The 57,671-nt window shown below is 37.0% G+C and carries 52 protein-coding genes (2 of these 52 only partly in view); 22 read left to right on the top strand and 30 right to left on the bottom strand.

What is annotated here, in order from left to right; translation table 11 throughout:
- The 4 genes from hisS to AC4IF5_RS08405 all read left to right on the top strand — a co-directional run.
- A protein-coding gene (gene hisS / locus AC4IF5_RS08420; RefSeq protein ID WP_490733495.1) for a histidine--tRNA ligase crosses the window boundary here: on the top strand, window positions 1-970 show its 3' portion. The gene continues 380 nt to the left of window position 1, outside the view; only the last 970 of its 1,350 coding nucleotides appear in the window; its start codon lies off the left edge, out of view; its stop codon occupies window positions 968-970.
- A 204-nt stretch (window positions 971-1,174) separates the two neighbouring features.
- Window positions 1,175-2,038, top strand: coding sequence for an SHOCT domain-containing protein (locus AC4IF5_RS08415; protein ID WP_490733493.1), 864 nt, complete (start codon window positions 1,175-1,177; stop codon window positions 2,036-2,038).
- Between the two features lie 11 nt (window positions 2,039-2,049).
- Window positions 2,050-2,895 carry a PH domain-containing protein gene (locus tag AC4IF5_RS08410; RefSeq protein WP_490733491.1) on the top strand — a complete coding sequence of 282 codons (846 nt, stop codon included), beginning with the start codon at window positions 2,050-2,052 and terminating at the stop codon, window positions 2,893-2,895.
- 27 nt (window positions 2,896-2,922) lie between these two features.
- Window positions 2,923-3,711 carry a class I SAM-dependent methyltransferase gene (locus AC4IF5_RS08405; RefSeq protein ID WP_490733489.1) on the top strand — a complete coding sequence of 263 codons (789 nt, stop codon included), beginning with the start codon at window positions 2,923-2,925 and terminating at the stop codon, window positions 3,709-3,711.
- A gap of 102 nt (window positions 3,712-3,813) precedes the next feature.
- On the opposite strand, the gene AC4IF5_RS08400 is transcribed toward AC4IF5_RS08405, so the two are convergent.
- From AC4IF5_RS08400 to AC4IF5_RS08390, 3 genes are all read right to left on the bottom strand, one after another.
- Entirely contained in the window at window positions 3,814-4,050 is a 237-nt protein-coding gene (locus AC4IF5_RS08400; protein WP_490733487.1) for a YtxH domain-containing protein, read from the bottom strand.
- A gap of 99 nt (window positions 4,051-4,149) precedes the next feature.
- Entirely contained in the window at window positions 4,150-4,992 is an 843-nt protein-coding gene (locus tag AC4IF5_RS08395; protein WP_490733485.1) for an isoaspartyl peptidase/L-asparaginase, read from the bottom strand.
- A gap of 203 nt (window positions 4,993-5,195) precedes the next feature.
- The gene (locus AC4IF5_RS08390) at window positions 5,196-6,083 is read right to left on the bottom strand and encodes a cyanophycinase (protein ID WP_490733585.1); all 888 of its coding nucleotides are present in this window, start codon (window positions 6,081-6,083) and stop codon (window positions 5,196-5,198) included.
- A 201-nt stretch (window positions 6,084-6,284) separates the two neighbouring features.
- Here AC4IF5_RS08390 and cphA point away from each other — a divergent pair, with 201 nt between their 5' ends.
- Window positions 6,285-8,915, top strand: coding sequence for a cyanophycin synthetase (gene cphA, locus AC4IF5_RS08385; RefSeq protein WP_490733483.1), 2,631 nt, complete (start codon window positions 6,285-6,287; stop codon window positions 8,913-8,915).
- Between the two features lie 403 nt (window positions 8,916-9,318).
- On the opposite strand, the gene AC4IF5_RS08380 is transcribed toward cphA, so the two are convergent.
- Both AC4IF5_RS08380 and AC4IF5_RS08375 read right to left on the bottom strand, forming a co-directional pair.
- Window positions 9,319-9,906, bottom strand: a complete 588-nt coding sequence (locus AC4IF5_RS08380; protein WP_490733481.1) for a recombinase family protein — start codon at window positions 9,904-9,906, stop codon at window positions 9,319-9,321.
- Window positions 9,907-9,965: 59 nt separating this feature from the next.
- On the bottom strand, window positions 9,966-10,508 hold the full coding sequence (locus AC4IF5_RS08375) for an antirestriction protein ArdA (RefSeq protein WP_490733479.1): 543 nt from the start codon (window positions 10,506-10,508) through the stop codon (window positions 9,966-9,968).
- 405 nt (window positions 10,509-10,913) lie between these two features.
- On the opposite strand from AC4IF5_RS08375, the gene AC4IF5_RS08370 reads away from it, so the two are divergent.
- The 8 genes from AC4IF5_RS08370 to AC4IF5_RS08335 all read left to right on the top strand — a co-directional run bounded on the left by AC4IF5_RS08370 (window position 10,914) and on the right by AC4IF5_RS08335 (window position 18,001).
- Window positions 10,914-12,173 carry an ImmA/IrrE family metallo-endopeptidase gene (locus AC4IF5_RS08370; RefSeq protein WP_490733477.1) on the top strand — a complete coding sequence of 420 codons (1,260 nt, stop codon included), beginning with the start codon at window positions 10,914-10,916 and terminating at the stop codon, window positions 12,171-12,173.
- A gap of 51 nt (window positions 12,174-12,224) precedes the next feature.
- Window positions 12,225-13,454, top strand: coding sequence for a Shedu anti-phage system protein SduA domain-containing protein (locus tag AC4IF5_RS08365; protein WP_490733476.1), 1,230 nt, complete (start codon window positions 12,225-12,227; stop codon window positions 13,452-13,454).
- Between the two features lie 293 nt (window positions 13,455-13,747).
- A complete protein-coding gene (locus AC4IF5_RS08360) occupies window positions 13,748-13,957 on the top strand; it encodes a hypothetical protein (RefSeq protein ID WP_490733474.1) in 210 nt (69 codons plus the stop codon).
- Between the two features lie 6 nt (window positions 13,958-13,963).
- Entirely contained in the window at window positions 13,964-14,422 is a 459-nt protein-coding gene (locus AC4IF5_RS08355) for a hypothetical protein (protein ID WP_490733472.1), read from the top strand.
- 11 nt (window positions 14,423-14,433) lie between these two features.
- Complete coding sequence (locus AC4IF5_RS08350; RefSeq protein ID WP_490733471.1) at window positions 14,434-14,835, top strand: hypothetical protein; 402 nt, start codon at window positions 14,434-14,436, stop codon at window positions 14,833-14,835.
- 4 nt (window positions 14,836-14,839) lie between these two features.
- Entirely contained in the window at window positions 14,840-15,187 is a 348-nt protein-coding gene (locus AC4IF5_RS08345; RefSeq protein ID WP_490733469.1) for a hypothetical protein, read from the top strand.
- Window positions 15,188-15,462: 275 nt separating this feature from the next.
- Window positions 15,463-17,637 (top strand): EndoU domain-containing protein, encoded by a 2,175-nt coding sequence (locus AC4IF5_RS08340; RefSeq protein WP_490733467.1) that lies wholly within the window; start codon window positions 15,463-15,465, stop codon window positions 17,635-17,637.
- A 19-nt stretch (window positions 17,638-17,656) separates the two neighbouring features.
- A complete protein-coding gene (locus tag AC4IF5_RS08335; protein WP_103232455.1) occupies window positions 17,657-18,001 on the top strand; it encodes a hypothetical protein in 345 nt (114 codons plus the stop codon).
- Between the two features lie 45 nt (window positions 18,002-18,046).
- Here AC4IF5_RS08335 and AC4IF5_RS08330 read toward each other — a convergent pair whose 3' ends face one another.
- The 12 genes from AC4IF5_RS08330 to AC4IF5_RS08275 form a co-directional block, all read right to left on the bottom strand.
- Window positions 18,047-19,462 carry a hypothetical protein gene (locus AC4IF5_RS08330; protein ID WP_490733465.1) on the bottom strand — a complete coding sequence of 472 codons (1,416 nt, stop codon included), beginning with the start codon at window positions 19,460-19,462 and terminating at the stop codon, window positions 18,047-18,049.
- Window positions 19,463-19,635: 173 nt separating this feature from the next.
- Window positions 19,636-20,418, bottom strand: a complete 783-nt coding sequence (locus tag AC4IF5_RS08325; protein WP_490733463.1) for a helix-turn-helix domain-containing protein — start codon at window positions 20,416-20,418, stop codon at window positions 19,636-19,638.
- A gap of 24 nt (window positions 20,419-20,442) precedes the next feature.
- The gene (locus AC4IF5_RS08320) at window positions 20,443-21,732 is read right to left on the bottom strand and encodes a phage integrase SAM-like domain-containing protein (RefSeq protein WP_490733461.1); all 1,290 of its coding nucleotides are present in this window, start codon (window positions 21,730-21,732) and stop codon (window positions 20,443-20,445) included.
- Window positions 21,733-22,102: 370 nt separating this feature from the next.
- Window positions 22,103-22,549, bottom strand: coding sequence for a hypothetical protein (locus AC4IF5_RS08315; protein ID WP_490733459.1), 447 nt, complete (start codon window positions 22,547-22,549; stop codon window positions 22,103-22,105).
- Between the two features lie 92 nt (window positions 22,550-22,641).
- Window positions 22,642-23,826, bottom strand: coding sequence for a hypothetical protein (locus AC4IF5_RS08310; RefSeq protein WP_490733457.1), 1,185 nt, complete (start codon window positions 23,824-23,826; stop codon window positions 22,642-22,644).
- A 216-nt stretch (window positions 23,827-24,042) separates the two neighbouring features.
- Window positions 24,043-24,876 (bottom strand): type 1 glutamine amidotransferase, encoded by an 834-nt coding sequence (locus AC4IF5_RS08305; RefSeq protein WP_490733455.1) that lies wholly within the window; start codon window positions 24,874-24,876, stop codon window positions 24,043-24,045.
- Window positions 24,877-24,909: 33 nt separating this feature from the next.
- Window positions 24,910-26,028 (bottom strand): carboxylate-amine ligase, encoded by a 1,119-nt coding sequence (locus tag AC4IF5_RS08300; protein ID WP_490733453.1) that lies wholly within the window; start codon window positions 26,026-26,028, stop codon window positions 24,910-24,912.
- Window positions 26,029-26,061: 33 nt separating this feature from the next.
- Window positions 26,062-27,015, bottom strand: coding sequence for an ATP-grasp domain-containing protein (locus AC4IF5_RS08295; protein ID WP_490733452.1), 954 nt, complete (start codon window positions 27,013-27,015; stop codon window positions 26,062-26,064).
- A 263-nt stretch (window positions 27,016-27,278) separates the two neighbouring features.
- Complete coding sequence (locus tag AC4IF5_RS08290) at window positions 27,279-27,992, bottom strand: alpha/beta hydrolase-fold protein (RefSeq protein WP_490733450.1); 714 nt, start codon at window positions 27,990-27,992, stop codon at window positions 27,279-27,281.
- 29 nt (window positions 27,993-28,021) lie between these two features.
- Window positions 28,022-29,236, bottom strand: a complete 1,215-nt coding sequence (locus AC4IF5_RS08285; RefSeq protein WP_490733448.1) for an ATP-grasp domain-containing protein — start codon at window positions 29,234-29,236, stop codon at window positions 28,022-28,024.
- Between the two features lie 142 nt (window positions 29,237-29,378).
- Window positions 29,379-30,794 carry a M17 family metallopeptidase gene (locus AC4IF5_RS08280; protein WP_490733447.1) on the bottom strand — a complete coding sequence of 472 codons (1,416 nt, stop codon included), beginning with the start codon at window positions 30,792-30,794 and terminating at the stop codon, window positions 29,379-29,381.
- Window positions 30,795-30,798: 4 nt separating this feature from the next.
- Window positions 30,799-31,920: an alpha/beta hydrolase-fold protein gene (locus tag AC4IF5_RS08275; protein ID WP_490733583.1), complete on the bottom strand. Its 1,122-nt coding sequence runs from the start codon at window positions 31,918-31,920 to the stop codon at window positions 30,799-30,801.
- A 201-nt stretch (window positions 31,921-32,121) separates the two neighbouring features.
- Between AC4IF5_RS08275 and glgB the strand changes: the two genes are divergently transcribed.
- The 7 genes from glgB to apaG all read left to right on the top strand — a co-directional run bounded on the left by glgB (window position 32,122) and on the right by apaG (window position 43,330).
- Window positions 32,122-34,068 carry a 1,4-alpha-glucan branching protein GlgB gene (gene glgB / locus AC4IF5_RS08270; protein ID WP_490733445.1) on the top strand — a complete coding sequence of 649 codons (1,947 nt, stop codon included), beginning with the start codon at window positions 32,122-32,124 and terminating at the stop codon, window positions 34,066-34,068.
- Window positions 34,069-34,359: 291 nt separating this feature from the next.
- Window positions 34,360-35,766, top strand: coding sequence for a glycogen synthase (locus tag AC4IF5_RS08265; protein WP_490733444.1), 1,407 nt, complete (start codon window positions 34,360-34,362; stop codon window positions 35,764-35,766).
- 306 nt (window positions 35,767-36,072) lie between these two features.
- Window positions 36,073-37,341 carry a glucose-1-phosphate adenylyltransferase gene (locus AC4IF5_RS08260; protein WP_490733442.1) on the top strand — a complete coding sequence of 423 codons (1,269 nt, stop codon included), beginning with the start codon at window positions 36,073-36,075 and terminating at the stop codon, window positions 37,339-37,341.
- Between the two features lie 245 nt (window positions 37,342-37,586).
- Window positions 37,587-38,627: an SRPBCC domain-containing protein gene (locus AC4IF5_RS08255; RefSeq protein ID WP_490733440.1), complete on the top strand. Its 1,041-nt coding sequence runs from the start codon at window positions 37,587-37,589 to the stop codon at window positions 38,625-38,627.
- A 125-nt stretch (window positions 38,628-38,752) separates the two neighbouring features.
- Window positions 38,753-41,566, top strand: coding sequence for a 2-oxoglutarate dehydrogenase E1 component (locus AC4IF5_RS08250; protein WP_490733439.1), 2,814 nt, complete (start codon window positions 38,753-38,755; stop codon window positions 41,564-41,566).
- A 40-nt stretch (window positions 41,567-41,606) separates the two neighbouring features.
- Window positions 41,607-42,860 carry a 2-oxoglutarate dehydrogenase complex dihydrolipoyllysine-residue succinyltransferase gene (gene odhB / locus AC4IF5_RS08245; protein ID WP_490733437.1) on the top strand — a complete coding sequence of 418 codons (1,254 nt, stop codon included), beginning with the start codon at window positions 41,607-41,609 and terminating at the stop codon, window positions 42,858-42,860.
- A gap of 80 nt (window positions 42,861-42,940) precedes the next feature.
- Entirely contained in the window at window positions 42,941-43,330 is a 390-nt protein-coding gene (gene apaG / locus AC4IF5_RS08240) for a Co2+/Mg2+ efflux protein ApaG (protein WP_490733435.1), read from the top strand.
- A gap of 82 nt (window positions 43,331-43,412) precedes the next feature.
- Here the strand turns inward: apaG and AC4IF5_RS08235 are convergent, their stop codons facing one another.
- The 3 genes from AC4IF5_RS08235 to AC4IF5_RS08225 are packed head-to-tail and all read right to left on the bottom strand — an operon-like array spanning window position 43,413 to window position 45,896.
- The gene (locus AC4IF5_RS08235; RefSeq protein ID WP_490733433.1) at window positions 43,413-43,967 is read right to left on the bottom strand and encodes a 3'-5' exonuclease; all 555 of its coding nucleotides are present in this window, start codon (window positions 43,965-43,967) and stop codon (window positions 43,413-43,415) included.
- A 60-nt stretch (window positions 43,968-44,027) separates the two neighbouring features.
- Window positions 44,028-45,005, bottom strand: a complete 978-nt coding sequence (locus AC4IF5_RS08230; protein ID WP_490733431.1) for a glycosyltransferase family 2 protein — start codon at window positions 45,003-45,005, stop codon at window positions 44,028-44,030.
- 6 nt (window positions 45,006-45,011) lie between these two features.
- Window positions 45,012-45,896 (bottom strand): lysophospholipid acyltransferase family protein, encoded by an 885-nt coding sequence (locus tag AC4IF5_RS08225; RefSeq protein WP_490733429.1) that lies wholly within the window; start codon window positions 45,894-45,896, stop codon window positions 45,012-45,014.
- A 79-nt stretch (window positions 45,897-45,975) separates the two neighbouring features.
- Between AC4IF5_RS08225 and AC4IF5_RS08220 the strand changes: the two genes are divergently transcribed.
- Window positions 45,976-46,545 (top strand): thioredoxin family protein, encoded by a 570-nt coding sequence (locus tag AC4IF5_RS08220; protein WP_490733427.1) that lies wholly within the window; start codon window positions 45,976-45,978, stop codon window positions 46,543-46,545.
- A gap of 64 nt (window positions 46,546-46,609) precedes the next feature.
- On the opposite strand, the gene AC4IF5_RS08215 is transcribed toward AC4IF5_RS08220, so the two are convergent.
- The 5 genes from AC4IF5_RS08215 to AC4IF5_RS08195 form a co-directional block, all read right to left on the bottom strand.
- A complete protein-coding gene (locus tag AC4IF5_RS08215; RefSeq protein ID WP_490733426.1) occupies window positions 46,610-46,795 on the bottom strand; it encodes a bacteriocin-like protein in 186 nt (61 codons plus the stop codon).
- Window positions 46,796-46,867: 72 nt separating this feature from the next.
- Window positions 46,868-48,229: an aldehyde dehydrogenase gene (locus tag AC4IF5_RS08210; RefSeq protein ID WP_490733424.1), complete on the bottom strand. Its 1,362-nt coding sequence runs from the start codon at window positions 48,227-48,229 to the stop codon at window positions 46,868-46,870.
- Window positions 48,230-48,346: 117 nt separating this feature from the next.
- On the bottom strand, window positions 48,347-49,909 hold the full coding sequence (locus AC4IF5_RS08205) for an MFS transporter (protein WP_490733422.1): 1,563 nt from the start codon (window positions 49,907-49,909) through the stop codon (window positions 48,347-48,349).
- 305 nt (window positions 49,910-50,214) lie between these two features.
- The gene (locus AC4IF5_RS08200) at window positions 50,215-51,261 is read right to left on the bottom strand and encodes an HlyD family secretion protein (RefSeq protein WP_490733420.1); all 1,047 of its coding nucleotides are present in this window, start codon (window positions 51,259-51,261) and stop codon (window positions 50,215-50,217) included.
- Between the two features lie 5 nt (window positions 51,262-51,266).
- Window positions 51,267-52,601: a TolC family protein gene (locus AC4IF5_RS08195; protein ID WP_490733418.1), complete on the bottom strand. Its 1,335-nt coding sequence runs from the start codon at window positions 52,599-52,601 to the stop codon at window positions 51,267-51,269.
- Window positions 52,602-52,737: 136 nt separating this feature from the next.
- Between AC4IF5_RS08195 and AC4IF5_RS08190 the strand changes: the two genes are divergently transcribed.
- Window positions 52,738-53,541: a helix-turn-helix domain-containing protein gene (locus tag AC4IF5_RS08190; protein WP_490733416.1), complete on the top strand. Its 804-nt coding sequence runs from the start codon at window positions 52,738-52,740 to the stop codon at window positions 53,539-53,541.
- Between the two features lie 321 nt (window positions 53,542-53,862).
- Here AC4IF5_RS08190 and rplI read toward each other — a convergent pair whose 3' ends face one another.
- The 5 genes from rplI to AC4IF5_RS08165 all read right to left on the bottom strand — a co-directional run.
- Window positions 53,863-54,369 (bottom strand): 50S ribosomal protein L9, encoded by a 507-nt coding sequence (gene rplI, locus AC4IF5_RS08185; RefSeq protein WP_490733415.1) that lies wholly within the window; start codon window positions 54,367-54,369, stop codon window positions 53,863-53,865.
- Window positions 54,370-54,539: 170 nt separating this feature from the next.
- Window positions 54,540-54,842, bottom strand: coding sequence for a 30S ribosomal protein S18 (gene rpsR / locus AC4IF5_RS08180; RefSeq protein ID WP_002979091.1), 303 nt, complete (start codon window positions 54,840-54,842; stop codon window positions 54,540-54,542).
- A 32-nt stretch (window positions 54,843-54,874) separates the two neighbouring features.
- Entirely contained in the window at window positions 54,875-55,216 is a 342-nt protein-coding gene (rpsF, locus tag AC4IF5_RS08175; RefSeq protein WP_490733412.1) for a 30S ribosomal protein S6, read from the bottom strand.
- Window positions 55,217-55,353: 137 nt separating this feature from the next.
- Entirely contained in the window at window positions 55,354-56,646 is a 1,293-nt protein-coding gene (locus tag AC4IF5_RS08170; RefSeq protein WP_490733410.1) for a T9SS type A sorting domain-containing protein, read from the bottom strand.
- A gap of 102 nt (window positions 56,647-56,748) precedes the next feature.
- On the bottom strand, window positions 56,749-57,671 hold the 3' portion of the coding sequence (locus AC4IF5_RS08165; RefSeq protein WP_490733408.1) for a chloride channel protein. It continues 427 nt past the right edge of the window; only the last 923 of its 1,350 coding nucleotides appear in the window; its start codon lies beyond the right edge, outside the window — the gene reads right to left on this strand; it ends in the stop codon at window positions 56,749-56,751.

Genomic DNA, 57,671 nt, shown 5'->3' with positions numbered 1-57,671 from the left:
GGTTTGGAGAGCAGACAGACCTCAGAAAGGGAGATTTAGAGAGTTTTATCAGTGTGATGCAGATGTAGTAGGAAGCGAAAGTCTGTTGCAGGAAGTAGAATTGGTTCAGCTGTATTTAAAATCATTCGCTGATCTGAAGGTTCCTGTAACCATTCATATGAACAACAGAAAAATTCTTTCCGGATTGGCAGAATATGCGGGGATTACTGATAAACTGATTGATTTCACTGTAGCTTTGGATAAGCTGGATAAGATCGGAAAAGACGGTGTTGTTAAAGAACTATTGGAAAGAGAAATCTCTCAGGAGTCTATCGATAAGCTTGATTTCTTGTTTGAGCAATCTGATGATGCATTAGAAAATCTACTACAGCTGAAAGAAAAATTTACCGGCAACGAAATCGGACTGAAAGGAGTGGAAGAACTTGAATTTGTTCTTACGCAATCCCTGAATCTGGGTGTTGATATACAAAACCTTGTATTCAATATTACTTTAGCCAGGGGCTTAGATTATTATACCGGAGCTATTTTCGAAGTAAAGGCTGATGAAGTGGTGATGGGGTCTATCGGTGGAGGTGGTAGATATGATAATCTTACGGAAGTATTCGGTGTTAAAAATATTCCGGGAATAGGGATTTCATTCGGCTTGGATAGGATCTATCTGGTAATGGAAGAACTTAATCTATTCCCTGAAGAGGCTTCTGCCAAAATAGAATATTTATTTGCCAATTTTGGAGGTGAAGAAACAACAGATGCTTTAAAGCTGATCATGCAGCTAAGAGCAAAAGGAATTTCAGCAGAATTATACCCTGAAAATGCAAAGATTAATAAACAGTTTACTTACGCAGAAAAGAAAGGGATTAAAAATCTAGTTTTCCTGGGTGAAGAAGAAATTAAAAATAACACCGTTACTTTCAAAAACCTTGAGGCTGGAGAACAGAAAACGGTTTCCCTGGAAGAGTTCTTAGGATAGTAATGCAGCAGAAACTGTTAATTCAGTTAAAAATATAAAATCAACCACAAAATACTTTTTGTGGTTGATTTATTTGATAGATAATAAGATTTAAATATTTTTAACTTCTAAAATCGATTCAGAATTTGTAATTTGGATCAATGCTATTAAATACAGTAAAAACATATTCTGTATTCATTTAAAACTTTTAAACATAAAAACCAAATGAACACTATTTGCGCATTGTGCGGAACACCACTGACAGCAACAGATATGCTCTTAGGTAAAAATAAGCTTGCTGATGGAGGTTATTTGTGTGCCGGATGCTTTACGAAGGCTATTAGTATCAACAGAGATCTTATCAATAATCTTGATCAGTTTTATTTTGCAGAGATTACAGGAATGATTTTGAAAAGTAAGATTGATGCCAGCCAGAATCCGGGAGGATCTCAACTTCCAGGAGATAGTCATTATGAATACGAAGGGCCTACCAGATTGGATGAAATCAAGGATCAGATTGTAGCTCTTAATGCAAGACTGAGTGTGCTTGCTAATGAAGAAGTTAAGGAATTACCCAATGTTTTGGACAGAGATGAAAGATTGTTGGCCATTGCAGAGGGAATAGACCTTCAAAGTAACAGAGAAGGAATTATATTTTCAACCCAGAGAAGGGTTGCCTTTATTGATAAAAAGTTTTTGGGTGGAGTGGTAAAGAATGAGTTTGCTCTTAATCATATTTCTTCTATCGATCATATTGAAAACCTTTTATATTCAATTCTGAAAATCAATACCTATGGAGGTACAGTACAGTTTAAGCTGCATAATAAAAATGACGGAAGAGCATTCTCCAATGTCAAAAACAAAAGTATAAATTATTCTGAAAGTGAATTCAGACAGAATTCAACACCATTGCAGGCATTTTCACAAACGATTCCGGATTTGGTACAGGAAAACGTATACGGTACCAATAAAGAAGATTCCGGAGCTATTCTTGAACAGTTGGAAAGATTAGGTAAACTCAGAGAGAACGGGATTTTGACAGATGAAGAGTTTACAGAACAGAAAAAAAAGCTGTTGGATAAATTATAAAAGAAGAAGAAATGAGTAATAATTGTGCATTGTGTAAAGCGGAATTAACATCTATGGATACACTTTTGGGAGCCAATAAACTTTCAGACGGCAATGTTTTATGCAATAAATGTCTGAACAAGGCAAGCAATATCAATGAGGAATTGCTGTACAACCTTAATGAATTCAGTGTTGATGATATTAATGAAATATTGAATATCAGAAAAACAGAACCGGTTCAGGCATTGATAATTACAGAACAGAATCTCCCGGTAGCTATAGAATCAGGATCGCATCATATTTCAAAAGAAATTTACAAAAGGAGGCAGCAAAAAATAAAATATGAACTGAAAAAACTGAATGCCAGTCTTTCTGTTTTTACCAGAGGGGAGATCAAAGAACTTCCTTATATTATTTCCGAGGATGAACCAATAATCGCGATTACAGATGCCCAGTTTGTCAATACATTGGCTGCCGGAGTACTGGTGGCAACCCCCAAAAGAATGATTTCAGTTTCAAAATCAATGTTTGGAGCAGCAAAAATCAACGATTATCCTAACGAAACCATAAGGTCTGTAAGTTTTGTCACAGACCCGAGATCCCCAATCATTAAACTGCATCTGGATGAAAGAGTGGTGGAGTTTGAATGCTATATGGATAAAGAGGATGCTGAAAAGTTCTATGGCACAATAAAAGCGATCTATAATAATCCTCAGAAAGAATTCTCAAAACAAAAAATCGATAATGCCAGTAAAAAAGTATCTTCAGAAGAAATTTTTGAGCAGCTGGAAAAATTAGGAAAACTGAGGGAAAACGGGATCTTAACCGATGCGGAATTTGCACAACAGAAAAAGAAGCTTCTGGAACAGTTAGGATAGTATTACAAACTCATAGTATTTTAAACGATGGAAAATTACTTAGAAATCAATAAAAATTCATGGAATGCCAAAGTAGAACCTCATCTGAAATCTGATTTCTACTTTGTAGATGAGTTTTTAAAAGGAAGAAGCTCGCTTAACTCAATAGAGCTTGACCTCCTGGGCGATATAAAAGGGAAAAGTATTCTGCATCTGCAATGTCATTTCGGGCAGGATTCCATTTCGCTATCGAGGATGGGAGCAAAAGTGACCGGAATCGATCTTTCAGATAAAGCGATCGAAGCAGCAGAAGAGCTGGCCCGGAAATGTGGTACAGATACTGAATTTATCTGTTCTGATGTGTATAGCCTGCCGGATGTTCTGAATCAGAAATTTGATATTGTCTATACAAGCTACGGAACGATAGGGTGGCTTCCTGATCTTGAAAAATGGGCAGGAGTGATCAGTCATTTTTTAAAACCGGAGGGACGGTTTATCATGGCAGAATTTCATCCTGTCATTTGGATGTTTGACGATGATTTTACGAAAGTAACCTATAATTATTTCAATGAAAAGCCGATCGTGGAAACGTATGAAGGAACCTATGCAGATCAGTCTGCACCTATTGTGCAGGAATATGTGATGTGGAATCATGCTTTATCAGAAGTACTTGGCAGTCTTATTAAAAAGAATATGAAGCTTGAAACCTTCCGGGAATTTGACTGGTCGCCATATCCATGTTTCAGACACGTAGAAGAATTTGAAAAAGGAAAATGGCGGATTCCTCAATTTGGAAATAAGATTCCGGTTGTATATGCTTTGGTTGCACAGAAATAAAATTAAAATCCTGGCGAAACCTAAAATAAAAAGTCATCGTAATGAATGATCACGATGACTTTCTTCTATATATGAATGTTAAAAAAAACTATCTGTTTGTTTCTAGCTTAAAGAATCTTCAGCCTTTGTCTTAACTTCCTCTGCTTTATTCTGAACCTGGGAAGCTACGTCGTTGGCTTTATTTTTAATGTCATTTCCCCATTTGTTAAGATTGTCTTTTGCTGTATTGAGCTTATCCTTTACAGCCTGTTGCTCCTCAGGACTTGAGTTTTTATATTTCCAATAAGCTAAAGCACCTAATCCTAATAAAGCTAATAAGCCTTTTGTCTTGTTTCCCATGATTTCTATTTTTTTAAGTATTAATATTAAAATTTGTTATTAGTACTTATGTAAAATACGTGCCAAAAAATTAAACGGACTTATAAAAAAATGTTAAATTTAAGAAAAGACCTCAAAATTTTTACCGTCAAAACTGGCGAAGACCATAGTAGGATAGGAATCCTGATGGTATACATTCCCATCTTTATCGACAGCAATGGCTCCGGCGAATCCGTCAATGGTTTTAAGCTCATCAAACGTTTTATTAAAAGCCTCTTCCAGACTCATACCGTCTGTAACTCTTGTTACGATCTTGGCTGCAGTAGCATTACTTACAATATCTTCTCCCACACCGGTACAGCTTACAGCACAGAAAGCATTGGCATAATTTCCTGCCACTGTGGCAGAATCAGAAATCCTTCCCGGAATTTCAAAACCTTTTCCTCCGGTGGAAGTGGCAACAGCCAGCTTACCATCTTTATCGATCGCTACACAGCCTACGGTTCCTTTTCCTCCGTTAGCAAGCTTGGCTTCATATTCCTTTCTTCTCTGTGGAATTTCGGTAGAAAAATTCTCAAATCCGTGCTCTGTAGCATATTTTTTCGCACCCTGTCCGCCTAAAACCCTGTCGTCTTCACCAATAAGATCTTTTGCAACAAAAATAGGATTCTTCACATCCTGAATATTGATGACACCGCTTAATTTCTGGGTTTCCCCATTCATAATGGCGGCACTCATACGGATGACACCATCACTTTGAATCTGTGAGCCGATTCCGGCGTTGTACAGTGGGTCGTCTTCCAAAAGGGAAACCGCATACGCTACAGTATCAAAAGCTGAATGAGTCTGAAGATAATTAAATGCTTTTTCAGCAATTTCCTTTAAAGAGTCTTGCTTTGCTGTCTTTATTTCATGGCTTTGGTCACTTTCAGAGAAGAAACCTCCGTGGATGATGATTTTCATATAAATATATAAGATGATTGTTGATAAATATTTTTACGAAGTTAATTTATAAATAATAGATTAAAGATTAAAGATTAAAGATTAAAGAAGTTGATAAACTCTGGGTAAATTTTTCTAAAATTGAATAAAAAAAACGGAGCGTATGTCCCGTTTTTATATTATAATCAATGGCAATTTTACAACCGCTAAACAGTAACAAAAAACTACTTATCCTGAGGTATAGGATTAAACTGTGAATTTTCTATGGTAAGTATTTTGGTTGTAAGATCATAGTGATCATTCATAGACATTACATGAACCGTTAAATTATCAATAGAGATCGGTTCTCCAAGATTGATATTGGTAAGATTGGTATCCTTAATGAATCTTCCGTCTACAAGAATTACAAGACCGGAGCCCACAGCAGTCATCACATCATTATGAATAAAAAGCCCTGTATCTTCTCCCAATCCGATTCCCAAAGTTCTCGGATTATTGACTACAGCCTGGAAAAGACGCCCGATTCTGCCTCGCTGTACAAAATGCGTGTCGATGATAACGTTATCTATTAGGCCTAATCCTTGTGTTGTTTTGATCTCTCCTTTTAATAAAGCTTCAGAACTGCTCCCCTGATAGATCATATTCTCAGAAGCAGCAGCGGCTCCTGCGGAAGTTCCGGAATAAATAAAGTCCTGCTCCTGGTATTTTAGCAGGATCGTATCATGAAACCTCGTACCACCAAGAATGGATGTCAGCCTCAATTGATCTCCTCCGGTGAACATCACCACGTCCGCGGCACTGGCCCTTGCTACCATGGCATCAGAATTAGCTTCTTCACGATTGTGAATATCAATTACATTCACATTTTTAGCCCCTAAAAATTCAAATGCTTTTTTATATTCGGAACCTACGATCTGAGGAATTTGGGAGGCCGTTGTTACGATTTCAATAACCGAATTTTCCTTATACTTTGATTCGTTGATGATCTTTCGTAAGATCCCACGCTCAAAAAAATTAAGATTTTTTTCAATATTCTGATCATAATCGGTTTCTGCAAAGCTTCCTTTATTGACAGCCCCTCCGATAACTATTAATTTTCCAACAGGTTTCATCATACTGCAAAATTAAAAAATAATTCACATTATTCGGCGAAATTAATGCCATCTTTCACTGATTTTTAATGATTTAAAAATGTGAATAAAAATTAATATTTTTTTAATAAATCTTTAAATGAGGTATGGTTTTGTTTAGGGTTTTGCATTATCTTTGGTTATAAAAGGAGTTATTGTTAACTGTTAAAATGCCAATAGACTATGAAAATCGAAAAGATTCAGGCACTACGTGGTCCTAATATCTGGAGCATCAGAAGAAAGAAGCTGATACAGATGAGGTTGGACCTCGAAGAAATGGAGAATTATCCAACCAATAAAATTGAAGGATTCAGGGAGAGGATTGAAAAATTAATACCTTCATTGATTACCCACCGCTGCTCCGAAGGAGTGGAAGGAGGATTTTTCCACAGGGTGGAAACAGGAACCTGGATGGGACATGTCATTGAGCATATTGCTTTAGAAATCCAGACCCTGGCAGGGATGGATGTGGGGTTTGGAAGAACCCGTGAAACAAAAACTCCGGGAGTGTATAATGTGGTATTCAATTACCTTGAAGAAAATGTGGGAATCTATGCAGCAGAAGAAGCTGTAAAGATTGCGGAAGCATTGATAGAAGGAAAAGATTATGATTTAAATGCATGCATCCATAAGCTGAAAGAGATCAGGGAACGTGTTCGTCTTGGTCCTTCTACGGGAAGTATTGTAGAAGAAGCCGTTTCCAGAAAAATACCGTGGATCAGATTGGGGACCAATTCTCTGGTACAGCTTGGTTATGGTGTCAATCAGCAGCGTTTTCAGGCTACGATTACAGGCAAGACGAGCTCTATTGCTGTAGATATTGCCTGCAATAAGGAGCTGACCAAAAAGATGCTTCATGATGCAGCCATTCCTGTTCCGATCGGAGACCTTGTCGTAGATGAGGAAGGGCTAAATAATGTGATCAGGAAAATAGGTTATCCTATTGTTTTGAAGCCTTTGGACGGGAATCACGGAAAAGGATCTTCTATTAATGTCAATGATTGGGAATCTGCTCAGACGGGACTGGAACATGCGCAGAAATATTCCAGAAAAGTGATCGTTGAAAAGTATATTACAGGATATGATTTCCGTGTATTGGTGATCGATAATAAAATGGTTGCGGCAGCAAGAAGAGTTCCTGCTCATGTTGTGGGAGATGGTGAGCTTAGCCTTCAGCAGCTTATTGAAAAAGAAAATAAGGATCCGAGAAGAGGATATGGCCATGAAAATGTCCTGACTGAGATTGAAGTGGATAAAGATACTCTGGAATTGCTTGAAAAGCTTCAGTATACCCTTGAAACAGTTCCGCAAAAGGGAGAAGTGGTGTATCTGAAATCAACAGCCAATCTTTCAACCGGAGGAACTTCTATAGATGTAACCGATATGGTACATCCGGAAAACATCACCATGGCAGAGAGAATCTCTAAAATCATCGGGTTGGATGTCTGTGGTATTGATATTATGGCGGAGAATTTGACACAGCCTTTAAAAGAAAGTGGCGGTGCTATCATTGAAGTAAATGCTGCGCCGGGATTCAGGATGCATCTTGCTCCCAGCGAGGGGCTTCCAAGAAATGTTGCCGCACCCGTGGTAGATATGCTGTACCCACCGGGAAAGCCTTTTACTATCCCGATTATTGCGGTTACAGGCACCAACGGAAAGACAACGACAACCAGACTGATTTCGCATATCGTTAAAAGCAACGGCTATAGGGTAGGGTTCACTACTTCAGATGGTATTTATATCCAAAATACCATGCTGTCAAAAGGAGATACGACAGGACCGCTTTCCGCAGAGTTTATATTGAAAGATCCTACCGTGGAATTTGCCGTTCTTGAAACAGCAAGGGGAGGAATCCTTCGTTCAGGACTGGGCTTTTCGCAATGTGATATCGGGGTTTTGACCAATATTGAGGAAGATCACCTGGGAATGAATGACATTCACAGTTTAAAGGATCTTACCAAAGTAAAGAGAGTGGTGCTGGACAGTGTGAAGAAAAATGGATGGAGCGTACTGAACGCTGATAATGAATATTCCATGAGAATTGTGAATGATCTTGACTGCAATGTAGCGATCTTCAGTATGGATGAAAATAATCCTCACATTGTAAAATTTGCTAAAGAAGGAAAGATCACCTGCGTGTATGAGGAAGGCTTTGTTACCATTAAAAAAGGAGATTGGAAAATCCGGATCGGTAAAGCAAAGGATTTCCCGATTACCATGGAAGGGAAAGCCAGATTTATGATTGAAAATGTGCTGGCGGCCAGTTTGGCAACTTATCTTCAGGGATTCGGAATTGAAGATATCTCTAATTCTTTAAGAACTTTCATTCCGAGTGCACAACTGACTCCGGGAAGGCTGAATGTGTTTAAGTTTAAAAACTTTAAAGTATTGATTGACTTTGCCCATAACCCGGCAGGTTACGAAGCGATTGAAGATTATTTGAAAAATATTGAGTCTACCAAGAAAATTGGTATTATTTCCGGTGTAGGTGACAGAAGAGATCATGATATCAGAGAATGCGGAAAAATAGCAGGAAGAATGTTTGACCATATTATTATTCGAAATGAAAAACACCTTCGTGGCAGAACCGAAGATGAGATCAATGGATTGATTATTGAAGGAATGCAGGCATCAGGAAAGGATGTGAGCTACGAGATTATCCCGAAAGAGATTGAAGCCCTGAAACATGCCATGGGAATGGCTGAAGAAGGAACCTTCATCACAGCTTTGAGCGATGTGATTTCCAATGCGATTGATCTTGTTCAGGAATACCAGACAAGGGAGCTACTGGAAGATGATAAGAATGTATAAAGATAAATAATCATAAAAGTATCGGCGGAACCTTTGGTTCTGCCGTTTAAAATCGTAATCTCCCTATTAATGATAGATTGCGATTTTTTTGTTTGGAAAAATTCCAACATTTTACCGACATTCAAATTTCAAACCCTCTTTCAAAGAACTCTACTGCAAAGATACAAATACTATGCCCGAAACGACAAAAATATTCATATAGATTAATTATGGCACAAAGAATTTACCCCACTTCAAAACATCTTTTTTTCACTTCTTTCTCATTTACAAAGTACCATTTTAAACATATAGAATTTTAAAGGTACTATATTTTAATCTTGCTTAAAATGGTAGCTTTTCAGCTACTTTTAGATGTGTCGATAGTGAGAATTATATTTTCTTTGAGTGGTCTACCCTTGTCACATCAGATATTATTTTTCACTTTCTGAACAGTCCCAATGCTAACATTACAAATTTTAGCCGTATCTCTAATTGAATTTCCTTTCTTTAGGCTCTTTATTACTTCCTTATACTTCAATAAAAAGTCTTCTATACTCTCCGTAGAACCTTTTTCTCGGCCTTTATAGATGCCCTTAGCCTTTGCAAGTGCAATTCCTTCACGTTGACGTTCTAAAATGGCTTCTCGCTCCATTTCGGCAATATTAGCCATAACAGAAATAATAAGTTTGAATGCCTGATTTTCTTTACCTTTAATGAGACTTTCTATTCCGAGATTATCTACTTTAAGAATAACGCCCTTTTTTTTGAAAAATTCCAGAGTAGTAAGAATGTCGTAAAGATTCCTTCCTAGCCTGTCAATAGAACTTACCGAGACGTAATTTATTTCTCCCTCTTCAATAGCTTTTATAAGCTCTTTTCCCTGAGTTCTATCCTTAAACGGAGAAGAACCACTTACCACATCAATAAAAACCTTTTCGCCCTTTGCTTGGCGTTCCTCCTGTCTTGCTGTGTTTTGCGCTCCTGTTGAAACTCTTATATATCGTGCTTTCATAATTGTAAATGTTATAAAGCACCCTGCATTTAAGCAAGGTGCAAAAATTAGTATTGTAATTAGTTTCTGAAATAATATCCGTTAGAACTCATATAATCGTACATCAAATGTCTGGCGGTTGCTTCCCAATCAATACAGATGTAAGAGGGCATGTTCTCAGGAATTGAACCCTCCTGTTCTAAAGTAGTCTGGGCAAAATCCTCATCTGAATCATACTCACCATAATAAGAATCTGAAAGGTTGTCTAATAGGTCGCTTATGTCCTCATGATAATAACTCATGCACTCTGCATAGGCTTCTATAACCTCAAAATCACAATCTGAATTATTAATCTCTTCGGCTATTTCATAAATATTTACTGAAAGATGACATTCGCTGATTAGCTTTTGTTTGATAAAAAACTCCGAACATTCATAATCCTGAATCATAAATTCGGGGTCGTCTTCGTCTTGGTGAAGATCCTGCATAGCCTGTAAAAGCTCGTCATAATTTGAATAATCCGAAAGGTTTAACCATTCACCATAGATTGACCCTTCATTGTACTTTTTGTACGTTCCGACATAGATACTGAAAGTATCAAGACAATTTGTTAACTTTGCCATTGTAGATAAGTTTTAATTAGTGTTAGAATTTTTTACACCTCCCCGTTCAATATTCCTAGTATTGACGGGGTTTTTTGTTGATTTTTATCACTCGAAAATTATGCCAAATGTGTAAATTTTAGGGTGCTTTTGAATGAAACAGAAGAAGTATTTTAAACCTGTACGAAATTCTCTCAAACCTGTTCTAACTTTGGGTTACAGTCTAAAAATGTTCAAAAAAAGTGCTAAGGTTTTTAGATCGTCCAAAAAACTATTACTCGGTTGTAAAGAGGTGGGGGTACTACCAAAAACTCGCCTTACCCCTCCTCCTAAGACTAATATGGGTACTCTTCCGAGATATATACTGCAAATAACCCAATTTTGAAGTAAAATTTAATGTATTTACATTTGCAAAAACCATATTGCATGAATACCGTAAAGCTCGGAGATGAATTTGAAGACAAATCTTACAACATTATTGAACAAGCATTAAAAAATAATGACTTAGGACTTATACCAAAATATTGTAAAATTTACCGAAAGAAACCTTATTATTCTTTTAGAAGGAAAGCTGATATTATTTTTGATTTAGCTATCGAAGTCACTCCGCCAAAGGCAAAGAATCCCACCTTATTGTATTTAATAGAATGTAAAAACTATACGAGTGCAGTACCTGTTAGTGATGTCGCAACATTTGCAGAATACATAAATCAAATTGAAGGCTTTGCAGTAAAAGGAGTTTTTGTTTCTAATAATCGCCTACAAAGCGGTGCATTAGAAACGGTTAAATCTTACGGTATGATGCTGATTGAAGTAAATGATAATGATTACAATATCCTTTTACATAGAACTGATAATCTGAAGAATCAAAATGAAAAAGATATTGAATTGGATGAGAAAATCAGAAAAACCATTGAAAATGCGCTACTTCCGAAAAAAATAGAAGGACTAAAGCAATTTTCAGCACAACAAATACAAAATATAGCAAACACATTTTTGAATGAATTTGATAGTTCTATCTTGGCGGGTGCATATAAATTAGATTTAAAACAATTAACTAATTATTTAGAAAAGAAATATCAGCTCAAAGTAGATTATGTCAACCTTTTAAATAATGACGGAACAAAACTGTTAGGCTATTTTGATTCGCAAAGCAATAAAATCTTAATAGATTACACAATAGTTGGTACAGAGCGTTTCCCATTCACTCTGGCGCATGAAATTGCACATTTTATTTTACACAGAAATCTTAAAATGAATCAAACGGTTTACAATAATTTTAAAGATTCAGTACATAACATCTTTACTCAGCAATATGAATTGAAGAATGATAAGAATTGGATTGAATGGCAAGCTAACAGCTTTGCTTCGGCAATTTTAATGCCTCACACTTCAATATTAGCAAGATTAATAGAGGTGCAAAGAAGAATGGGAGTCAGTAGAAATCAAGGTACAATTTATATTGACCATCAAGAACAAAATAGAAAGGATTTCCACACCTACATAGACTATTTGTCTAATCATTTTGGAACGAGCAAACAAAGTGTTGAATACAGATTAAAATCTTTAGACATTATAAAAACACCTAAAGACGTTAAAATTAATTATGCAAGTGAACAAGAAAGGATAAGACAAGAATCTATTAGGAGAGCAAATGAATTTATGAATAGAAACTTCTATGATTAATTGAATGGAGAGATTCTCACATCTACTCAATCAAAAATACAGAGTAAATTTATGACTAAAAAAATACATAGTTACAATGAAGTAGCCAATTTGCTAATGAATAAACTTGGTGAAATTTATTGGACTCCCCTCTATGAATATCTACAATTAAACCCAAATTTAATTACAACCTTTCCTGGACTTATACTTAGACCTGAAAAAATCATTTTTTATTTTGGTCAAAAACATATTGCAATTGAATATTGTGGCTCAGAAAGAATAACAGAACTAAAACCAAACTTCAGTCTTGAAGTTGAAATCAGAGATTATTCTATTGATGAAGGGAATTTTTTAGAAAAAATCATTGGTTTTAGCTATGATGGAACTTTTAACAAATCTTTTTATCTTCCTCCATACAGTGAAGATTTAATAATACCTACTAATAAGGGGTTTGATAAATTAATTGAATTAAATTGGAATTTTATGGCTCAAAATTCCATATTGACTTTTAATGCTACAAATTTTGAAATTCCCGAAGGTAAATATGCAAGATATATTAATTCTTTTTTCTTTGATGCTGACGAAAACGGATTAAAGACCAGACATATCAAGTGGTTAGAATGCATCCCTCTTTTCTTTGATAATACCAACACGGAATATGATTCTCTACAGTTTAATATTAGTTATCTGAAAAATCTGATAGAAGCAGATGCAAATTATAATTATCCTTTACCTGATGATGATGATTTTAAATATGTTAAACTTCCGCAAATAAACAGATTTATAGAATTAATTAGTAATAAAAACACAACAGAGGTTGAAATAACTAAATTTTTAGAACAAGATAAAAACAAGTTTATCTTATCAATGGCATTTTTAGCGAAAAGTATTCATCCACAAAAAGTATGTGAATGGCAAAGTGAAAAACGAAATCCAATCAAGCCAGATTTTTTAATTGAACAAGTTAATGGATATGGCAATATTGTTGAATTTAAGCTACCCTTTTTAAAAGGAAACTCAATAACAGGAAAACATAATAGAGAAACATTTTCTGCTGAAATTCAATCTTATATATCACAAACAAGAGTATATAAAACCTACTTTGAAGACCCTAATAACAGAAGGTGGTTCGAAAGTCATTACAATTTCAAAATCCATAATCCCAAAAGAATTCTTGTTGTAGGTAGAAGATGGGATTTTGAACAAGATGAATGGCGTGAAATTATTAGTGAATATCCTAATCTTGAAATAATGACTTATGATGATTTAATCGACGGTATTATTGCTCAATTTTATAATTGACCAATTATGGTATTTGGAAATATAACTAACAATTAAAAGGCACAAAATTTGTACTTTTGTGCCAATATTTAAACAAAAAAAGAAAAGTGTAATAACGTTTGTCTTTTGTTCTGTGAATCGGCAAAATTTATAAGAACCACAAAATACAAACAGTTTAACACACTTGTCATACCTATGGCAAGTGGTTATCCTGTTTTTATGTGGTACAGGCTTTGCCGAGCCTTCAGAACAGAAAGCATGTGAGAACCCACTTGCTTTTTTTGTTGCCTAAAATCAAATAAAATTTATAAGATATGAGCAACACAAATGAAGGCGGATGCTTACCCGTATTAGCATTTATTCTTTACGCAGTCATTATTATTGGTTCGGGAGTTCTCTCGTGGAACTGGGTTGAACCGAAATCTTTTGTCGGAGCAATCGGCTTTATGATTCTTTGGGGGATTCTCTCCTACATTGGACATTTTATTCTCATTGGAATTATCGCATTATTATCTGAAAAATAAGTCATTATGAAAAAGATTTACTTATTAATGACTGTTTGCGTAGTAGTTAGCTGTAAAAAACGAAACAATTGGGATGATGTTTATAGCAATATTGATTCCATTAGCACCGACACCACTTATCAGGTTTCTACACCTGTTCTTAATGATTCTACAACTATTATTCAAGACACTGTATCAACAGCTCCAATAAAGCCCAAATACGCAATTATATGGGCAATAATAGCACCAAATAGTGATTCTGTACTAACTAAAGAGAATATGTCACGCTATCAAAGTATCGGAAGTGATGTTATTGAAATGACAGACGTAAGCGAAGATGCTAAGTACAAAAAAATGGACGAGTTCGAGAAAACATTATACAAGGACGGTGCTGTTCCCGCAGGAATGAATATCAGGAAAAGAAAGATTCTTGTATTCGATAGTTACGCAGAAGCATCAAAACAAAGAGAAGAATTTATCAAATAAAATATATCATTATGAAAAAATTGATTTTTACACTTTCGTTGGCAGTATTGCCATTATTTTCGTGTTCATCGCCCGATAATGACGAAGAGACGACCACCCCCACAACCGTAAACAATAATAAAATCAATCCACCTGCATGGATTATCGGAAAATGGACGAGCTATTTAGGAGGCACGGCTTACCAATCTTACACATTCTCAAACGGAGATATTGTTATGTCGATGGGTGGCTATTCACAGAGCTATAAGTATATCGCTGATAGTGGAGGATATTCTCAGACATCAAGCGATACGGAATTTACTTTCACTCTTGCTAATGGTGGTGTTTCTCAAACTTTCAAATTCAAGAAAGTGACAGCAACAAAACTCAACTTTGATAACGGAAACAGTATTACAGAATTTATAAAAGAGTAACAAAATGAAAAAATTACTATTTACCCTTGTATTGGCTTTACCAACATTTTATTTCGCACAGGAAACACAAAAAGACAAAAAATGTGATCTCCCCCCAAATTACGTAGAGCCAGCTCCTGATAAGAAAATCCAATCCTTTTTGAAAAAAGTAGATGCAACTATTTCTGACCTTAGAAAACACGTTGCAATAGACAATGACTGCAACGAAAGCGATATTGTGTTTTTACGCATTTCAGAACAAAAAGGAAATGGGATTTATGAATTATGCGCAAACGGTAAACCTATGAAATACAAGAGAATGGGCTCGGTATTTATGAAAAACAGTGAAAATCCATTTGATGTAGCAAAATGACATTGCAGTTTCAAGGGAGCTGTATACCACCGTTTGAATTTAAGCAATACAGCATTTGGGATCATGTATCATTTACTTTGACGCTACTCGCATACCTCATTCTATATATTGGTTGTGCTTATTATCTCATGCGAGGTTTAAAACTCGGTATTAATGCGCTGAAAAAGCATTTTGAGAAAGAAAAATGTTAAATAGTTCAAAACCTGTTTGTAATGCGACAGGTTTTGACGTTATAGGCACTTACATTTGGCTCATAATAATTAAAATTCACTATTATGATGCAAAGATTAGATTATGTCTTGAGTAGAAACCTTGACAGTCCTTATGGAAAAAACAGTGTGTTTTTTGAAACATTTGTTGTTCCTCCCGAAGATTTCGATAAAATCCCCGAAACTAAAGAAACAGATCGCATAAAATATACTTTCATACTATGTAAGAGTGGTGTTGAAGTGTTTGATAGATACGAAAAAGAGGGGGTAGAAGAGAAACAATTTAAAGTTTTCTATGAAGAAGATGACCCTAAAAAAAGTAACTTTTTTGGTACTGCCTGTCGGGTAAAAATGGGAAAAGATGCCAAAAACTTTTTTAATAGAATTTATAGTAATAATCAAAATACCACGTATGTAACTCCAACAGAATCAATAACAGTAAGTGGGTTTGACAATCTTGTTAGAGAGCTTGCAGATGATAAAAAGATAAATGAAACTCTTTTAAAGGGTGCAATCTATTTGGAAATTGCAGAACAAACCAAATTGAATGAAGCCTTTAAAAAGGTATTTTCTTTAAATAATCAATTGGCTGATTGGCTTAGAGGAGGTGTTGAAACTGTTGAAAGTTGGAAATTCACGGAAGAAAATTATGATTACGAGAAGTATTTTGTATTACCGATGTACAGTACTTATCAAAATAAAGTAAGTACAAGCGGATTTCAAAAACAAGAAGCAAAATATAAGCCCATCATTCCTGTTCCTATTTCTGCGAGAGAATACAAAACTATGCAGAATGCTTCTGAAATAGCAAGTGAAGGATTTAACAAGCTCAAAGATTTTGTAGATTATTTTGATGAAATTTCCCTGGCAATAGTTTCAACTGTTGTTAAAGCAACCCCAACAATAGCGGACGATATTTTCTTTGCTGTAGTCTTCTATTTAAAGAATTTGATAGAAGATAATATCCCTGAAAGCATTAAAAATGTATATAATAAACTCAAATCATTCTTTAAGGATGTTTTAGATGTCATTTCTGGGATTGGGGCTTTTATAGGAGAAAAAATTAATCAGGAAGTTGCAAAAATCAATGCTTTCTTATGTGGCTTACTTAACGGTCTTATCTCATTGGCTCAAACAGTAATTATGTTATTAGCCATGATTACCGATAATCTCCCTTTTTTAAACATGGAGAAATTAAGCCCTTTAGAACTTACAAAACATCAGGAAAAGTTAGAATTCATTGAAGATTTTGTAGATTTAGTTGCTGAAAGCTCAAAAGAGTTTCTTAGCGGAATTAAAAATATTTTTAGCAAAGGTAAAATCTGGAAAGAAATTTCACAATTTACTGACGTGTTGAAAAAGAAATTTTCAGAACTTAATGACTATTTTTGGGCATACTTTGTAGGTGCTATTGCTTTTGAACTTATTTTGGATGCTATTATCGCCTATTTTACAGGGGGTGCATCTCTTGCTGGAAAAATATCTGAAAAGATAGCACAAGCTGCGGGTAAAATTAGTAGAGTATCTCAAAAATCAGCAAAATTAGGAAAAGCGATAAACTTTTCTAAAAATTTAGGAAAGAAAGTAGGTAGTTCATTAGCAGACCTTTGGAAATGGTTAAAGAAGGAATTTTTAGAGTTAGTAGAAGCAGTAAAGAATGGAAATTTTGCGAACTACCTGAAGAAAAAATTTTATGAATTGACAGATGATGTAGAAGGATTACGTAAATTGGCTTTCGGAAAATGGTTCAGTAAATTTGACAAAGGTTTTTTCAACCATCTTGAAGGAGAGTTTAATACTGAACTTTTTATAAAAAACCTGCCTTCGGGTTTCAAATACACAGATGAAGTCTTAGTTTCCCAAGGGGGACACAGAGGGTCGGGAATCTTAAACGGAGCAATAGACTTAGAGAAGATATTAGACCCTGAAGGAGTTTATTCTATGGCACAATTGGCAGATGATGTTCCTTTCAAGGCTAAAATCAGTATAAAATACAAAGATGGCTATTTAGTGAAAAATGCAGAATCTTCTATGTTTCCAAAAAATTGGGATGTTAAAAGAATACAGGAGGAAATTGCATATGTATATGAAAATACCGTAGCTAAAGGACAAGGAGTGAATCCAGCCTCATTAGGCAAAAAATTTAAACAATATAAGTTTAGGGACTCTTCAGGTAGGTTTGACATATTAATTGAGGTTGATGATGCAGGAAATATTATGAATGCATATCCACTGTTATAAAATAAAAATATTATACAAAATGAAATATACATTTAAAAAAGATATGTGGGGAGACACAATCTTACACTCTATTCAGAGTGAAGAAAGTACTATAAACCACTTTGGGAGCTGGAATTGGACACCACAAAAAATTCAAAGTTTAATTGACGGTGTGGAACAAAGCAAAAACAAAGATTCTGATGAATCCTTTGACTGGCAAAACGAGGATGTTTTCTTCCGAAGCAATAAATATGGAGTTTTCTTTGTAGACCTAATGAAACAAAGGGCGGGAGAGAAATCTAAAAAACAAGATTTGGATTTGAATCACGATGAGTTTATCAAATTTTTACAGGATTTTAAAAAGTTTGTTGAAGAAAATAGTTGATAAAATTGCTTAATTTAAAAACAGGCTCAAAACAAGCCTGTTTTTTTATGATATTGACAAAGTTGGCACATTACCATAGTTTCTGTAAAACACTTCGTTAAATCGGCTCTTTACGGCTTCTACATGGTCACTTGTAGTTGCTATACTATCATGAATTGTAAAAACTGGAATTTCACGCCTGTATTCTTTGATTAATTCTTTTGCCAACACATCCACAATCATAAATCCTTCCATTTCAAAAAGTTGTTTGCTAATCTTTTTGTAGCCTTGTTTCTTTTTGGTTTTTAGGAAGTCATAAATTATAGGATAACGCTCGGCAAAAACTTGTTGAACCTTTTCATATTGAGAGTTTTTAGCAAAAAACATAGACAATAATAATTTCTTCGTTAACTCCCTGTTCTTCTCATAACAGTTGGTGTAGTCCACTAAAAATAATCTTTTGTAGGTTTTCGCCCATTCTTCACCGTATATTTCCATAAGTCTATCAATAAACACATCATACACCCCACCAGACACGCATAATTTTTTGAAGTCCTCAACCTCAGTATCCATGAGGGTTTTGAAAGATTCAGAATTCATATATATATGGAAACTATCTTTTATTCTATCTACTCGCTTCTTACTTACCCTATATCTAACGCTAGATAGATAATTAGATAAGAAATATGGAATACTATTCTTAACATCAATTTCGTGGATTTTTTTATTGTCATAAAACATATGTTTCCTGATCTCTTTATTCAATCTTGCAAATGGATTGTAAAACCTCCCCACTGTTTTGTAACCTTTCCCAACTTTACTACTACCTCTTGAAAAACTGTAAATCCCATTCATGAATTTCACCATGTTTTTCATAGCCATAAGATAATAGGTATAAGTTGCTAATCCCTCTTTATCTGGCTCACCATGTGAAATTTTGATTGGATATTTACCCTCCATAAAATAGGCTTCAAAAACATCATTTTCGGCTAGGTTGGTATCAATTGAAAATTTCGTATTATCGAAAAAGTCAATTAAAGGCTTTTCATACTTTTTCACATAGCTTGTTTTTGTGGTGGTAGACTTTAAATCATCGGCATTTTTTATTTGAATAACTTCCGCAAACACTCTTGAAAAACGCAAAGGCTTTAAAAATCCATATCCAAAACTTTCTTTTCCAGCGTAATACGGTTTTCGGTTGATATATTTTAAATCTATCAAAAGTTGAATGTATTCTAAATAATTTTTTCCGATATGTTTAATCCAAGTATCACTATTAATTATGCTATGGTGGTTATACTTTTCTGTTTCTGTGGCTTTTACAAATACAACGGAGCTATAAATAATACGCCCGATAATAAACTTAATGCGGTTCATATCAAAATCTTTAATTCTTTCGCTCCCCTCATTTTCTATAAGGGAATAATCGAGTGACAATGGTAATAAAACCATTAATTCATTTTTATTTACTGTTTGTTTCATTAAATCATATAGCATTAATCCTCAAATCTTTAGTAGAAATAAGGATGGTTAATAAAATAGACTTCAAGCAAAAGCAGTAGCTAACATAAGCCTTCACTAATGCTTGAGATCATTCAATAAAATTTTAGGTGTTGGGGGCAGTAGGACGGAAAAAATCCTACTTTACAGATAGATTAATTCGTTCTTACGAGACAGTTTACAATCTCATGTGGTTTAAAGTAGGTTTGTGCTCCAAGCATATACTCTGGAATCAACCCCGCTTTTCTCATTCTCCAAAAAGTAGTTTCACCCACCCCTAAGAAATCAGTAGCTTCTTTGATTGATAAAAGTTCAGGTAATAATCTTTCTTCCAAAGAGCTGATTTTAGCCGTCAAATCAGCCATTATTTCAGCTAAAATCCTTTCAATGACAGATTGTAGTATTTCATCATTTGACACGCCAGAATCGCCTGAAAACGATTCAGAATATTGTACACATAACTTATCCAAATGCTCAATTTCTTTATTGTATTGAGTTGTAAAATAGTCTACTACTTCTTTTTGGATTGGGTTAAGGTTTTCAAGTGAAGATAAAATCTCACCAATATTAATAAAATGTAGTTTTATTTCATAGGCAGTTTGTCTTTTTGTGGTTAAATCGTTAATAGTTAGTAAATAATTTCTAAGTTCTTTTCTGAAACCGTGCGACAAATCCGAAAATATTTGTGCAGTTGCATTATAGAACATTCCGAAGTCAAAAATTGGAAGCACCTTATTATAATTGACAAAGTACACATGAAAAGGATTATTCCCGTCATATTCTTGTTCCAAAATTTCTGTTTCTTCGTTACAGTCAAAAAATATCATTTGTAAGCTCATTTTAGGGTGCAAAAATCCGAGATTTCCGCACTTACATACAAACTTGTCAATTGACATTAAATCATGCTTTAAAAGCGGGTTTTCTAATAGTTTATTCATTCTGTCTTATTATTTAATAGTTGATTAATCATAAAAATAACTGGCGAGTGCGTGTGATTGTTGGTTGTCTACTTTTCCGATGTACCTTAAAAACATAGCTTCACTCTTGTGTCCTGTTGCCTTCATTAGCAAAGGGGTTGGTATTTTGCCGTAATTGTTACTTGCAAAACTCCTTCTCCCGATATGGCTTGTAATAAGCTCATGTTTTGAGTATGTATCAAAAGCCTTTCTTCCTTCTTTTTGAACGCCACCGAAACATTTATCTTCAACTCCAATTTCCCTACAAACTTTCTTTACTAATTTGTTATACTTGTCAGTGTAATACTTTTTAGGAAATTCAAAACCTCTCTTATCAAGAATTTTTAAAACCTTTGGATGAACTGGCAATTGAAGAATTTCTTCCGTCTTATCTTGAGTGAAGTTTAAGAAGTAAAATTCTTTTCCATCCTTATTTTTCGATTTACTGAACATATCCAATTCAAATCTCATAAAATCAGATATTCTTTGACCTGTGTAGCAAGAAATAAGTAGCCAATCTCTTACGTTGTCAAAGTCTTCATTTTCAAAGACATGATTATCAATCACTTCCAATTCTTCAGGTGTCAAAATTTGAAATATTGTTTTTTCTAATTTCGATTTAACCAATTTTATTTGAGGATTTAACTTAATGCCGTTTCTTTCAGCATGATTAGCAACAATTCTGATAAATTTTAAAGTATTTGAGACGTAATTTTTAGCATACTTTCTTATTTCAATCATATAAGTTCCAAAATCGGAAGCAAATTGTTGATTCAATTCATTGAATTTCAAGCTTTTCCTTTTAGAATACTTTAAAAATTCTGCTACCATATCCCTTGTGCGGTTGATTTTACCTAAATACTCTTCGCTCACACTATGTTTCTTTTGTTCGGTGAAAACATCACAATAAGCAACAAAATCATCGGGGATAGTATTTTCTTTGACAACGGGCGGATTGATAATATTTTTAAGCCATTCTAAGTTAAATTCAACTCCTTCTGATTCTTTAAAAGATTTTTCAATCTTCTTTTCTAACTCTTGAAGCCTTGCATTGATTTCTTTACTATGTAGTATCAATGCTCTCGTTGCTCCGTCTCTTTTCTCAACTAATTTACCTTTTTGCTCAATGAAAAATCTCTCTTTCATCATGCCATTATCAACATCCCAATGGGAAGCAATACAGGTTTCTTTTGTTGGAGTTTTAAAGTCAAACGCTCTTCCGTTTGTTACTCTTACATAAATAGGCGTTACGCCTTCGCCAGACTTGTGTCTGACAAAAAATTTTGTCTTTAGCATAAATTAAATGATTTTAAATAGTAGTACTACCTCAAGTTTTTTGAGGGGTGCAAAGATACGAAATTTTTCATAATCGGACAAATTGTCACATGTTAAAATTTGGTTAAATAAATTACATTTCATATATTACGAGCCAGAGTTGAAAATTAAGTGTTGGATTTTGTGTCAACCGAATTCCAACATTTACAGAATTCAATGAAAGAATCTTAAATTTTAACAGAAAAATAGTTATATGCTAAAAACAGAAAAACCCCTGAAAAGAGCCGTTATTACACAAAACTCATTTCAAGGGTTTTCATTTGATTTCAAGCGTACCAGTACCTTTGGTTCCGCCGATACTTTTAACTACAGATATTGAAAATGTTAAAATTTAGTTTTTATCAGAATTAGCATAAATTTCTATTATAGTAAGATTTTCATACTCTCTTAATAAGTCTTCATTGGTCTTAAATTTTATATGGTCTCTCTTAATTCTTTTTTTGAGACCTGAAGTGCCTTGGAATAACTTGTTAGTGGCACTGTCATGTTCCTTAATGAAAAGTGTTATTTTGGCTGATTTTGCATTTTTATCAGAATTTCTGATATCATCAATAAACCTTATTGTAATAAAATTATTGGTTTCAGGTGTACCTCCTCCAAAAGTAACCAGTTGAATATCCAATTTTAAATCTTTTAATAGTTCTTTAACTTTTTTTCCTATATAATTGTTTTTTTTATCCTCAAATCTTCCGATGGTTTCCTTTGACGATATTTTTTCCTGTGCATTTGCTTTAAAAAAGAAACTTGAAAATGCCAGTAGAAGAAAGATTTTTTTCATGATTTAAGAGTAGGTTATTAGATATAATAAAGCTTCATGAATGATTTTTGAATAAACGCTTTTCTATCCATACCTAAAATAAATAATTACAATTACTTTTCTGCAAAAAAAGCATTGGAACTTCCGATCCATATCGCATCTTTCTTATTAAAGTCTACATTCACCATAGAGGCTTTTGTCATTCTTCCAAGGTTTTCCAGCAGAATAGGCTGGTCATCATTTTCTCTCCAGATATATAATAAACGGATCTCTGCTTTGGAAAACTCTCCGTTGATGTCTTCAAAGACCGGTTCATAGGTTACTTTTCTTTGCAGGATATAGTTTTCTTTATCTTCAATAGCATCTGTAATTTCCTTGGTAGGATTCAGGTTAACCCCGCTTCCGGCAAATGAGAATAAAGGCTTTAATACAAAATTTTCAAGATTTTCGTTTTCAGGAAATTCATGCAGGAAGTAACTTTTAGGAACGAACTGATGCTTCAGTAGTGGTAAAAGGAACTTTGAGATTTTAAAGAACCAGTTGGGGTGAGTGATCCACTTCACATCAACCTCTTCACGAAAATCAAATTCAGTGGTAAGATCCGGGATTCTGTCCAGCTCATCAAATATCACCCGGTTGTAGATTCTTTTGATCTCCGTAAGTTTCCCGTTATTTTCATAATATAACTTTTTGTCTTTCTTTTTTACTTTGGTCAGACATACTGTTTTTATGCCTAATAAACGCTCCGTTAGGGCGAAATCAATAGCCGTTTTCTGTTTTTCGGGGAAAATTTCAAGAAGAATGACATTCTCAGGATTTTCATCACCAACGATCAATTCCTTTAGGTACTTTTCAAAGCTTTCCTGAGGCATTGTGTTCCGGATCTCCGAAAGAAAAGGATAGACTTCACACAAGGTATCTTCAAAGGTCTTCTGAAAGGCATAAAGTGAAGGAAAAGCCTGAAGTTCGATCAGTTGAGGCTCGATCGTCCCATTCTCACTTTTACAGATCCCGAAATCTATGGTGAAAAAATGGGGCTGGTCCGTATCATTGGGAACCCTGCAGTTATCAGGAACGGCTTTTTGAAGAGTTTCAGCCGGAAGTGCTTTGATCTGGCTGATAATACTTTCACTGGCGTCAAGAAGTTTGCCCTCAAATTCTTTGGTAAGAAATAACGGACTTTCCGAAATCCTGAAAGTAGGTTCTATACCTCCTTTTTGCTTTAAAATATCTTTAAGCTGCTGATATTTTTCTTGTGAAAATTCCTGGTTAAACTGTTTTCTGTATTTTGGGATCATATTTTTTTTCTTTGTGGTGTTAAAAAAATCGAACATTTTTGTCCGATTTTTATAGATATGAAGCTGGAAGCAGGAAGAGGGAAGTTCTTGAGATCCGAATAATTAATAAATTAATATAAGATCAATCAATCATACCTGATCTTAATTAAAAAGGTGTATAGAAGTCTATTAACGAATAGTAACTCCCAGCCCCCTTCTTCCAGCTTCCTGACTTTATTAAGCTAAAGATTCAACTTCTTTCAAAATGTTTTTTTTTGCAAACTGAAGGAATCTCGGTAAGATCTGGTTTCTGGTCAGGATGATCTTATCTTCATCATCAATTCTGTCCATGGTTTCAAGGTATTTTTCCATACCGAAATTTTCGATCATCGCTTCCCGGTTCTTTTCATCTTTCAGGTTTTCGATCAGTGCTTCAGGGCTGGCTTCAGGATGAAACTGGGTCCCGAATATTTCATCCGAAAAACGAACAGCCATTACGGCTCTTTCCAGATTGATATGAGGACGGAATTTTTCAATAGCCATAACTGTCATTCCCAGCTCTTCAAAGCGTTCGTGATCCGGCTCAATAAATTGGTAAGCCCTGGAATCCACTGCATAGAATGGATCCTGAAGGTTTTTGAATAAAAATTCGTCTTTGCCTTCCCTGGTTTTGTGAACAGGCATTACTCCGAAAGAATAAGACTTTCTTTTGCAGATATTACCCAGCTTCCAGTGAATGCTTGCCAATTGGAATGAGTGGCAGATCAGGAAGAGATATTTTTTATCATCACTGTATCGGTTATGTTCAAAAACGGCATCTAAAAAATTGGAAAATCGGTCTTCCCATGCAAAACCTTCTCTGTGTGGAGTACCGGGTCCGCCTGAAGAAATAAAAATATCAAAATCTCCAATCTCCGGCATTTCATCCTTAAACCTCACATCAAATGTCTTGATGATTACATTTTCTTCAGAGTTCTGCTGAAATGCTTCAGAAATCTCCTTAATGTTTCTAAAGCCTTGATTGACATGGTTGTTGTTCATATCCAACAGAGCAATTCGAATATCTTTCATTACATCATATTTTTTGCAAAGTTACCAAAAATATTATGAAGCGGGTTCTCCGTGTGTGATACCGTACTCCGTTTCAGAGATCATATAATCTACAACTTTCGTCAGATCACCTGTTTCCTTAAAGATCTGAAGCTGTCGGTCGGCACCGGTTCCGTTTTCCAGAATTTTCCATGCGTATTCAACCTCCTGCCGGCATCCTAAATCGTCTACGACATCATCAATAAACTCTAAAAGTTCTTTTAATAGATGAGGATAAGGAACAGACTCTTCTTTACCAAAGTCGATCAGGTGAGCTTCGATACCGCTTTTGGAAGCACGCCATTTATTTTCGTTCAGCAGCAGCCTTCTGTAGCTTCTGAAGCTGAGGTTCTGCTGGTGAAGTTTATAAATTTTAGCTACCAGACTCTGCATAATAGCGGCAAGACAGACCGTTTCGTCAATCCTTAAAGGCATATCACAGATCCGGAATTCGATCGTAGGGTAGAATGGGTGAACACGTAAATCCCACCAGATTTTCTTGGCATTATCAATGGTTCCGGTTTTTACCAGAAGGTCAACATAGCTGTCAAATTCCGCAAGAGAATTAAAATAACTCGGAATTCCGGTTCTTGGGAACTTTACAAAAATTTCCTGTCTGTAAGACTTGAAACCGGTATATCTCCCGATCCAGAAAGGTGAATTGGTGGAAAGTGCATAGACGTGTGGCAGGAAGTAACGCATCACATTCTGAATTCTTACCCCTTCTTCACGATTGGGAATCCCGATGTGAACGTGAAGTCCGAAAATAAGGTTTTCACGGGCTACATCTCCCATGTCATCAACAATTTTGATGTATCTTTCCCCTTGTGTAATATTGTTTTCTGACCAGTGCGAAAAAGGGTGGGTGCCTCCTCCGGAAACACGAAGCCCCTGTTCATGGGCAGTATTGATCAGATGCCTTCTTAAATTTGTTAATTCTGCTCTGGCTTCCTGAATATTCTGGCAGATCCCCGTTTCCATTTCGATCATGGATTCGTGCATTTCGTGCTTTAAATTTTCACTTAAAACCGCTTTGCCACCTTCAATGATTTTCGAAACGTGAGAGACCAGATCTCTGCTTTCGACATCGATGATCTGATACTCTTCTTCAATTCCAATAGTAAACTGATGCATTTTTCTTGTGTTTTTTATTTCTTTTTCAATGGTTTATTTTATTGAATCTTTCACAAAGGTTCCCCAGGTGATATTAGGTTTCCCCGGAACATATTCTTTAGCTTTTTCAATCGCTAATTTTGCAGCATGCTCTATGATCCATGCGAAGTTTTCTTCTCCTACAGAATTTCTGTCCGCATCCGGAGCAGGATTGCAGAAATCGATGGCGTAAGGAATACCGTCTCTTACTGCGAATTCCACGGTATTGAAATCATACCCCAGTGCCTCGTTCATTTTAATTGTATAATCATGAATGGTCTTCAGTAGCTTTTCGAGTTCTTCACCTTGAGTCTGATGCGTTGTGGCATATCTCAAATGATGTGGGTTTCTCGGCTCATAAGGCATAATGTGAACATATTTTCTTCCCAGGCAGTAAACCCTGTAATAATCGTCAAAAATAATCTCTTCCTGTACCATCATCACCAGCTGTTCTGTTTCACTCAGTTTGTTCCAGAGATCATCAGGATTCTCTACCCTGTATACATTTTTCCATCCACCGCCATCATGGGGTTTCATGTAGGCAGGAAAGCCAACATAATTAAAGATGTATTCCCAGTCATGCGGAAATTTGAGGTTCCTGAATGAGGTTTCCGAAGTGTTGTCAGGTCTTTCGTGTGACGGAAGCAAAACGGTCTTGGGAAGCGGAATGCCGAGCTTAGACATCAGGGCGTTGTTGAAAAACTTTTCATCAGCACTCCACCAGAACGGATTATTGATCACATAAGTGCCGTTAAGTGCTGCGTTTTTCAGGTAAGCTCTGTAAAAGGGAACGTCTTGCGAAATTCTGTCGATGATCACCGCGTATCCATAGTCTGCACCCTGTTCCAGCTTATCGATGGTCACCGGCTCAGCTATGATATCTCCGCTGCCCAGTTCATTTACTTTTTCTATAAATGCCCAGGGAAATGTATCTTCCATACCGAATAGAATTCCTACTTTTTTTGTCATAATTTTTGTTTTTAAAATGGGTGTATAGTTCTATTTTATCTTCAACAGAACCCCGGATTCCTCCGGAGTTTTTAAAAACTTAAGCGTTAAAACATTGATTTTCTTTTACAATTTAAAAATCTTTATTTTAAACACTTAAGCTATTTTATAAACTGCAAATAAGAGCACTTAAATTTTTTTGAAGACCTTTTATTCTAAGTGATCTAAAGCCTTTTAAAACTTTTGCGGTTAATTTTATATTTTTTTGATTTAAAAATTATAGGTTAAGAGAAATATGTTCCTATAAATGTAGGAAACACCATTCTCCATAAAGGCCAGTCATGTCCGATCCATTTTCTTTCATCATACCAGAAATCAATGCCTTTTATCCTTAAAATTTCAGCCATTTCAATATTTTTATCTTTGCATATATCCTGATCTGAAGTGCTCAGCACAATATGCATATGTTTGTATTTCCAGGCCTCATCGTTCCTTACAAACTCCCTTGGACAGTTGAAATACACCAGATTATCGGAATACCCATCCATGAAATTCCTTATGCTGAATGCACCGGAAAGACAGAACAGATGAGAAACTACATCCGGAAATCTAAACGCAAAATTGGCAGCATGGTACCCTCCGAAGCTCGCCCCGGCAACCGCTACACGATGTGTTTTATGAAGTTTCTGAATATAAGGAACAAATTCCTGGATCAGGAACTGCACATACCGTTCATAGTTCTTTATCCTTTGTTGAGGAGATATTTTTTCATCATAAAAGCTCCAGCTGTCAATGGTCTGAATATTATAAAGCTTTACTTTTCCCTGTTCTATGAACCAGTTGATGCTTCCATTGAGATGAAAATCGTGATTTTGGGTATATTGTCCCTGGGAAGTAGGAAACATGATGATAGGATGGCCGTAATGTCCTGTTACTTCTACTTTAAGGCTTATTCCCAGTATATTTGAATAATAATCCGTATGTTCTATATGAGGCATTGAAATTTTCTTTACTTTAATGATTGTGTTTAACTGCTTAGTTTACTGCTTTTGGGAGGCAGGATATTCAGCATTTCTGAGTGTATTTTTTCAGCAGCACTGTCTAATCTGTCCTGTACAATAGCTGCATCGCTGGATTTATAAACAATTCCGACATGGTAATCTATAGGAAGGAACTTTACCACCTCTTCAGACTCGAAATTGCTGTAATCCGGTTCTTTATCCTTGATCAGGGCAACAATAAGTCCTGAATAGTAGCTTGTAGGAGATGAAATATTGTAATCTTCTCCCCTTAGAAGCGCATCTTCAATTTTGGCCCATTCCCGCCAGATATTGATTCCGCTTGATGCTTCCACCAGGTCGGGAATGTGAGCCCCGCCAACTCTGGAGGAGGTTTCAAGAAAGTACCATTTTCCGTCTTCTTTTCCACGGATAAACTCTGTGTGTGTGGCTCCGTTAAGAAGTCCGAAGCTCGAAAGTACTTTGGCATTGATCTCTTCCAGGTCTTTAAACTCCTCCGAATCCCTTCCCAGCGTTTTAGACCTGAAAACACCTCCTTCATGAGAGACCTGCATTGGTGGAGCAAGGTATTTTGAAGCGGAAGTGAATACAATTTCTTTATTAAAGGTAAGGCTGTCTACATGATAAACATCACCGGGCTTAAAGCTTTCCAGTAAAAAAAGATGCCGTTCTTCGCCAAGGGTTTCCAACGCTTCGTGAAGCTGTTCCTTGGAGGTTATTTTTTTTATTCCTGATGCTGATGCTTCTGATCTGGGCTTCAGTACCCATGGAGGAGCAACTCTGTCTACAAAGTTGTTGACCTCATCATCGTTAAAAACAGCTGTGAATTCCGGAACGCTGATTCCCGAATCTTTTGCTTTTTGACGCATGGCCAGTTTATCTCTGAAATAACGGTGGGTGGTCTGTCCCATTCCCGGAATACGGAACGTTTCTCTGATCAATGCGGCTTTTTCCACATCATAATCATCAAGCGCTACTACAGCATCTACTTTCCTGCTCTTCATCAGATGTGAAAAACCCTGGATCAGATGTTCCAGATTCCATACGGATGGTTTTAGCTCAGGCATATAGAATGTCTCATCAATAGCATGCCAGGGCCAGTTTTTTTCTTTAAGGTTCTCAGAGGTTACCAAGATGATTTTATTACCGAGCGTCTTCATTTCGTCCATAAAATCGTAGCCCTTGTAATAGCACGAAATACACACAATAGTTTTCTTCTCCATATAATGTTTTTTAATTTTTAGTGAATTTTCAAAAATAAAAGCAATTATTTATTGTTTTATTAATGTTAAAAAAACAGAATATTGTGCGCTTTTGAAAATTCACTAATCAAGTATACAGAGATTTTTTGTAAAAAACTAATTTTTAGTGATAATTTTCGATTAAATCCACGAGTAATTGAACCCCAAAACCGGTTGCCGCTTTTTCCTTGGCATAACTTACATTTCCGAAGGCTACTCCAGCTATGTCCAGATGTGCCCATTTAGGGTGGTTTTCAATGAATTGTTCCAGGAATTTTGCTGCGATGATGCAGTCTCCTACAGGCTTCATCGAAATGTTTTTCAGATCCGCAACATCAGACTGTATATCATCTTTCCAGATGTCCCATAACGGAAGGTTCCAAAGCCTTTGGTTGGTCTGATCTCCGGTTTTGATCAGACTATTTTTCAATTCCTCATTATTGGAGAACATGGCCCCACAGGTATCTCCGAACATTCGTACTGAACTGCCCGTCAAAGTGGCCAGGTCGATAAGATAATCTGTTTTGTAGTTTTTGGAAAGATATGAAAGTCCGTCTGCCAGGATCAGCCTGCCTTCCGCATCAGTATCAAGGACTTCGATTGTTTTTCCATTGTATGCAGTGATGACATCGCTGGGAAGTAAGGCTTTCTCAGAGATCGCATTGTCGGTAATGGGCAGAACGGCTATAATATTGACCGGAAGCTTCATTTCGGCTGCATAGATTAAAGTTCCAAGAACAGCTGTAGCGCCGCCCATATCAGATTTCATATAATGCAGATTGGCTGAATTCTTTAATGATATACCACCTGTGTCAAACAATATGCATTTTCCGACCAGACCATACGTTTTCGCATTTTTTACGGAGGTTTTATATTCCAAAACAGTGAACGCCGCATCGTAGGCACTTCCCTGATTAACGGAAAGATAGGCTCCTAAGCCAAGCTCTTCACATTTTTTCCTGTTAAAAGCTGTGTATTTTAAATCATATTTTTTTGCCAGATTTTTAAGATATGTACTGAAAATGTCCGGTCTTTTAAGATTGGCAGGTTTATTCAGCCAATCCTGGCAGGTGATTTGACCGTTGCTTAATGCTTCAGCTCTCTGGGTAATGTGATCTAATTTTTTCTGGCTTAAATTTTCAAAATGAAGCTCAAATTTCGTATCCCAGAAAGGATGCTTTTTTTCAAAAGGATAGTTATATGTTCCAAGAAGTAATCCTTTTACAAATTCTTCAAGCTGTTTTTCATTCATAAAATCTGCCAGGGCCAATGTCGGTACTGCCTGCAGCTTTTCCTTTTGAGTCTGTGAGAACTTTACAGCTACCTGTTGGAACTCGAAATTTTGTAAGGTAGATTTTCCCAGTCCTATAAAATAAGTGATACCTTCTTCATGGGCATTCACGAAGACTTCATGCTTTTTACCTGTAAAAAAGGTGGAAATATTTGTATTGAAATTTTTACTTGTTTTTGTCCATTCCTCTTCGGTGAATAAATGGAAAACCTGAGTATAGTTCGTATTTTTTTTATTGATTAATTTCATAAATTTAGTTCTTAATGCTTTGTTGTTGCGGTTTTACTTCGACAGGATTTTCGGTGTTGTCATAGAACAGCCATTCTATGGCTCTCGGAAATTCCTGTGACCAGTAGAATTCATTATGGGTGCCTTCCGGGTTGATATTGGTTCTGAATTCAAAATCAAAAAGGTTTTTCTTTTCCCACCTTTTCAGGTACTCTTCGAAAACATGGATTCTCTTTACCATTTTAGAACCTTCCTGAACGCCGCCGTACAAGTAGATCTTTATTTTAAAAGGAACTCTGAAGCTCATCATCGGAAAATTATTGTTCGGCTCTACCCAAAGAGAAGGCGAAAAGATCAATAGCTTGGAGTATACCTCAGGATAAAGGAATCCGCTGTAGATGCTGATAAGGGCTCCTAATGAACTGCCTCCGATTCCCGTATTGTCACGGTCTTTTTTGGTGCGGTAATGCTCATCTACAAAAGGTTTCAGAGTGTCTGTAATGAAACGGATATACTTTTTTCCTTCGGAGCCGTTGGCGATATTGTCATTATCGAAGATATATTCTTTGATCCTGTCTTCGCTTCCATGTTCTATAGCAATGATAATAATGTCTCCACGTCCATATTCTGCCAGTATAGACAGTTTTTTATCAATTTCCCAGTTGCCGTAGCCACTTCCTTCATTGAAGAGATTCTGAGCGTCCTGAAGGTAGAGAACGGGATAATGCTTATCTGAAGCATGATAATCGTGGGGAAGAAGCGCCCAAACCTTACGGTATCGGTCAAGCTGAGGAATATAGAACTCTTCTGAAATTACTTCCGCTATGGGAAAGTATTCTTCCTTGAATGGTCCCCAGTTTAATCTCCATTTTTCTACAATGTCAGAAGTTTTTCCTGTGGATTTTTTTATTTTTCGGTTGGGGGTAATGTTTCCGTACTTATCCAGCTCGACGTTTTCCCAGCCTCCCTTTGTGAATTTATATTCGATTTCGTCTGCAAGGATCTGATCATCGATTTCTATAAAATAATTGCAGGGGTCCTGTTGTTTAAGTTGATAATTGTAGTCTTTAGGGTTCCAGTTGTTGAAATTTCCGGTGACAAATACCGGCCTGTCATCTTTTTCTTCTGTATAAAGTTCAAACCTCATCATATGTGTTTAATAAATATTATGTTGCTAAATTTATAAAAAAGATTGTTTTGAAATCATAAAAATGTGAATCAAAAAATGATATATTTGATAAGTAGACGAAAGAAGAAAACTGACTTGACAATTATTTGATGAATAATTAATGGCTGTTGTCAGTATTTTTCGTAGTTTCAGGAAAAATATAAATACAAACCGATCTTGATGAATTCTGTTAAAACCTATACGCTTTTCACTGATCATGATGTGTATCTTTTCAAAGAAGGTAGGCATTATAAGCTGTATGGGAAATTTGGAGCACATTCTGCGGAAAAAGATGGGGTAAAAGGCATTTATTTTTCAGTATGGGCTCCCAATGCAAAAAAAGTTTCCGTTATAGGAAATTTCAACAACTGGAACCATAAAGATCATATCCTGTTTCCAAGATGGGATGAATCCGGGATTTGGGAAGGATTTATTGAAGGACTGACCTGGGGCACCTTATATAAATATGCTATTGAAACTCCGAGAGGTGAGATTCTGGAAAAAAGTGATCCTTATGCTTTAAGCTGGGAACAGAATATCCAGGCGGCTTCATTGGTTTCCACGACCTGGTATGAATGGAATGATCAGGAATGGATGGACAGCCGCTGGGAAAAAAACAACCTTGAAGCTCCTATATCTGTTTACGAACTGCATCTGGGCTCATGGGTGAGGGAAGGAGATAATCCAGACCGTTTTTTAAATTACCGTGATATTGCAGAGAAGCTTGTTCCCTACGTAAAAGAAATGGGCTTTACCCATGTAGAATTTATGCCGGTGATGGAATATCCTTATGATCCGAGCTGGGGGTATCAGATCACAGGATTTTATGCGGCAACATCACGCTTTGGTTCGCCGCAGGATCTGATGTATCTGATTGACGAGCTTCACAAAAATGAAATAGGCGTGATCCTGGATTGGGTTCCGTCTCATTTTCCGGGGGACGCCAACGGGCTTCACCGTTTTGATGGCACCTATTTATACGAACATGAAGATCCCAGAAAAGGATTTCATCCAGACTGGAAATCCCATATTTTCAACTATGGAAGGAATGAAGTTAAATCCTTTCTGATTTCAAATGCCATGTTCTGGCTGGACCGTTACCATGCTGACGGATTGCGTGTAGATGCGGTCACCTCAATGCTTCATTTGGATTATTCAAGGAATGAAGGTGAATGGGAATCTAATATATATGGCGGAAATGTAAATCTTGAAGCCAAAGCTTTTCTGCAGGAGTTCAACACAGCTGTTTATAAAGAATTCGGAAACAGCATTATGACCATAGCAGAAGAAAGTTCAGACTTTCCGATGCTGACAAAACCTGTTCATGATGGAGGAGTGGGTTTTGGGATGAAGTGGATGATGGGATGGATGCATGATACGCTGGATTATTTTAAAGAAGATTTTGCCAACAGAAAGTTTCATCATCATAAACTTACATTTGCTTCCATGTACATGTATAATGAAAATTATATGATGCCTCTGTCTCACGATGAAGTCGTACACGGAAAAGCAAGCCTGATCTATAAAATGCAAGGTGACGAATGGCAGAAGTTTGCCAATCTGCGTACCTTATATGTATATATGTATACCCATCCCGGAGCAAAGCTGCTTTTTATGGGGGATGAATTCGGACAGACCAGTGAGTGGAACTTTACCCGGAGCCTGGATTGGCATTTGCTGAAATATCCGGTTCATAAAGGCTTGCAGGAGCTTGTGAAACAATTAAATCACCTGTATAGATCAGAACCTGCCTTTTATGAAAACCAGTTCAATAAAAACGGTTTTGAGTGGGTAGAAGCAGACGATCTGGAAAACTCTGTGTATGTATATCTCAGAAAAGGTAAAAAACGGGATGATACTCTGATGGTAATCCTGAATCTGGCGCCGGAAGTTTTAGATTATAAAATAGGGGTTGCCGCAGGAACGCATTGGGAAATTGTCTTTAATTCTGATGATCAGCAGTACAGCGGAAGCGGAGTGCAGCCTGAGATTCTGGAAGAAAAATATGAAGAATGGAGAGGACATCAGAAGTCAATAACGGTGAAGTTGTCACCTTTGGCGGGCATTATTTTGAGACAGAAAAAAGATAAAAAGTATAAATTACACAGAATAAAATTTAAACCATAGCATAAAATGATTCAATGTTTGATATTTTAGGGAAAAACTATGATGAAATTAAGGATTTTGTCATTGGGTCTCCCGTTTCTGAAGCAAAGTTTAATACAGAACTCTGTTTTTTGATCATAGAATTGAAAAATAGAATGCTTCATTTTTTAACGAAAAGGTTGATGAGCATGAATTTCTTTCAGATGAGAACCAGGCAAAGGAAATTATAAATGGCCTTATCAATGACTGAAAATTTGGATTTAAGTTTTATGAAGAAGATTTGAAATAATTGATTAACACTGACGAAAAATTATGACGATATATCATTTAAGCACAGAATGTTACCCTATAGCAAAAGTAGGTGGTCTGGCAGATGTGGTAGGGGCGCTGCCCAAATATCAGAACAAAATAAAAGGGGTAGAGGCCAGGGTGGTAATGCCATGGTACAATAAAGCTTTTGTTTATGACCATGAATTTGATGTGGTTTTTGATGGATTTATTCATCAGGGATCGAATATGCTGCAGGTTCAGGTTATAAAGGAGAGAACAGACGTTCTGGGTTTTGAGCTGTATATGGTGAAAATTCCGGGATTACTGGATAGGGATAACCCTTACGGTTACCAGGATGAAAGTTTCCAGTTTTTAGCCTTTCAGCACGGGCTTCTGCATTGGATGTGCGCTATGGAGATCAGACCCGATGTATTACATTGTCATGATTACCACACCGGATTGGTCCCTTTTATGGTGGAACACTGCCCGGAATTTGAATTTCTGAAGGGAGTAAAGACCATAGGAACGATTCATAACGGAGAATATCAGGGAATGATGAGCTGGAATATGGCCAATTATATGCCGTCCTTTGATGCTTATAAATGGGGACTGATGGATTGGAACGGACTTATGAATCCACTGGCCAGTATGATCAAATGCTCTCATGCCTTCACTACCGTTTCCGAAGGGTATCTTGAGGAACTTTTTATAAGTTTCCGGGGGCTGGAAAGTCTGGTACGTCAGGAATTCGGGAAAGCATACGGAATCATCAACGGGATTGATACGGAAGTGTGGAACCCTGAAACCGATCCTATGCTGGATTTTAATTTTAATATAAAAAATGCAGTTGCCCAAAAGAAGAAAAATAAGGAAAAGCTGTGTAAAGAATATGGCTTGAAACCCGAACTTCCTTTATTTGCCTTTATTGGAAGATTCGCTACGGAAAAAGGAGCGGACCTGCTTCCGGATGTGGTATGGAGAAGCATCAAGCAAAGTTATGGAGCCCTAAATATTATGATCCTGGGTTCAGGAAATACCTATATTGAGAATAAGCTGAAAGAATATGACTATACCTATACCAATTTTGCTTTGGATCTCGGATATAAAGAGCATCTTTCCCATAAGATCTATGCATCTGCGGATTTCCTTCTGATGCCGTCAAGAGTAGAACCATGCGGACTGAATCAGATGTATTCTATGAGATACGGAACTGTTCCGGTGGTGAGGTATACAGGCGGACTCAGAGATACGGTAGAAGATATTTCAACAGGAGGAGCGGGACTGAATTTCGCTTATCCCGGGGTAGATGATATTGTACATGCGATGAACAGGGCATTGGGAATATACAATCAAAAAGGAGTAATGGAAGATCTTATCCATGCGAATATGAATTTTGATTTTGCATGGGAGAAATCTGCGGAAAAATACATAGCTTTATATAATAGCTGAAAATGAAGAAAAGTTTCCTTTTTGCATGGCTGGCAACAGGGATAGTTTCCTGTGGAAAAGGAAGCGGTATTCCTTCTTTTAAAGAAGAAAAGATACAGCTTCGGGATGCTTAGAGCAAATTAAAAAATGTAATATAGAGGTTAATGGAGTGGATAAAGAGGTGAAGCAGCTCAATAATTCAGAAGTGTATGAAGTAAAAGTATATGGGTATGATGAAAATAATAGGAAAAATGACTGTTGCACACTGCATGTAGACACTAAGAACAGAAAAGTGAACTTAATAAAATAAAAAAACGCAAGATATTTATGAACCGAAATGTAATCTCTATTGTATTGGGAGGCGGCAGAGGAACAAGATTATTCCCGTTAACGTATTCAAGGTCAAAACCGGCTGTGCCTATCGCAGGAAAATACAGACTGGTGGATATTCCTATTTCAAACTGCCTGAATTCCGGATTGAATAAGATCCTGGTGCTGACACAGTTTAATTCTGCTTCCCTGAATTCTCATATCAAAAACTCCTATCATTTTGATATTTTCAGCAAAGGTTTTGTAGATATTCTGGCAGCTGAGCAGAATGTGGAAAATGAGAGCTGGTACCAGGGAACTGCAGATGCGGTACGCCAGTCGATGAAACACCTTGAGAAATATGATTACGACTATATCCTGATCCTGTCAGGAGATCAGCTGTATCAGATGGATTTCAGGGAGATGCTGAATTTTCATATTGAAAACGGAGGAGACCTTACCATTGCAACCATCCCGGTCAATGCGAAGGATGCGACCGGCTTTGGAATCCTGAAGTCTGACGATGACGGAAATATAACCTCTTTCTACGAAAAACCGGATTATGATATGCTGGAAGGCTTAAAATCTGAAGTTTCAGATGAAAACAAACGTAAAGGAAAAGAATTTCTTGCTTCTATGGGAATCTATATTTTCACAAAGAATATCCTTAAAAAGATGTTCGAAGAAGGAGCAGGTGATGATTTTGGAAAAGATATCATTCCAAGTTCGATCGGAAAGTATAAGACATTAAGCTATCAGTATGAAGGTTATTGGACAGATATCGGGACAATAGAATCTTTTTACGAGGCAAATCTTGATCTTTGCCTGGATCTTCCGCAGTTCAATCTGTTCTCTTCATCACCTATCTACACAAGAGCAAGGATGCTGCCACCATCGAAGATCAACGGTTCCTACGTAAGTAAGGCTGTTTTCGGAGACGGCTGCATCATCATGGCGGATAAAATTGAAAATTCCGTGATTGGAAACAGAACGAGGATCGATAAAGGAAGTACGATTGTCAATTCCTACGTGATGGGTGCGGATTTCTACCAGAATACCACAGAAATCGTAATAAATGACAGAGGCGGCCGTCCTAATATGGGAATCGGAAAATACTGTTATATAGAAAGGGCGATCCTGGATAAAAACTGTTATATCGGAGACAATGTAAAGATCATCGGAGGAAAACATATTCCGGATGGTGACTACGGAACCCATTCTGTACAGGATGGAATTGTGGTGGTGAAAAAAGGAGCAGTGCTGCCTCCTGGAACGCATATTGGATGAAGAGAAGGAAGAGGTAAGTTATTAAAGCCGGAAAGTGGTCAGGGGCCTTGTCTTGATTGAAGTTTGGTTTATCCTTGTCAGTCGGAACATTTTTTATCAGAGAGTTGATAGTAATGGTCTGTCTAATGGTAACTTCCAGCTTCCCTCATCCAGTTCCCAGCCCTTAATAGGTTAATTATTGTTAAACATACAACTAGAGTGATCAGCATATTGGTCACTTTTTTTATTTGTATTACTTTTGTGCGATGCGTATTTTTAAAATATTAACTGTAATTATTATTCTTTTGGGAGGAGCTTATGCTGCTTCCATGTATTATTTTGTAGATGAGAGCAAAAATTTTACGATTGAAAAAGAGATCGATTATCCGGTGGATAAGGTTTTTGCCCAGTTTAATAATCTTCAGAATTTTACAAGATGGAACAATTTTTTTACCAGTTCACAGTCTATAGATATCGATTATTATACGCCTTATGAAGGACAGGGGAGCTCAATCAGTTATGTAGATCCTAAAAACGATACTGATGGCGAAATGTTCATCAGATACGAGAATCCCAATAAGACCTTAAAATATCAGCTTTTCGAGGATAAAAATGAAAATCCGACGTTGGTTGATGTCAAATTTAAACCCCTTTCTGCAGAAAAAACAAAGATTACGTGGTACGTACATACCCCGAAGCTTCCTGTATGGAGAAGAGTTGAAAACTTCTGGACCGAAGACCGTTTTGCTGAAAATATCAACAAAAGTATGGTCAATCTTAAAAACTCCTTAGGAAATAAGGTCGAAAAAGACAATCAGATGGCAGCGATCAAATATGACAGTCTGATGGTGGAAAATGAAGAAAACAAACTGTTGCTGGGGATCAATGTAAGCACTTCGAATAAAAAGGACGCTCTTTACAAAAACATCGTGATGAATTACAACAAAGTGTATAATTTCGTGACGATGGACCTTGGGAAAAGAGATGATGAATTCGGATATCCGATGCTGATTACCGATGCTGATAATTACAAAGACAAAGAGGTTTCTTACTTCCTCGGAATTCCGCTTTCCAAGAAAATAGGAGTATCTGACAATAATTTCAACTTTAGGTCCGTAAATCCGTCTCAAAACTACGTGATGTACTACAAAGGAAGCTATGAAGGACGAATTAAGGCAATCCAGCAGCTGATTCAGAAAGCGAAAAAAGACGAGATGCGCTTCGGAGACATCCGTCAGACCTTTATTGAGCGTCCGATGGAAGGACAACCTGTGAACGTGAAGCTCTCATTATCAGTATATAAGTGATTTTTATTCAATAATTTTTTTCTTAATTTTTTTTAACGGTTTGAGACTGCTCTAACTCGGTTTTTTTTATTAAATTTGAAGATTAATTCTACAAATAAATTTTAATAAATAGATAAACTGTAATAATGGACAGATTTTCATTCCTAAACGCAGCTCATTCTCAGTTAATTGAGGATTTATACCAACAGTACTTAAAATTCCCGGATTCCCTAGAACCATCATGGAAAGCTTTCTTTCAAGGCTTCGATTTTGCTTTAGAGAACTATGGAGATGACGATAACATCCAATTTATTCAGGCTTCGGCCAGCGCTGCTCCGGCAGTACAGCAGATCTCTCAGGCAGTATCAAACGGAGAGGTTCCTGAGCACATCAAAAAAGAATTCAAAGTAGTAAACCTTATCGAGGCTTACAGAACGAGAGGACATCTGTTCACAAAAACAAACCCGGTTAGAGAAAGAAGACACTATACACCTACTCTGGATATCGAAAATTTCGGTCTTTCCAAAGAAGATTTGAATACAAAATTCAACTGTGCCGTTGAAACAGGAATGAAAGAGCCTGCTACCTTAGCAGATCTGATCAAGCATCTTGAAAACATCTACTGTGATTCTATCGGAGTGGAATATACGTACATCAACAATGTTGAAGAAAAAGACTTCATCAAAAGATGGCTTCAGGTAAACGAAAACCACCCAAGCCTTTCTGCGAATGAAAAAACAGAGATCTTATTAAAATTAAACCAGGCGGTAGCTTTTGAAAACTATCTTCATACCAAATTTGTAGGACAAAAAAGATTCTCATTAGAAGGAGGAGAAACATTAATCCCGGCTTTGGATCAGCTGATCTCAAGATCTTCTCAGCTAGGAGTAGATGAAGTGGTGCTGGGAATGGCACACAGAGGAAGGCTGAACGTATTATCCAATATTTTTGGAAAATCTTACAAGCAGATCTTCTCAGAATTTGAAGGAAAAGAATTTGAAGAAGATGTATTCTCCGGTGACGTTAAATATCACCTGGGATCATCTAAAAAAATAAAAACAGCTTCGGGAGAGGAAGTTGCGATCAACCTGACGCCCAACCCGTCTCACCTTGAAACCGTGGCTGCTCTTGTAGAAGGGATCTGTCGTGCAAAAGTAGATGACAAGTACAAAGATTATTCTAAAATCTTACCGATCATTATCCATGGAGACGGAGCCATTGCCGGACAAGGTATTGCTTATGAAGTGGCACAGATGATGACATTGGAAGGATACAGAACAGGAGGTACCGTTCATATTGTGGTAAACAACCAGGTATCTTTCACCACGAATTTCCTTGACGCAAGATCTTCAACCTACTGTACAGACATTGCAAAAGTTACAGAATCTCCTGTAATGCACGTAAATGCCGATGATGCTGAAGCTGTGGTTCATGCTATGCATTTTGCTGCTGATTTCAGAGCGAAATTCGGAAAAGATGTGTACATCGACCTTTTAGGATACAGAAAATACGGTCATAACGAAGGGGATGAACCAAGATTTACTCAGCCTAACCTGTATAAGTTGATTTCGAAGCACCCGAACCCAAGAGAAATCTATAAAGATAAACTGATCAACGACAGCGTTATTTCTAACGATATCATCAAAAAGATGGAAGTCGACTTCAAAGCGCTTCTTGATAAAGACTTTGATGCTTCCAAAGAGATCGAGAAAAACGTAATGGATGTGTTCATGGCTGAAGACTGGGTAAATTATCCGATCGGAAAGAGAGGAGCAGTTCAATTACCCGTTGATACAAAATATGACTTGGCTAAGCTGAAAGAGCTGGCCATTAAAATGTCAACACTTCCTGCTGATAAAAAGTTCATTAATAAAATTACCAGACTTTTCGAAAACCGTATCAAAGCTATTGAAGGAAACTCATTAGACTGGGCGTTAGGAGAGTGGCTGGCATATGCTACGCTTCTTGTAGAAGGTCACAATGTAAGAATCTCAGGGGAAGATGTGGAAAGAGGTACTTTCTCCCACAGACATGCCGTAGTAAAAACAGAAGATACAGAAGAAGAATATATTCCGTTAAGACACGTATCTGAAAGCAGATTTGATGTATACAACTCTCACCTTTCAGAATATGGAGTTCTAGGTTTCGATTACGGATATGCAATGGCTTCTCCCAATACATTGACGATCTGGGAAGCTCAGTTCGGAGACTTTGTGAACGGTGCTCAGATCATTGTTGACCAGTACCTGGCAGCTGCAGAAGAAAAATGGAAGATTCAGGACGGATTGGTAATGTTATTGCCTCACGGTTCAGAAGGTCAGGGTGCAGAGCACTCCTCAGCAAGACTGGAGAGATTCCTTACCCTTTGTGCTAATGAAAACATGGTGGTAGCGAATATTACTTCACCGGCTAACTACTTCCACTTGTTGAGAAGACAATTGAAGTGGGCATTCAGAAAACCACTGATCGTGATGAGCCCTAAATCTTTATTGAGACACCCTAAAGTGGTTTCTCCGCTGGAAGATTTTGCAAACGGAGCATTCCAACCAGTGTTAGATGATCCTACTGCAGATCCTAAAAAAGTAGAAAAATTAGTTCTTTGTTCAGGTAAACTGTATTTCGAATTATTAACGAAGAAAGAAGAACTGAACTGTGAAAATATCGCATTGGTAAGATTCGAGCAGTTATATCCGCTTCAGACAGACGCTATCGAAGCGATCTTCAGTAAATATGAAAACAGAAAAGAGCTTGTATGGGCTCAGGAAGAACCGGAAAACATGGGAGCTTGGTCTTATATCCTGAGAAATTTCAGAGATACGGGAATCCAGGTAGTCGCTCCGGTACCGAGTGGTGCTCCGGCTCCGGGTAGCCACAAAATGTTTGAGAAAAACCAAAATGCAGTGATCAACAGAGTTTTCGACAGAGATGATGCCCCTGCAAAAAGACCCGTTACAGCTTAATTTAAAATAATAATCAATTAAAAAATAAAAAATACTCGATATGTCAGTTTTAGAAATGAAAGTTCCTTCACCGGGCGAATCAATTACAGAAGTTGAAATTGCAACTTGGCTTGTAAAAGATGGTGATTATGTAGAAAAAGATCAACCTATCGCTGAAGTAGACTCAGACAAAGCAACTCTTGAATTGCCGGCAGAACAAAGTGGTGTGATCACTTTGAAAGCAGAAGAAGGTGATGTGGTACAAGTAGGTCAGGTAGTTTGTTTAATTGATATGGATGCTGCAAGACCAGAAGGTGCTGCACCGGCTGCTGAAGCTCCAAAACAGGAAGAAGCTCCGAAAGCTGCTGAACCTGCTAAACAGGAAGCTCCAAAACCAGCTGCTCCGGTTGCTGCTCCACAAACTTACGCGACAGGAGCTCCGTCTCCGGCTGCTAAGAAGATCCTTGATGAAAAAGGAGTGGATGCAGGACAGGTTACAGGATCAGGAAGAGACGGAAGAATCACTAAAACTGACGCTGAATTAGCTGCAGTTCCTGCATTGGGAGGAAGCCCTCTTACTGCGACAGGTTCAAGATCTACTACAACGACCAAGCTTTCAGTTTTAAGAAGAAAAATCGCTCAGAGATTAGTTTCTGTGAAGAATGAAACAGCAATGTTGACTACTTTCAACGAGGTTGATATGTCTGAAATCTTCAGATTAAGAAAACAATATAAAGAAGAATTCGCTCAAAAGCATGGTGTTGGACTTGGTTTCATGTCTTTCTTTACCAAAGCAGTGACAAGAGCATTACAAATGTATCCGGATGTAAACGCATCTATCGATGGAGACTTCAAAGTAAACTATGATTTCTGTGATATTTCAATCGCAGTTTCAGGACCTAAAGGATTAATGGTTCCTGTATTGAGAAATGCAGAAAACATGTCTTTCAGCGCTATTGAAGCAAACATCAAAGATCTTGCTACAAAAGTAAGAGACGGTAAAATTACTGTTGATGAAATGACGGGTGGTACTTTCACCATTACTAACGGTGGTACTTTCGGATCTATGATGTCTACACCGATCATCAACCCTCCGCAATCTGCGATCCTTGGAATGCACAACATCATCCAGAGACCGGTTGCTGTTGACGGGCAGGTGGTAATCAGACCAATGATGTATGTGGCAATGTCTTATGACCACAGAATTATCGATGGAAAAGAATCTGTAGGATTCCTTGTAGCGGTAAAAGAAGGTATCGACAACCCTGTTGAAATATTAATGGGAGGTGACGAAAGAAAAGGCCTTGGATTATAGTTTTAATAAAATTATAATATAAATATACAATCTCGCCTTAAAAAAGGCGAGATTTTTGTATTTATTAAGGAAATACTACAATGATGTTTTCAAAAATGACTTCCAATATCAAAGTTTCAGTAATACCTGAATATGATAGTAAGAACAGTTATCCATCCGAAAACCGTTATGTTTTCAAATACAGTATCACTATAGAAAATGACGGAAGCTTTCCTATAAAAGTATTGAAAAGAAAATGGCTGATCTTCGATGTAGGATTTGGATATACAGAGATTATAGGAGACGGTGTGATCGGTTTAACCCCTGAGATAGGAACCAACGAAAATTTCGCCTATTTCTCCAATGTAATGCTTCGGTCCGGCGTTGGCAATATGAGCGGAAAATACCTGGTTAAAAACATGGAGACACAGGAAACTTTCGAGATCGATATTCCGAAATTCAATCTGCTGTCTGAAGTTTTGAGTAACTAAAACAAAAAGAGATCAGGAATGCAGGAAGGGTATACATAATCATCTGTGCCAATCTGTGAAGATCTGTGGTTAAATAAAAAAATCAAAGCTTTTTAATTTTTGCTTTCATAAACTCATTCACTTCATCATTACTGGTAAGAAAGAGCTTTTCAAAAGCAAGCAGAGATATTTTGGCACAAACTTCAGCGTCGGCGCCGGCCCTGTGATGGTTAAACTTAATCTGATGGTATTCTGCCAAAGGCTTTAAACCATATTTCGGAAGGTAATTCCATGATTTTTTAGCGAGCTGTATACTGCACAGATAATTTAATTTTGGGGTAAACATTCCATAATGTTCAAGACATCCTCTTAAAACCGAGGCATCAAAACCAGCATTGTGAGCAATCATCAGACTTCCGTACATCATGTCCTGCGCCTCATACCATATTTCATCAAAAGTAGGCGCGTCTTTTACATCCTCCGGCTGTATCCCATGCACCGCAATATTGAACTTATTGAAATAAGGAAAACTCGGTGGTTTGATCAGCCAGGTTTTAGTTTCTACAATTTTAGAGTCCTGTACCACACAGATTCCCATTTCACAAGCTGAACTTTTCTCGTGAGTGGCTGTTTCAAAATCTATTGCGCAGAAGTCCATTCTTGTAGGTTTATTTTATCTGGTTGCTGGTTGTTTGGTTTAATAAGGTTGCTCGTTTTGTTACCTGCTACCTAAAAAGTGTTTAAAAATCAACCATTTTGATTGATAGAATTCATTCTTTTGATTTTTCTGACGAAGCTTCCATGTTCCGGGAAGCTGTCCGTAAAAGCCAAAATGAGCTCTTACTACTGCCCAGAGGTGTGGAAAGCCCTGTTTTAATCCAAAATAAATTCCGGCTACTCCATCCAGGCAAAGTCTGAAAAAAATCAACCACACTAATTTAGGAAAAGGAAGATTTTTAAGCATCATGGAAAGGTTATTTCTGATGTTTAAATATGTTTTTTGCGCACTTTGTTTATTCAGAGTTCCGCCTCCTACGTGATATACCCTGGATTTTCCGGTATAGAAGATCTTTTTCCCTGAATTGATCAGTCTCCAGCACAGGTCAATTTCTTCCTGATGCGCAAAAAATCTTGCGTCAAAACCGTTTTGCTCCCAAAAATCCTTTGAACGGATGAAGAAGCAGCATCCTGATGCCCAGAATATTTCTGTTTCATCATCATATTGTCCTTTATCCTCTTCCACATCATCAAAAACCCTTCCTCTGCAGTACGGATACCCCAGATTGTCGATCAAACCGCCCGCAGCACCTGCAAATTCGAAACGGGTCTTATTATGATAGGATAGGATTTTAGGCTGGATTGCTGATATTTCGGGATGTACTTCGAATATTTTCAGTACAGGATCTATCCAGTTCTCAGTAACTTCCACATCAGAATTGAGAAGGCAGTAATATTCATTATTAATCTTTTTTAAACCTTCATTATAGCCACCTGCAAACCCATAGTTCCTATCATTTTTAATGACGGTTACTGAAGGAAAATTTTTATTTAAATAGGCGATGGAATCATCTGTTGAAAGATTATCGATGACATAAATGTCTGCATTCCGGGAAAACTGAACCACACCCGGAAGAAATTTCTCAAGCCAGTTTCTGCCGTTCCAGTTTAAGATGACAATTGCCGGTTTTTTCTGCATGTAAATCTATTTTTTGTCAGCATCAAAATTTTTGATAGAATCCTGGTATTTCCACTTTCTATGTGACCAGAGGTAGTTGTCCGGATGCTTGTGCAGCGTGTTTTCCAATAGCTTATGGAACTTCCTTACTACTTCATTTTCTATGAATTTCTCGCCATCCGGGTATATTCTGTGATAGTTGACCTGATAATAGCCACGTTTTACCTTTTTCATTTCACAATAGATAAAAACAAGGTCCATTCTTGTGGCCAGCTTATCATATCCTATAAAAGCAGGTGTCCGTTGATTCAGAAATTCCAATCCGTAGGTGACATGGGCAAAGTGAGGAGTCTGGTCAGCTACAAACATGTAGGCCGAATCACCGTTGTTTTTAGAACGGAAAATATTCAGGATCACCTCATTGGCTTCCAGTGCCTCATTTCCGAATTTATTACGGACCTTTTTCATCTGATTTTCCCAGAAATCACTGTTTACCTTTCGGTATACAGGATGACAATGAGCCTGAGGAATAACCCTGGCCAGCGCATTGATCCATTCCCAGTTGAAAACATGTCCGGCCAGTAAAATTATATTTTTTCCTTCTTCCTTCGCTTCGTGAAACAAATGCTGGTTGATGTGCTGCATTCTCACTCTGGATTCCGTCTCGGAAATGCTGAAAGATTTTATGGTTTCTACCAGATAATCGGAAAAATTAAGGTAGAATTTTTTTCGGATCTTTTTGATCTCTTCATCGGACTTTTCCGGAAAAGATTTTCTCAGATTTTGAGTGATAACCTCTTTTCTGTAACCTACCAGATAGTAATTTAAGAAAAAGATAACATCCGAAAAAATGTACAATATTTTCAGCGGAAGCTTTGAGATGAGGAATAATATTTTGATTAGAAAATTCATAAAACACGCAAATTTAGTGATAATAAAATTATGGTTCTATTTTTGCTGGAGATATATATTATTTTTTTACTTTTATGTTATGAAAAAATTAACGATTGTAGCTTTTCTGGGATTGAGTGTGCTTGGTTTCTCACAGAATACCAATAAACCACAGGAAGGAAGAGCAAATGATAACGCACTTTTGGTAAAAACCGACCATGCAGAGCTGGATGCGAAAAAAAAGGCTGCTGAAGAAAAGGCCAAGCTTCCTAAACCTTATGATCCAAAAGCAGATGCGCAGGCTGACATTAATAAATTAGTGGCTCAGGCTCAGAAAGAAGGGAAAAATATAATGATCCAGGCCGGCGGAAACTGGTGTGGATGGTGCCTTCGTTTTAATAATCTTGTACAAACAACCCCTGAGTTAAAGGAAATTGTAGATGAAAATTATCTATATTATCATTTGAATGACTCTCCTGAAAATAAAAATGAAAAAGTTCTATCAAAATACGGAAAGCCTGGAGAAAAATATGGATATCCAGTTTTTATTGTTTTAAATGCAAGTGGTAAAATGATTCATGTTCAAGATAGTAAACCATTGGAGGAAGGAAATGGTTATAATTTATCTAGGGTAAAAGGATTTTTTGAAACTTGGAAAATTAAAAAGTAGTCGTACTATTTGATAATAATAAGTCCTATTACAATTTTGTAATAGGACTTATTATTGCGTAAACTTAGCAGGTTTCAACATAAATGCTCTGCTCATGTGAATTATAACACGCTGCTCCACCTGAATAATCAATACACGATGTACATGAACTAACATATACAAAAGAACCATTAGAGCATGTCGCAGCACAAGAACCTTTTCCTGAAACAGTTCTTAACTGTTCACGAGACAATTTTTTTAAATTTTTCATAATGTTTTATTTGTTGATTAACAGTAATAAAACTACAATATTATTTTTTATAATTCTCCATTTTGGGAATAATTAAAGCAGTTTTTTTACCCAGCTTAATTTTTTCTCTGAATATGGCGGATATTTAAGATTCGGTTCGCCCCATGTCACTTTTTCAAGAACGGATTTCTGATGAGAAAATGTTTCAAACCCATATTTTCCATGATAATTTCCTATTCCTGAATTTCCTACTCCTCCAAATGGCAGATGATCATTGCTTAAATGCATGACAGTATCATTGATACATCCGCCGCCAAAAGAAAGTTTTCTTGTGAATGCCTCTTTTTCTTCTGCGTTATTGGTGAAAAGATAGGCTGCAAGCGGTTTTTCCAGTTCTAAAACCGAGTTTAAAGCAGCATTATAATTTTTAAAGCTAAGAACGGGAAGCAGCGGTCCAAAAATTTCTTCCTGCATGATGTCGTCTTTCCAATCCACATTATTCAGGATGGTAGGCTCAATATATAAGTTTTCCTCATTGTAACTCCCTCCGAAATAAAGCTTTTCCCTGTCGATAAGTTTTGTAAGCCTTTGAAAATTTTTAAGGTTGATGATTCTCGTATACTGTTCTGAGTCCGGTTCATATCTGAATTCTTTAATATACTTTCTTACCATTTCGAGGAATTGTTCCTGTATCGTTTCTTCTACCAGTAAGTAATCCGGAGCGACACAGGTTTGTCCGGCATTTAAGAATTTTCCCCATACTATTCTTTTGGCAGCCGTTTCGAGATGGGCATCTTTGGTGATGATAGCCGGAGATTTTCCACCCAGCTCAAGAACTACGGGAGTCAGGTGCTCTGCCGCAGCTTTATAAACGATCTTTCCAACTTTTGTACTTCCGGTAAAGAATATTTTATCAAACTTTAATGTTAAAAGCTCTGTAGTTTCAGCGATGCCGCCTTCATATACATGTACATATTCAGATGGAAAATGGAGATTGATAATATCCGACATGGCCTTCATTGTATTTTCAGCTATTTCACTGGGCTTCAGAATACAGCAGTTTCCGGCAGCAATGGCAGCAATAACAGGAGAAAGAGAGAGCTGATAAGGGTAATTCCAGGCTCCGATAACCAATATGCAGCCTAAAGGTTCCTGATAAATTTTACTGCTTCCAAGCTGATTGACAAGATTGGTACTTACTTTTTTAGGTTTCGCAAGAGATTTTAAGTTTTTTAAATAATAATCAATATCCTTCAGGACAAAAGAGAGCTCTGTAGTGAATGTATCAAACCTGGATTTTCCAAAGTCTTTGTGGATAGCTTCATACAGCCTATTTTCATTGGAGATGATCAGATTCCGGAGCTTTTCAAGATACATTTTCCGGAAAGCAATACTTTTCGTTTGTTGTGTTTCAAAAAAGGATCTCTGGCTCAGTAAAATTTTTTCAATTTCCATGCGTTGGCTTTTGTATTAAACGTAAGGGTTGATGTGGTATTGTGGTGAAAAAACAAGCAACAATAAACCGGCCAAAGTTTATTCTTTCTTCTATCCTCCAGCTTCCTTCACAAAATACTACATAATATTCCTTACCGCTATTTTTACCGGATGATACAACAGTAAAAGAAGCGCAGTAACTAAAGCCAGCCAGAATAGGCCGGTAAAAACTTCCATATTGGAAAGGAGGATCGATTGAGCGGTTATTTTAGCCTTAAAAGCTCCTGCAGTCATTGAAAGTGAATCATTTACCGGGAGTTTTGATATATGAGCCCCGAAAAGCTGATTCCATTGACTGTAGAAAACGGGATTGGTATCGGTAAGATTAAAGCTGAGCGTGTCAGAATGTTTTAACGTTAAAAAAAGCATCAGGTTCTGCATTAATGCATATCCGATGGCAGTGGTCCAGAAGCGGGTAGTAGTTCCCAAAGCCGTAGCATTGGAAACATATTCTTCAGGCGTTCGGGAAATCAGGAAGAAAACAAGCGGTGTAAACAATAATCCCTGTGCTACTCCCTGTAACAATAAAGGAGGACATATTGTAGAAAGTGTCGTATCCGGATAAAAGGTATAGGTAAACCAGGCACAATCTACAGCTAGCAGCAGGAATCCTGTAAAGAAAATAATTCTTGAGGAAATTCCCCGTACCAGGCAGATTCCTGATAAGAATACCCCTGCGAGCGTTCCTGCCACATTCCAGTACTGGATATTTACAATATAGTCCCACGGCCATTTCCAGACGGTTGCCATGATGCTGTATACGTTGTTCAGCCCGGAGCGGATCAGATAGAAAATAAAGAAAAGGACCATCCCGGCCACCACATTCTTAGAGCTGAAAACTTCAAAATGGAACAGCGGTCTTTTGGAGTTTCGCTGCTTAAGCATAAACAAGCCTCCGGAAAGCAGAAAGATGAACAGGCACATGATGATCGTATCTGACTCGAACCACATCAGTCTTTTGCCATAAATAATAGCATAACCTCCGGCCTGTAAGCATACCCAAAGCAGAAACCAGCTTGCAATATCCAATTGGTACAGGGGTTTTTTAGGAAAGAACCTGTTTTTATTAAAGATCGCTATTCCGATGATCAGTACAAATACATGAAAATAGACCATCATTAAGACCATGTGCTGAAAGTCATAGTCTTCAATGCTTGATTTCAGCAGGGAAGTGGTTACTGTACCACCGGTCAGCATAATGGCATACATAAACAGATAAGCTAAAACCTTAGCGTGTCTTGTTTTTAATTCAGCAATGATCAATGGAAGGAAGATAGCGCCTTCCAGTAACCCGAAAATTCCTTCCAGGAACCTGACGACCAAAATAATATGATAATCATTGGTGACAGACTGAGTATAGAGAATGATCACAGAAATAGAGGCCATCAGCAGAACATAATATTTTACACTGAAATAAGCCATAAACCGCTGTAAAACTAAAAGGGTAACCACAAATGTCCCATACATCAAAATCATTAAGTATTGGATGTCATCTGAATCTACATCCATAAAGGAAGATGTGAAGGCGCTGTTGGAATGTAACAGCGACAACAACATCAGATGGGGAAACAATGCCAGAATAAGAAGCGGCAGTTTCAGCCATTGTGGTACCCATTTATGATAAACTGTATTGTGTTGCATAATTTTTGTTGGCAAAATCACTGAAGTGGTGTGAGACTTCTTTTTATATCTTTTATTTTATATTGTTAATTGTATCTGGGCAAAAAAGCGAAAGAGAGGAATCGCAAAATCGCTAAAAAGGGATAAGGTTTCTCTTATACTTCATTTATTACTGTAGTTGATATGATCAATTTTAATAATGCAAAAAAATTACAATGCTATTTCACCTTTTTGCGGTTTTGCCTTTTCGCGGAAGATAATTTTAAAATAATAGTAAACGGGATCATTTTGTACTCTAATACTCTCAAACACTCTCACACTCAAATCTAGATCTTCTTCGCACTCACCAGAACATTCATTCCGGAAAGCAGTTTTTCACTTTCTTTAGTATGGTCAAGGATAATTTTTACAGGAAATCTTTGTTCGATCTTTACGAAATTTCCCGTAGCGTTATCTGGTTTCACCAAAGAAAACTGTGATCCTGATGCGGGAGAAACTGACAGGATCTTCCCTTTAAATTCAATTCCCGGATAAGCATCTGCTGTGATGGTAACTTCTTGCGTTGGGTCGATCTGTCCAAGCTGTGTTTCTTTATAATTGGCAATGATCCACTTTTCTTTGCTGACGATCTGTACCAGTGCCTGACCTTCTTTGATCAGTTGCCCTTCCTGAATTGTTTTTTTACCTACCCAGCCATCATAAGGAGCGGTAATGATAGTATAAGAAAGGAAAAGCCTGGCATTATTCAGGCTGGCGGAACTTTGCTGAATCTGGCTTTTGACAGGAGCGACCTTCGTCTGCTGCTCACTGGCTCCGGCTTTTACTGCATTTTTCTGCTGTTCCAGTGCCAAAAGATTAGCTTTTGACTGTTCATAAGATGCCTTTACATTTTCAAACTCCTGTTCGGTAGCAGCATCTTCTGCCAGAAGGTTTTGATACCTTTTGAAATCCTGTTCCGTTTTCCATATGTCAATTTTTGCCGAAGCGATCCTGGCATCAATGATCCTGGTATCGCTTTGCTTGGTATTTACACCACTTTCAATCGTTGTGATCGTAGCAGCATTGGCATGGAGATTAGCTTCTGCCATCTGTACCTGATTTACAAACTCTCTGTTGTCTATGATGATCAAGGTATCACCTTTATGTACAAACTGATTTTCATTAAACTTTATCGTTTTGATAAACCCTGAAACTTTGCTGGATACCGGTGTAATATATTGTTCGATCTGAGCATCATTGGTGGTTACATTTCTCCTCGAAAAAAGATAAAAACTTATCATTCCTGTGATACCGCTGATGATCAGGATCCAGGCCAGTAAAGTAATGGTTCTGTTGATTCTTTTCTCCTTCTGTGTCAGTTGTTTTTGTGCCATAGCTTTTATAAGTTTCCAATCGTATATTGAAGTTGGTAATATTTTAGTTGTCTGTTGATTTTCACGGAAATAAGGTTGGATTCAGCTTCCAGATAAGTATTGTCAGCATCGATCAGTTCAGTGATGAGACTCAGCTTATTCGCATATTTTGTTCTTACAATACGGTAATTTTCTTTAGCCTGATCGATCGCTTCCTCTGCAATTCTAACTTTCTGGTCAGTTTCTTCGAATTTTTTATAAGCTTCATATACACTATGTCTGATCTTTTCCTCATTTTCTTCGATCTGAAGTCTGGCGAGATCAATATTTTCCTTTGCTTCCTGCATTTTGTATTTATTTTTATACAGGTTTTCGATAGGATAGGTCAGGTTCATTCCGATCATTCCCAGACGATAAGCATAAGGTTCCGGTGGGAAGAACATCATATTCGGATACTTTAGAAAATATTCACCGCCGGCTGTAATCCTGGGTAAATAATTTGCTTTGGTGATTTTCCGGTCCAGTTCTTTTAAGGACAGATTCTTATGGGTGATCTCAACGGATTCATTTTTGTTTAAAGCGGTTTCCATAAGTTCGTCAATGTAGGGAATTGCTGCTTTGTCAGAGATCAGGTCTTCCGTATCTGCATGCATTTCCTGGTCTTCCGGAAGGGAGAGGAGGGTTTTCAGCTGATGTTCCGCAATCTGTATATCATTATCCAGCTCCGTCCAGCTCATTTTATGATTAGAGAGCTGCAAAGAAGTTCTCAGTACTTCATTCACTGTTACTACGCCATTCGCTTTCAGAGCTTTTACCTGTTTGATGTTTACAGAATCCTCTTTCATTTTGTCATTGATAAGGCTTTGCTGTTCTTTTAAATGATGGATCTGTAAAAATGCGGTGATGATTTCCATCTTAAGTTGTCTTTCATCCAGATGGGTTCTCAGCGATGCTATTTCAGTGTCAATAGCGGCTTTCTTTTCTGTGTTCTTGATTTTTCCACCCATATACACCGGAATAGAAGCGGATAATGTAAAATCATACATTCCGTTGATTGCATCGTATTGGGTAGCTTTATTGAAAACACCATCCTGATGCTGATAAAGATTAGTCACCTGCATATAGCTTGTATGAAATTCAATGTCCGGAAGCTTTTCCATTTTGAGATTTTTCTCTTGGGTCGCTGACATTTCCTGTTTCAGATGACTGATTTGTATGTTTTTGTTGTTCTTTAACCCTGACTCTATAGCCTGCTGTAAGCCGAGGTGCCGGTAATCTACCATCTGTGAATGTAAAAAATTGCTCAATAATAAGCACAACGCAATGCGCAGATATCTGCATGCGTTAAATGTCATATTCATAAATTAATTAAAGGATTTTTGCTAAAATGATTTTGATACGGCAAAGTTACGACGATCCATAAAGGACCCTATTTGTGAAAACAGAAAAATATTTGCTCATTTACGCCAATCTGAAAATTCTTCTTATCTTTAGGCTATGAATGACAGCCATTTTAAAGCCGTAGAGGAGAATGATGCAGAGTTTTATATTTATCATGTCCTTACAGGGAATATTACAACGGAAATCCATTATCACAGTTCAGCGCAGTTAGTATATGCTGAGGGTGGTATTGTGCATGTATTTACTGATCTGAAGCACTGGTATCTTCCGGCAAGGTGCTTTATGTGGATTCCTGCGGGAACACCGCATTATATTTTCTCGACCAGCCCGAAAGTAGATCTCTATAATTTTTATTTTAAGAAAGAAGAAGATGAAAATGGCTTTTTTGATGAAATTAATATTTATTCTGTCAATAATCTGCTTCGTGAGATGATTTTATATACTAAAGAATGGGATGGGAAAATCACAAAAAATGATGGATCTAAATATTATTTTCTTAAAGCTCTGAAAGGCATTTTACCGGAGAAAAGAGATAAAAAGCTGGCATTTCCTGTACAGCACCCTTTTCCCAAAGACGAAACCTTGCTGAAGATTGCGAGATACATTCATGCTAACCTTGAAAAGCCTCTTACTATAGAGTCTACAGCAAAAGAATTCGGAATGAGTACCAGAACCCTTTCCCGAAAGTTTAAGGAGATTTTAGGGATGAATTACGTTCGTTTTCTGAGAGCTTTAAGAATTACACGTTCTCTTGAACTGATGCTGGAAGGAAAGTACAATATGTACGAGATCGCCATGATGGTAGGTTATAACAGCCTGTCTTCTTTCAGTAATATTTTCAAAAAGGTAATCGGAGTAGCACCGACGGAGTATCAGCAGAAATTAAGAGGAGACAGGTAAAATTGAGGAAGAGCTTTGGATGATACGCAGTAATTATGAGATTCGGAGCTGCAAAGAGCTTATACCATACAAATTACTTCAGCTAATTCTCACATTATCTTTCTCTTTTGTTTTGCAAAAAGGTGGGGGAGTTTATAACGAATAATGAGCTTCAAATGGACATTAATCAAAGACAGAAAATGGAACCTTTTTACAAATATATCCTGGCTCTTGATTCTTGATTCTTGGCTCTTTTTATCTCACATCTCCCAGCCACAAAAAAACCACCTCAATAAAATTGAAGTGGTTCTTTCTATATTTTGAGAAATTCTCAGTCGCTTATTAAGCTTCTTCAGATTTAGCTTCCTCTTTTTTAGCTGGAGCTGGAGCAGCTTCAACCGGAGCGTCAGAAACGATATCGAATTCGTAGTTGTACTCAACATTTCTGTGAAGTCTGATAAGAGCGGCAAATTTACCGGTTCTCTTGATCGTATTACCAGGAATTTTGATATATTTTTTCTCTACAGAAACACCAGCTTTTTCTAAAGCAGCAGATAGATCAGCATTGTTGATAGATCCGAATAGCTTATCACCAGCACCTACTTTTGCAGGAATAGTGATAACTGTTTTCTTCAATTGCTCAACTACAGCGTTAGCGGCAGCAACCAATTTAGCTTCTTCTTCTTTTCTGGCTTCTAATGTAGCTTCTAAAGCAGCTTTGTTTTTAGGAGTAGCTAAAAGAGCAATTCCCTGAGGAATTAAGAAGTTTCTAGCATAACCTGGCTTTACGTTTACTGTATCAAACTCAAGTCCTAAGTTTTCTACGTCTTTTTTTAGGATAATTTCCATTGTTGTTGTCCTTTTTTAGACTTTAGAGGTTAGAAATTAGAAATAAGAGGTGAGACAATGTCCGCTATCTGAAATCTAAGATCTGAAATCTAAAATCAAGTTAGAATTAAATTAGTATTATTCAGCAACAAAAGAAGAGGTTGCCCTCTTCTTTTATTTATTTTTTTGTCTTATTTCAATAAGTCAGCTACGTATGGTAGTAATGCAAGGTGTCTTGCTCTTTTGATAGCAGCAGAAACTTTTCTTTGGTATTTTAAAGAAGTTCCGGTGTATCTTCTTGGTAAAATTTTACCTTGCTCGTTTACGAATTGTAATAAGAAATCAGCATCTTTATAGTCAACGTGCTTAATTCCGTATTTTTTGAATCTACAATATTTCTTTTCAGATTTTGTATTGATATCAAGCGGAGTAAGGAATTTTACTTCTGATTCTCCTCCAGCTGAGGCTTGTTTAGCCATTTCATCTATTGCCATGTCTTGTCTTTTTTAAAAAATAGGGTTAATAATTAAGCTTTAGCTGATTTTACTTTAGCTCTTCTAGTTACAGCGTACTCAACAGCGTGTTTGTCAAGTTTTGTAGTAAGGTAACGGATTACTCTTTCGTCACGTTTGAATGCTAATTCTAAGTCAGCAACTACAGTACCTTCTCCTTTAAATTCGATTAAAGTATAGAACCCATTCTTTTTCAATTGGATTGGGTAAGCTAGTTTTTTTAATCCCCAGTTTTCTTTAGCAACGATTTCGCAGTTCTTTTCTTTGATAAGATCCTCAAATTTTTTCACTGCTTCCTCCACCTGTGCATCAGATAGAACGGGAGTTAAAATGAAAACAGTTTCGTAATTGTTCATAATGTTAAATGAATTTGTTAATTATTTCGAGGTGCAAAATTATGTATTTTATTTATAATATGCAATGTTTTGAAAATTTTATTTAATAAAAAAGCCCTGCATGGCAGGGCTTCCAATTTATTTATTGTTTATAAAGATTATTTTTTAATCACTTTTACAGATTGCAGGCCGTTTTCTGTCTGAGCACTTAAGATATAGGCTCCTGAAGATAACCTGGATAAATTGATGTTAAATTGATTCTGATTGATTTCAGAGCTGAGAACCGTTTTGCCGGATAAGTCAATGATACTGATGGATTTTACTTTTGCCTGAGAATCAATATTTAAAATATCGTGTACAGGATTCGGATATGCTTTAAATGATGAATTCTTTGTATGGGCTTCAGTGACAGCGAGAGGAGCTGCAACTACATTTACCGTATAGTCTTCCGCCTGTCCGTAATCTGAGCCAGCACAAGGGTCTGTAAGACTAGCTGTACCGTAGATCTTTTTTACTCTCATTCTCGTGTTCCCGGTCAATGCAGTAGAAGGAACGGCAATGGCCTGTACTGCCTGAACAGCATCTGTACCATCAGAATCTTCAATAGTTTGAGTAACCTGATAAACTTCTCCTTCATCATTTAAGATACCGTTCTGATTCCAGTCGATAAATACAGCGAACCTGTTTTCATAATCTCCTCCCGTGTTTCCTTTTAGGGTAATATTGTAAGATTGTCCCTGAGTAACGGTGGCTGTCTGATCAAGGAAAAATTCATGAGAATTTCCAATATAAGGCTCGTTGTCGGTAATATTGTTGATTCCTGCAAAATTTACTAATGTGATCGGTTCGTCACCCTGATCTCCAAAGAAGTCAACAAAGTCCAGAGGGCCGCAATAGTTCAGCTGCTGCGTAGAAGAGCCTTCTATTGATACGTCATCAATATATAAAGCTGCACCGTCTGAGCCTACATATTGGAAAGCGATCTTTACATTAGGGGTGTTTTTGTAAGCGCTTATGTCGAGAGAAACAGCATTCAATCCGAAATTAGAAAGAATTGACGTTAAATTTGTTTCAGTCCATAATTGTGTCCAGGTGACACCGTTATCGGTTGAAATTTTCACAAAAGCGTCATAGTTATTATTGGGACTAATCGCCCAATACTCACTTAATCCTACTTTGAATTTTAAATAATAATAAGCGGCATTGGCCAGGCTCACAGATGGTGAGATAAGCCATTCATTTTGCTGGCCAAGAGTAGCGTCATAATTTACTGCTGCAACGGTTGCTCCTGATGCAAGGGTTGCGGTTTCCCAGGATTCGTTGGCATTGGTTTGTTGTACTGTCCAGGTTGCCGGAAGAGTGGCTGCATTGAAGTTTTCAGTAAGAACCACTTGCCCGAAGCCAAGGAATGGTAACATTACTAATCCTAAATGAAGTAATTTTTTTTGCATAATAAATATTTTTTTTGGTTTAACCCAAATATAATAAAAATTATATAAAAATTCAAATTTTAGGATTTTTGTGTTGTAATATGTATTTTTTTTTATGAAATATTAATCTTTTCTGAGTTCTGATAGAAAGTTTACTTTTAGTACATCATATAGGGAATGGCGGCTGACCAAAATAGAAACTATAGAAGAGACCATTCCCGCCAACATAAGATGGAATATCAGGGAATGTCTGTCTGTCATCTCCAAAACAATAATTGCAGAGGTAAACGGAGCTCTGGTAATTCCTGTAAGAAAAGCAACCATTCCGGCAAGAATAACAACGTTCGTTTCGTTGGGAGTTAAGTGAATAGCTCCTGATATCACAGATCCTATACTTGCACCGGCTGTCAGGGCAGGAGCAAAAATTCCGCCGGCACCACCGGAAGTAAAGGCCAGCGCTGGTCCCAGCATCCTTAAAACAGGAACATACCAGTCTTCATGTTTGTCTTTTGTAAAAAGGACACGTTCCATAATTTCTTTACCGGAGCCCAGGATTTCCCTGTTGATAAAATAAGCTATTGAAGCAATGAATAAAGCGCAGATCACTAAAAAGATTACATTAGCCTTATCTGTTTTCAATTTCTTCTTTTTCCAGCTATTGATCCTAAGCATGATTACAGAAAGCTGGCTGGCCAGTATCCCTGCAATCCCTGCAACAAATATGATTGGAAACATGACCATCAAAGAAACATCATGCGTTTTGGGATACCCCAGATATAAATAAGATCCGGCCAGTGTCTGGGCGGTTAACCCTGCAATAATAACTGCTGTGAATAAAGCCGTTTTAAAGTAATTGATATGGGTCTTTGAAAGTTCCTCTACCGCAAAAACAATTCCTCCCAATGGGGTATTAAATGCTGCGGCAAGCCCGGCTGCGGCTCCTGTCATAATCATGTTCTTCTTGGAAATCTTTGGCCACCATTCAGGAAGATATTCGTTGATTTTCCTAAAAACAGAACCGGCAATTTGAATGGTAGGGCCTTCAC

Source organism: Chryseobacterium sp. UF-290 (assembly GCF_058245615.1).
The sequence above is the reverse complement of the archived record's forward strand: the minus strand, read 5'-3'. Positions and strand labels throughout refer to the sequence as shown.

Coding starts and splice junctions, on each gene's coding strand:
- AC4IF5_RS08415 (WP_490733493.1), top strand. CDS start 1,175: ATGAACACTATTTGCGCATTGTGCGGAACACCACTGACAGCAACAGAT.
- AC4IF5_RS08410 (WP_490733491.1), top strand. CDS start 2,050: ATGAGTAATAATTGTGCATTGTGTAAAGCGGAATTAACATCTATGGAT.
- AC4IF5_RS08405 (WP_490733489.1), top strand. CDS start 2,923: ATGGAAAATTACTTAGAAATCAATAAAAATTCATGGAATGCCAAAGTA.
- AC4IF5_RS08400 (WP_490733487.1), bottom strand. CDS start 4,050: ATGGGAAACAAGACAAAAGGCTTATTAGCTTTATTAGGATTAGGTGCT.
- AC4IF5_RS08395 (WP_490733485.1), bottom strand. CDS start 4,992: ATGAAAATCATCATCCACGGAGGTTTCTTCTCTGAAAGTGACCAAAGC.
- AC4IF5_RS08390 (WP_490733585.1), bottom strand. CDS start 6,083: ATGAAACCTGTTGGAAAATTAATAGTTATCGGAGGGGCTGTCAATAAA.
- cphA (WP_490733483.1), top strand. CDS start 6,285: ATGAAAATCGAAAAGATTCAGGCACTACGTGGTCCTAATATCTGGAGC.
- AC4IF5_RS08380 (WP_490733481.1), bottom strand. CDS start 9,906: ATGAAAGCACGATATATAAGAGTTTCAACAGGAGCGCAAAACACAGCA.
- AC4IF5_RS08375 (WP_490733479.1), bottom strand. CDS start 10,508: ATGGCAAAGTTAACAAATTGTCTTGATACTTTCAGTATCTATGTCGGA.
- AC4IF5_RS08370 (WP_490733477.1), top strand. CDS start 10,914: ATGAATACCGTAAAGCTCGGAGATGAATTTGAAGACAAATCTTACAAC.
- AC4IF5_RS08365 (WP_490733476.1), top strand. CDS start 12,225: ATGACTAAAAAAATACATAGTTACAATGAAGTAGCCAATTTGCTAATG.
- AC4IF5_RS08360 (WP_490733474.1), top strand. CDS start 13,748: ATGAGCAACACAAATGAAGGCGGATGCTTACCCGTATTAGCATTTATT.
- AC4IF5_RS08355 (WP_490733472.1), top strand. CDS start 13,964: ATGAAAAAGATTTACTTATTAATGACTGTTTGCGTAGTAGTTAGCTGT.
- AC4IF5_RS08350 (WP_490733471.1), top strand. CDS start 14,434: ATGAAAAAATTGATTTTTACACTTTCGTTGGCAGTATTGCCATTATTT.
- AC4IF5_RS08345 (WP_490733469.1), top strand. CDS start 14,840: ATGAAAAAATTACTATTTACCCTTGTATTGGCTTTACCAACATTTTAT.
- AC4IF5_RS08340 (WP_490733467.1), top strand. CDS start 15,463: ATGATGCAAAGATTAGATTATGTCTTGAGTAGAAACCTTGACAGTCCT.
- AC4IF5_RS08335 (WP_103232455.1), top strand. CDS start 17,657: ATGAAATATACATTTAAAAAAGATATGTGGGGAGACACAATCTTACAC.
- AC4IF5_RS08330 (WP_490733465.1), bottom strand. CDS start 19,462: ATGAAACAAACAGTAAATAAAAATGAATTAATGGTTTTATTACCATTG.
- AC4IF5_RS08325 (WP_490733463.1), bottom strand. CDS start 20,418: ATGAATAAACTATTAGAAAACCCGCTTTTAAAGCATGATTTAATGTCA.
- AC4IF5_RS08320 (WP_490733461.1), bottom strand. CDS start 21,732: ATGCTAAAGACAAAATTTTTTGTCAGACACAAGTCTGGCGAAGGCGTA.
- AC4IF5_RS08315 (WP_490733459.1), bottom strand. CDS start 22,549: ATGAAAAAAATCTTTCTTCTACTGGCATTTTCAAGTTTCTTTTTTAAA.
- AC4IF5_RS08310 (WP_490733457.1), bottom strand. CDS start 23,826: ATGATCCCAAAATACAGAAAACAGTTTAACCAGGAATTTTCACAAGAA.
- AC4IF5_RS08305 (WP_490733455.1), bottom strand. CDS start 24,876: ATGAAAGATATTCGAATTGCTCTGTTGGATATGAACAACAACCATGTC.
- AC4IF5_RS08300 (WP_490733453.1), bottom strand. CDS start 26,028: ATGCATCAGTTTACTATTGGAATTGAAGAAGAGTATCAGATCATCGAT.
- AC4IF5_RS08295 (WP_490733452.1), bottom strand. CDS start 27,015: ATGACAAAAAAAGTAGGAATTCTATTCGGTATGGAAGATACATTTCCC.
- AC4IF5_RS08290 (WP_490733450.1), bottom strand. CDS start 27,992: ATGCCTCATATAGAACATACGGATTATTATTCAAATATACTGGGAATA.
- AC4IF5_RS08285 (WP_490733448.1), bottom strand. CDS start 29,236: ATGGAGAAGAAAACTATTGTGTGTATTTCGTGCTATTACAAGGGCTAC.
- AC4IF5_RS08280 (WP_490733447.1), bottom strand. CDS start 30,794: ATGAAATTAATCAATAAAAAAAATACGAACTATACTCAGGTTTTCCAT.
- AC4IF5_RS08275 (WP_490733583.1), bottom strand. CDS start 31,920: ATGAGGTTTGAACTTTATACAGAAGAAAAAGATGACAGGCCGGTATTT.
- glgB (WP_490733445.1), top strand. CDS start 32,122: ATGAATTCTGTTAAAACCTATACGCTTTTCACTGATCATGATGTGTAT.
- AC4IF5_RS08265 (WP_490733444.1), top strand. CDS start 34,360: ATGACGATATATCATTTAAGCACAGAATGTTACCCTATAGCAAAAGTA.
- AC4IF5_RS08260 (WP_490733442.1), top strand. CDS start 36,073: ATGAACCGAAATGTAATCTCTATTGTATTGGGAGGCGGCAGAGGAACA.
- AC4IF5_RS08255 (WP_490733440.1), top strand. CDS start 37,587: ATGCGTATTTTTAAAATATTAACTGTAATTATTATTCTTTTGGGAGGA.
- AC4IF5_RS08250 (WP_490733439.1), top strand. CDS start 38,753: ATGGACAGATTTTCATTCCTAAACGCAGCTCATTCTCAGTTAATTGAG.
- odhB (WP_490733437.1), top strand. CDS start 41,607: ATGTCAGTTTTAGAAATGAAAGTTCCTTCACCGGGCGAATCAATTACA.
- apaG (WP_490733435.1), top strand. CDS start 42,941: ATGATGTTTTCAAAAATGACTTCCAATATCAAAGTTTCAGTAATACCT.
- AC4IF5_RS08235 (WP_490733433.1), bottom strand. CDS start 43,967: ATGGACTTCTGCGCAATAGATTTTGAAACAGCCACTCACGAGAAAAGT.
- AC4IF5_RS08230 (WP_490733431.1), bottom strand. CDS start 45,005: ATGCAGAAAAAACCGGCAATTGTCATCTTAAACTGGAACGGCAGAAAC.
- AC4IF5_RS08225 (WP_490733429.1), bottom strand. CDS start 45,896: ATGAATTTTCTAATCAAAATATTATTCCTCATCTCAAAGCTTCCGCTG.
- AC4IF5_RS08220 (WP_490733427.1), top strand. CDS start 45,976: ATGAAAAAATTAACGATTGTAGCTTTTCTGGGATTGAGTGTGCTTGGT.
- AC4IF5_RS08215 (WP_490733426.1), bottom strand. CDS start 46,795: ATGAAAAATTTAAAAAAATTGTCTCGTGAACAGTTAAGAACTGTTTCA.
- AC4IF5_RS08210 (WP_490733424.1), bottom strand. CDS start 48,229: ATGGAAATTGAAAAAATTTTACTGAGCCAGAGATCCTTTTTTGAAACA.
- AC4IF5_RS08205 (WP_490733422.1), bottom strand. CDS start 49,909: ATGCAACACAATACAGTTTATCATAAATGGGTACCACAATGGCTGAAA.
- AC4IF5_RS08200 (WP_490733420.1), bottom strand. CDS start 51,261: ATGGCACAAAAACAACTGACACAGAAGGAGAAAAGAATCAACAGAACC.
- AC4IF5_RS08195 (WP_490733418.1), bottom strand. CDS start 52,601: ATGAATATGACATTTAACGCATGCAGATATCTGCGCATTGCGTTGTGC.
- AC4IF5_RS08190 (WP_490733416.1), top strand. CDS start 52,738: ATGAATGACAGCCATTTTAAAGCCGTAGAGGAGAATGATGCAGAGTTT.
- rplI (WP_490733415.1), bottom strand. CDS start 54,369: ATGGAAATTATCCTAAAAAAAGACGTAGAAAACTTAGGACTTGAGTTT.
- rpsR (WP_002979091.1), bottom strand. CDS start 54,842: ATGGCAATAGATGAAATGGCTAAACAAGCCTCAGCTGGAGGAGAATCA.
- rpsF (WP_490733412.1), bottom strand. CDS start 55,216: ATGAACAATTACGAAACTGTTTTCATTTTAACTCCCGTTCTATCTGAT.
- AC4IF5_RS08170 (WP_490733410.1), bottom strand. CDS start 56,646: ATGCAAAAAAAATTACTTCATTTAGGATTAGTAATGTTACCATTCCTT.